The 56,748-nt window shown below is 51.3% G+C and carries 58 protein-coding genes, 1 other RNA gene and 1 pseudogene (2 of these 60 running past the window's edge); 41 read left to right on the top strand and 19 right to left on the bottom strand.

Features of this window, described 5'->3' with window-relative positions:
• From ACTHTU_RS04975 to murU, 14 genes are all read left to right on the top strand, one after another.
• On the top strand, positions 1–111 hold the 3' portion of the coding sequence (locus ACTHTU_RS04975; RefSeq protein WP_440361933.1) for a polysaccharide biosynthesis protein. Its footprint begins 1,791 nt before the window's first position; 111 of the gene's 1,902 nt are visible here — the last part of the coding sequence; the start codon falls outside the window, past its left edge; the stop codon is at positions 109–111.
• Positions 112–154: 43 nt separating this feature from the next.
• Positions 155–1,282, top strand: a complete 1,128-nt coding sequence (locus ACTHTU_RS04970; protein ID WP_440361932.1) for a polysaccharide export protein — start codon at positions 155–157, stop codon at positions 1,280–1,282.
• Between the two features lie 171 nt (positions 1,283–1,453).
• On the top strand, positions 1,454–1,903 hold the full coding sequence (locus ACTHTU_RS04965) for a low molecular weight protein-tyrosine-phosphatase (protein ID WP_070460478.1): 450 nt from the start codon (positions 1,454–1,456) through the stop codon (positions 1,901–1,903).
• 26 nt (positions 1,904–1,929) lie between these two features.
• On the top strand, positions 1,930–4,089 hold the full coding sequence (locus tag ACTHTU_RS04960) for a polysaccharide biosynthesis tyrosine autokinase (RefSeq protein ID WP_440361931.1): 2,160 nt from the start codon (positions 1,930–1,932) through the stop codon (positions 4,087–4,089).
• 135 nt (positions 4,090–4,224) lie between these two features.
• Positions 4,225–5,214, top strand: coding sequence for an NAD(P)H-dependent glycerol-3-phosphate dehydrogenase (locus ACTHTU_RS04955; RefSeq protein ID WP_107810433.1), 990 nt, complete (start codon positions 4,225–4,227; stop codon positions 5,212–5,214).
• 74 nt (positions 5,215–5,288) lie between these two features.
• Positions 5,289–5,612: a hypothetical protein gene (locus ACTHTU_RS04950; protein ID WP_039864236.1), complete on the top strand. Its 324-nt coding sequence runs from the start codon at positions 5,289–5,291 to the stop codon at positions 5,610–5,612.
• An 11-nt stretch (positions 5,613–5,623) separates the two neighbouring features.
• A complete protein-coding gene (locus ACTHTU_RS04945) occupies positions 5,624–5,920 on the top strand; it encodes a cell division protein ZapA (RefSeq protein WP_070460483.1) in 297 nt (98 codons plus the stop codon).
• A gap of 14 nt (positions 5,921–5,934) precedes the next feature.
• A non-coding RNA gene (gene ssrS / locus ACTHTU_RS04940) (6S RNA) lies at positions 5,935–6,115 on the top strand.
• A 178-nt stretch (positions 6,116–6,293) separates the two neighbouring features.
• On the top strand, positions 6,294–6,725 hold the full coding sequence (gene rplM, locus ACTHTU_RS04935) for a 50S ribosomal protein L13 (protein WP_003684605.1): 432 nt from the start codon (positions 6,294–6,296) through the stop codon (positions 6,723–6,725).
• A gap of 12 nt (positions 6,726–6,737) precedes the next feature.
• Entirely contained in the window at positions 6,738–7,130 is a 393-nt protein-coding gene (gene rpsI, locus ACTHTU_RS04930) for a 30S ribosomal protein S9 (protein WP_003681515.1), read from the top strand.
• An 84-nt stretch (positions 7,131–7,214) separates the two neighbouring features.
• Positions 7,215–7,724 (top strand): protein disulfide oxidoreductase, encoded by a 510-nt coding sequence (locus tag ACTHTU_RS04925; RefSeq protein ID WP_440361930.1) that lies wholly within the window; start codon positions 7,215–7,217, stop codon positions 7,722–7,724.
• Positions 7,725–8,063: 339 nt separating this feature from the next.
• Positions 8,064–8,501, top strand: a complete 438-nt coding sequence (gene hpaR / locus ACTHTU_RS04920) for a homoprotocatechuate degradation operon regulator HpaR (RefSeq protein ID WP_003681518.1) — start codon at positions 8,064–8,066, stop codon at positions 8,499–8,501.
• 10 nt (positions 8,502–8,511) lie between these two features.
• Positions 8,512–9,012: a 4-hydroxyphenylacetate 3-monooxygenase, reductase component gene (gene hpaC / locus ACTHTU_RS04915; protein WP_440361929.1), complete on the top strand. Its 501-nt coding sequence runs from the start codon at positions 8,512–8,514 to the stop codon at positions 9,010–9,012.
• Positions 9,013–9,098: 86 nt separating this feature from the next.
• A complete protein-coding gene (gene murU / locus ACTHTU_RS04910; RefSeq protein WP_440361928.1) occupies positions 9,099–9,794 on the top strand; it encodes an N-acetylmuramate alpha-1-phosphate uridylyltransferase MurU in 696 nt (231 codons plus the stop codon).
• Positions 9,795–9,886: 92 nt separating this feature from the next.
• Here murU and rarD read toward each other — a convergent pair whose 3' ends face one another.
• The 5 genes from rarD to ACTHTU_RS04885 all read right to left on the bottom strand — a co-directional run bounded on the left by rarD (position 9,887) and on the right by ACTHTU_RS04885 (position 16,161).
• Positions 9,887–10,789, bottom strand: coding sequence for an EamA family transporter RarD (rarD, locus tag ACTHTU_RS04905; protein ID WP_440361927.1), 903 nt, complete (start codon positions 10,787–10,789; stop codon positions 9,887–9,889).
• Between the two features lie 176 nt (positions 10,790–10,965).
• Positions 10,966–12,036 (bottom strand): tRNA (adenosine(37)-N6)-threonylcarbamoyltransferase complex transferase subunit TsaD, encoded by a 1,071-nt coding sequence (gene tsaD, locus ACTHTU_RS04900; protein ID WP_128582085.1) that lies wholly within the window; start codon positions 12,034–12,036, stop codon positions 10,966–10,968.
• Positions 12,037–12,135: 99 nt separating this feature from the next.
• Positions 12,136–13,323, bottom strand: a complete 1,188-nt coding sequence (gene ccsB, locus ACTHTU_RS04895; protein ID WP_440361926.1) for a c-type cytochrome biogenesis protein CcsB — start codon at positions 13,321–13,323, stop codon at positions 12,136–12,138.
• Positions 13,316–15,268: a cytochrome c biogenesis protein ResB gene (locus ACTHTU_RS04890; RefSeq protein WP_440361981.1), complete on the bottom strand. Its 1,953-nt coding sequence runs from the start codon at positions 15,266–15,268 to the stop codon at positions 13,316–13,318. The genes ccsB and ACTHTU_RS04890 overlap by 8 nt, the downstream gene beginning before the upstream one ends.
• 269 nt (positions 15,269–15,537) lie before the next feature.
• Positions 15,538–16,161 carry a c-type cytochrome gene (locus ACTHTU_RS04885; RefSeq protein ID WP_003749030.1) on the bottom strand — a complete coding sequence of 208 codons (624 nt, stop codon included), beginning with the start codon at positions 16,159–16,161 and terminating at the stop codon, positions 15,538–15,540.
• Positions 16,162–16,376: 215 nt separating this feature from the next.
• On the opposite strand from ACTHTU_RS04885, the gene yihA reads away from it, so the two are divergent.
• Both yihA and ACTHTU_RS04875 read left to right on the top strand, forming a co-directional pair.
• Complete coding sequence (gene yihA, locus ACTHTU_RS04880) at positions 16,377–17,018, top strand: ribosome biogenesis GTP-binding protein YihA/YsxC (protein ID WP_036492739.1); 642 nt, start codon at positions 16,377–16,379, stop codon at positions 17,016–17,018.
• 342 nt (positions 17,019–17,360) lie between these two features.
• On the top strand, positions 17,361–17,822 hold the full coding sequence (locus ACTHTU_RS04875; RefSeq protein ID WP_234394609.1) for a PepSY domain-containing protein: 462 nt from the start codon (positions 17,361–17,363) through the stop codon (positions 17,820–17,822).
• 83 nt (positions 17,823–17,905) lie between these two features.
• On the opposite strand, the gene ACTHTU_RS04870 is transcribed toward ACTHTU_RS04875, so the two are convergent.
• Positions 17,906–18,124 (bottom strand): hypothetical protein, encoded by a 219-nt coding sequence (locus tag ACTHTU_RS04870; RefSeq protein ID WP_128582088.1) that lies wholly within the window; start codon positions 18,122–18,124, stop codon positions 17,906–17,908.
• Entirely contained in the window at positions 18,102–18,335 is a 234-nt protein-coding gene (locus tag ACTHTU_RS04865; protein ID WP_107857404.1) for an RNA-binding S4 domain-containing protein, read from the bottom strand. The genes ACTHTU_RS04870 and ACTHTU_RS04865 overlap by 23 nt, the downstream gene beginning before the upstream one ends.
• A gap of 165 nt (positions 18,336–18,500) precedes the next feature.
• Between ACTHTU_RS04865 and dnaE the strand changes: the two genes are divergently transcribed.
• A complete protein-coding gene (gene dnaE, locus ACTHTU_RS04860) occupies positions 18,501–21,935 on the top strand; it encodes a DNA polymerase III subunit alpha (RefSeq protein ID WP_440361925.1) in 3,435 nt (1,144 codons plus the stop codon).
• Between the two features lie 351 nt (positions 21,936–22,286).
• Here dnaE and ACTHTU_RS04855 read toward each other — a convergent pair whose 3' ends face one another.
• Complete coding sequence (locus ACTHTU_RS04855; RefSeq protein ID WP_070645362.1) at positions 22,287–22,622, bottom strand: hypothetical protein; 336 nt, start codon at positions 22,620–22,622, stop codon at positions 22,287–22,289.
• 290 nt (positions 22,623–22,912) lie between these two features.
• Between ACTHTU_RS04855 and ACTHTU_RS04850 the strand changes: the two genes are divergently transcribed.
• The 4 genes from ACTHTU_RS04850 to ACTHTU_RS04835 all read left to right on the top strand — a co-directional run bounded on the left by ACTHTU_RS04850 (position 22,913) and on the right by ACTHTU_RS04835 (position 27,384).
• Positions 22,913–23,407: a restriction endonuclease gene (locus tag ACTHTU_RS04850; RefSeq protein ID WP_440361924.1), complete on the top strand. Its 495-nt coding sequence runs from the start codon at positions 22,913–22,915 to the stop codon at positions 23,405–23,407.
• 21 nt (positions 23,408–23,428) lie between these two features.
• Complete coding sequence (locus ACTHTU_RS04845) at positions 23,429–24,292, top strand: mechanosensitive ion channel domain-containing protein (protein WP_440361923.1); 864 nt, start codon at positions 23,429–23,431, stop codon at positions 24,290–24,292.
• A 67-nt stretch (positions 24,293–24,359) separates the two neighbouring features.
• Positions 24,360–25,226, top strand: a complete 867-nt coding sequence (locus tag ACTHTU_RS04840; RefSeq protein WP_107867853.1) for a hypothetical protein — start codon at positions 24,360–24,362, stop codon at positions 25,224–25,226.
• Positions 25,227–25,347: 121 nt separating this feature from the next.
• Complete coding sequence (locus ACTHTU_RS04835; protein WP_440361922.1) at positions 25,348–27,384, top strand: M3 family metallopeptidase; 2,037 nt, start codon at positions 25,348–25,350, stop codon at positions 27,382–27,384.
• A gap of 190 nt (positions 27,385–27,574) precedes the next feature.
• On the opposite strand, the gene ACTHTU_RS04830 is transcribed toward ACTHTU_RS04835, so the two are convergent.
• Positions 27,575–27,838 (bottom strand): hypothetical protein, encoded by a 264-nt coding sequence (locus ACTHTU_RS04830; protein WP_049350787.1) that lies wholly within the window; start codon positions 27,836–27,838, stop codon positions 27,575–27,577.
• 234 nt (positions 27,839–28,072) lie between these two features.
• Between ACTHTU_RS04830 and ACTHTU_RS04825 the strand changes: the two genes are divergently transcribed.
• On the top strand, positions 28,073–28,492 hold the full coding sequence (locus ACTHTU_RS04825) for a CopD family protein (protein ID WP_003681587.1): 420 nt from the start codon (positions 28,073–28,075) through the stop codon (positions 28,490–28,492).
• Positions 28,493–28,530: 38 nt separating this feature from the next.
• On the top strand, positions 28,531–29,001 hold the full coding sequence (locus tag ACTHTU_RS04820) for a CYTH domain-containing protein (RefSeq protein WP_070765232.1): 471 nt from the start codon (positions 28,531–28,533) through the stop codon (positions 28,999–29,001).
• 157 nt (positions 29,002–29,158) lie between these two features.
• Here ACTHTU_RS04820 and ubiG read toward each other — a convergent pair whose 3' ends face one another.
• The 4 genes from ubiG to ACTHTU_RS04800 all read right to left on the bottom strand — a co-directional run bounded on the left by ubiG (position 29,159) and on the right by ACTHTU_RS04800 (position 32,197).
• Complete coding sequence (gene ubiG / locus ACTHTU_RS04815) at positions 29,159–29,872, bottom strand: bifunctional 2-polyprenyl-6-hydroxyphenol methylase/3-demethylubiquinol 3-O-methyltransferase UbiG (RefSeq protein ID WP_440361921.1); 714 nt, start codon at positions 29,870–29,872, stop codon at positions 29,159–29,161.
• Positions 29,873–30,034: 162 nt separating this feature from the next.
• The gene (locus ACTHTU_RS04810; protein ID WP_440361920.1) at positions 30,035–30,568 is read right to left on the bottom strand and encodes a c-type cytochrome; all 534 of its coding nucleotides are present in this window, start codon (positions 30,566–30,568) and stop codon (positions 30,035–30,037) included.
• Positions 30,569–31,037: 469 nt separating this feature from the next.
• Positions 31,038–31,310: a GIY-YIG nuclease family protein gene (locus ACTHTU_RS04805; RefSeq protein ID WP_440361919.1), complete on the bottom strand. Its 273-nt coding sequence runs from the start codon at positions 31,308–31,310 to the stop codon at positions 31,038–31,040.
• Positions 31,307–32,197 (bottom strand): LysR family transcriptional regulator, encoded by an 891-nt coding sequence (locus ACTHTU_RS04800; RefSeq protein ID WP_440361918.1) that lies wholly within the window; start codon positions 32,195–32,197, stop codon positions 31,307–31,309. Before ACTHTU_RS04800 ends, ACTHTU_RS04805 begins: the two co-directional genes overlap by 4 nt.
• 120 nt (positions 32,198–32,317) lie before the next feature.
• Between ACTHTU_RS04800 and ACTHTU_RS04795 the strand changes: the two genes are divergently transcribed.
• On the top strand, positions 32,318–32,974 hold the full coding sequence (locus ACTHTU_RS04795) for an NAD(P)-dependent oxidoreductase (RefSeq protein WP_440361917.1): 657 nt from the start codon (positions 32,318–32,320) through the stop codon (positions 32,972–32,974).
• 237 nt (positions 32,975–33,211) lie between these two features.
• Here ACTHTU_RS04795 and ACTHTU_RS04790 read toward each other — a convergent pair whose 3' ends face one another.
• Positions 33,212–33,667: a PH domain-containing protein gene (locus ACTHTU_RS04790; RefSeq protein ID WP_049344311.1), complete on the bottom strand. Its 456-nt coding sequence runs from the start codon at positions 33,665–33,667 to the stop codon at positions 33,212–33,214.
• Between the two features lie 102 nt (positions 33,668–33,769).
• Here ACTHTU_RS04790 and ACTHTU_RS04785 point away from each other — a divergent pair, with 102 nt between their 5' ends.
• The 4 genes from ACTHTU_RS04785 (at position 33,770) to ACTHTU_RS04770 (ending at position 39,154) form a co-directional block, all read left to right on the top strand.
• On the top strand, positions 33,770–34,000 hold the full coding sequence (locus ACTHTU_RS04785) for a helix-turn-helix domain-containing protein (RefSeq protein ID WP_049344313.1): 231 nt from the start codon (positions 33,770–33,772) through the stop codon (positions 33,998–34,000).
• Positions 34,001–34,125: 125 nt separating this feature from the next.
• Positions 34,126–35,490, top strand: coding sequence for a tRNA uridine-5-carboxymethylaminomethyl(34) synthesis GTPase MnmE (mnmE, locus tag ACTHTU_RS04780; protein ID WP_440361916.1), 1,365 nt, complete (start codon positions 34,126–34,128; stop codon positions 35,488–35,490).
• Between the two features lie 1,028 nt (positions 35,491–36,518).
• The gene (gene rmuC, locus ACTHTU_RS04775; protein ID WP_440361915.1) at positions 36,519–38,321 is read left to right on the top strand and encodes a DNA recombination protein RmuC; all 1,803 of its coding nucleotides are present in this window, start codon (positions 36,519–36,521) and stop codon (positions 38,319–38,321) included.
• Between the two features lie 38 nt (positions 38,322–38,359).
• Positions 38,360–39,154, top strand: coding sequence for a glycosyltransferase family 8 protein (locus tag ACTHTU_RS04770; protein ID WP_440361914.1), 795 nt, complete (start codon positions 38,360–38,362; stop codon positions 39,152–39,154).
• Between the two features lie 195 nt (positions 39,155–39,349).
• Here ACTHTU_RS04770 and dapD read toward each other — a convergent pair whose 3' ends face one another.
• From dapD to fur, 3 genes are all read right to left on the bottom strand, one after another.
• Positions 39,350–40,171 (bottom strand): 2,3,4,5-tetrahydropyridine-2,6-dicarboxylate N-succinyltransferase, encoded by an 822-nt coding sequence (gene dapD, locus ACTHTU_RS04765; RefSeq protein WP_440361913.1) that lies wholly within the window; start codon positions 40,169–40,171, stop codon positions 39,350–39,352.
• A gap of 262 nt (positions 40,172–40,433) precedes the next feature.
• A complete protein-coding gene (gene aat, locus ACTHTU_RS04760) occupies positions 40,434–41,180 on the bottom strand; it encodes a leucyl/phenylalanyl-tRNA--protein transferase (protein ID WP_440361912.1) in 747 nt (248 codons plus the stop codon).
• A gap of 77 nt (positions 41,181–41,257) precedes the next feature.
• The gene (fur, locus tag ACTHTU_RS04755) at positions 41,258–41,755 is read right to left on the bottom strand and encodes a ferric iron uptake transcriptional regulator (protein WP_003682812.1); all 498 of its coding nucleotides are present in this window, start codon (positions 41,753–41,755) and stop codon (positions 41,258–41,260) included.
• A 151-nt stretch (positions 41,756–41,906) separates the two neighbouring features.
• Here fur and ACTHTU_RS04750 point away from each other — a divergent pair, with 151 nt between their 5' ends.
• The 4 genes from ACTHTU_RS04750 to gyrB all read left to right on the top strand — a co-directional run bounded on the left by ACTHTU_RS04750 (position 41,907) and on the right by gyrB (position 46,683).
• Positions 41,907–42,302: an outer membrane protein assembly factor BamE gene (locus ACTHTU_RS04750; protein ID WP_107867902.1), complete on the top strand. Its 396-nt coding sequence runs from the start codon at positions 41,907–41,909 to the stop codon at positions 42,300–42,302.
• A 9-nt stretch (positions 42,303–42,311) separates the two neighbouring features.
• Positions 42,312–43,121 carry a 4-hydroxy-tetrahydrodipicolinate reductase gene (dapB, locus tag ACTHTU_RS04745; RefSeq protein ID WP_070504004.1) on the top strand — a complete coding sequence of 270 codons (810 nt, stop codon included), beginning with the start codon at positions 42,312–42,314 and terminating at the stop codon, positions 43,119–43,121.
• 89 nt (positions 43,122–43,210) lie between these two features.
• Positions 43,211–44,098, top strand: coding sequence for a 50S ribosomal protein L11 methyltransferase (gene prmA / locus ACTHTU_RS04740; protein ID WP_440361911.1), 888 nt, complete (start codon positions 43,211–43,213; stop codon positions 44,096–44,098).
• A gap of 194 nt (positions 44,099–44,292) precedes the next feature.
• The gene (gyrB, locus tag ACTHTU_RS04735) at positions 44,293–46,683 is read left to right on the top strand and encodes a DNA topoisomerase (ATP-hydrolyzing) subunit B (RefSeq protein WP_440361910.1); all 2,391 of its coding nucleotides are present in this window, start codon (positions 44,293–44,295) and stop codon (positions 46,681–46,683) included.
• A gap of 79 nt (positions 46,684–46,762) precedes the next feature.
• Here gyrB and ACTHTU_RS04730 read toward each other — a convergent pair whose 3' ends face one another.
• Positions 46,763–47,389: a hypothetical protein gene (locus tag ACTHTU_RS04730; RefSeq protein ID WP_440361909.1), complete on the bottom strand. Its 627-nt coding sequence runs from the start codon at positions 47,387–47,389 to the stop codon at positions 46,763–46,765.
• A 123-nt stretch (positions 47,390–47,512) separates the two neighbouring features.
• On the bottom strand, positions 47,513–48,541 hold the full coding sequence (queA, locus tag ACTHTU_RS04725; RefSeq protein WP_440361908.1) for a tRNA preQ1(34) S-adenosylmethionine ribosyltransferase-isomerase QueA: 1,029 nt from the start codon (positions 48,539–48,541) through the stop codon (positions 47,513–47,515).
• A gap of 355 nt (positions 48,542–48,896) precedes the next feature.
• Between queA and accB the strand changes: the two genes are divergently transcribed.
• The 9 genes and pseudogenes from accB to fhuB form a co-directional block, all read left to right on the top strand.
• Complete coding sequence (accB, locus tag ACTHTU_RS04720) at positions 48,897–49,358, top strand: acetyl-CoA carboxylase biotin carboxyl carrier protein (RefSeq protein ID WP_314595667.1); 462 nt, start codon at positions 48,897–48,899, stop codon at positions 49,356–49,358.
• 71 nt (positions 49,359–49,429) lie between these two features.
• On the top strand, positions 49,430–49,624 hold the full coding sequence (locus ACTHTU_RS04715; RefSeq protein ID WP_440361907.1) for a YqaE/Pmp3 family membrane protein: 195 nt from the start codon (positions 49,430–49,432) through the stop codon (positions 49,622–49,624).
• 28 nt (positions 49,625–49,652) lie between these two features.
• Complete coding sequence (accC, locus tag ACTHTU_RS04710) at positions 49,653–51,014, top strand: acetyl-CoA carboxylase biotin carboxylase subunit (protein ID WP_049336912.1); 1,362 nt, start codon at positions 49,653–49,655, stop codon at positions 51,012–51,014.
• 67 nt (positions 51,015–51,081) lie between these two features.
• A pseudogene (locus ACTHTU_RS04705) lies at positions 51,082–51,873 on the top strand (aminotransferase class I/II-fold pyridoxal phosphate-dependent enzyme); the annotation flags it as partial.
• 145 nt (positions 51,874–52,018) lie between these two features.
• A complete protein-coding gene (locus ACTHTU_RS04700; RefSeq protein WP_440361906.1) occupies positions 52,019–52,243 on the top strand; it encodes a hypothetical protein in 225 nt (74 codons plus the stop codon).
• Positions 52,244–52,278: 35 nt separating this feature from the next.
• Positions 52,279–54,240: a TonB-dependent receptor gene (locus ACTHTU_RS04695; protein ID WP_440361980.1), complete on the top strand. Its 1,962-nt coding sequence runs from the start codon at positions 52,279–52,281 to the stop codon at positions 54,238–54,240.
• A gap of 215 nt (positions 54,241–54,455) precedes the next feature.
• Entirely contained in the window at positions 54,456–55,220 is a 765-nt protein-coding gene (locus ACTHTU_RS04690; protein WP_440361905.1) for an ABC transporter ATP-binding protein, read from the top strand.
• A gap of 150 nt (positions 55,221–55,370) precedes the next feature.
• Positions 55,371–56,282 (top strand): ABC transporter substrate-binding protein, encoded by a 912-nt coding sequence (locus ACTHTU_RS04685; RefSeq protein ID WP_283120726.1) that lies wholly within the window; start codon positions 55,371–55,373, stop codon positions 56,280–56,282.
• Positions 56,276–56,748, top strand: the 5' end (the start) of a protein-coding gene (gene fhuB, locus ACTHTU_RS04680; RefSeq protein ID WP_440361904.1) for a Fe(3+)-hydroxamate ABC transporter permease FhuB. 1,495 nt of this gene lie beyond the right edge of the window; 473 of the gene's 1,968 nt are visible here — the first part of the coding sequence; its start codon is at positions 56,276–56,278; the stop codon falls past the right edge of the window. Before ACTHTU_RS04685 ends, fhuB begins: the two co-directional genes overlap by 7 nt.

Here is a 56,748-nt window from a genome sequence, read left to right as displayed (position 1 = left end):
CAAAGCGACCAAAACAGCCTGCGCCAGCTTCTGTTGCGTGCACCGACAGGCTTCATACCTAAAGACGGTATCTGCGACTTGGTTTGGCAACAAAACAACAAGGCCGTCTGAACATTTTCAGACAGCCCGGACACCATACTGCAAGGACTACTACATGAAAAAAACTCTCTCCCTGCTTACTCTATTTGCACTGGCTGCCTGCAACAGCACGACAGTCATTCCCGGTTCGACCATCAAAATCCGAACCAAAACCACTGTTTACACTGACAAAGACACCGCCGCTGATACCAACCTCGACAGCCGCGTTGCCGTTTACCCCATCACACCCAACCTAATTGAAAAAATGCGCAAGCCGCCTGTACTTTCCCAAAACAACCAAGGTTTGGAGCAAAGCAAAAGTGCTTACCGCTACCGCATCGGCAGCGGCGACGTCCTCAATATCATGGTTTGGGCGCACTCCGACCTCAACTCCCCTATCCAGCAAAGCAACCCGCAAACCAACCAAGTCAGCCGCGGTGCCTGGGTAGATGAGGGCGGTTATATTACTTATCCATTGGCAGGCAAAATTCAAGCTAAAGGCAAAACTTTGGACGAATTGCAAAATACCCTGACCAGCCTTCTGAAACGCTACATCAAAAACCCTCAAGTAGCCATCAACGTTACCGAATTCCGTTCGCAACGCATTTCAGTATCCGGTGCTATCAACCAAGCAGGTCAGCAGCCGATTACCAATATCCCGATGACCATTTTGGATGCCATCAACCAAGCAGGCGGTGTCACCCAAAGTGCCGACACCCAACACATCAAATGGACGCACAACGGCGTCGACCGCACCATTTCCCTGCAAGACATGCTGCAATACGGCGATATGTCACAAAACCATCTCCTCAGCCATGGCGACATCGTTTACGTTCCTAACAGCAGCAACAACAAAATCTACATCATGGGCGAAGTCGGCAAACAAGCCACTCTGCCGATCGGCAATCACGGCCTCAACCTGACCCAAGCGCTCGGCGAAGTCGGCGGCATGAACCAAAACTATGCTGATGCAACCGGCGTATTCGTGATCCGCCGCGCACCAGAAGATGCGGCCAAACCTATCCACATCTATCAGCTCAACCTGAAAGATGCGACTTCTTACGCGCTGGGCAGCGAATTCAAACTGCGTTCGGAAGATACCGTTTACGTTACCGCCGCCCCGGTTACCCGTTGGAACCGCGTAATGTCACAAATTACCAACTCCATCAGCAACGTCAACACCCTCGACAATACATTTAAATAAACAGTGGTTCCTGCTGTCAGACCCTTGTTTGACAGCAGGATACAAAATTACGCACAATCCAAACCAATTACATAAACGGCATACAAAAGCCGTACACACCACATAAACGGAAAAGCAGTATCTTATAGTCTGACTCACGCTTTTTTCAGACCATAAACCGAAAACAATATCATGTACCACAACATACTCATCGTCTGCCTAGGCAACATCTGCCGCTCCCCTACAGCAGAGCGGATCATGCAGAAAAAACTACCCGGCCATCAAATCAGCAGCGCCGGCATAAAAGCACTGACAGGGAAGGATGCCGATTTCCAAGCCATTAAAACCGCACTCAAACACGGCGTTATCGTTGCAGGCCATACGGCACGCCAGCTGACCGCCCAAATGTGCGAGCAGGCCGATTTGATTCTTGTGATGGAGCCCAGTCAAATCGATATGGTGGCCGACATCCATTCGCCGGCACGCAGCAAAACCATGCTGTTTGCCCAATGGTTACCTAAAAAAACCGTACCTGACCCATACAAACAAAGCAGCGAAATGTTTGAAGCCGTTTTTGAACAGCTCAATGCTGCCGCAGACACTTGGAAAACCAAACTAAACGGAAAAACTCAACCGGTATAAAACCGGCATGAACAAGAAAGCAAGCAATGAAAAAAACGACCTACATACCTTACAGCGCAGACAACGACGACATCGACTTCGGCCAACAGCTGCGCGTAATTTGGACAAATAAATACAAAATCCTCGCTGCCCTGCTTGCAGGCGGCGTTCTTGGCGCAGCCTTCAGCCTGGCATCCACTCCGCAATACCGTGCCGATGCCATGCTGGAAATTGAAACGCGACAAAACCAAATCCTGACCGAAATCAACAGCATCTTCAACAACCAAACCACGCCGTCTGAAGCAGAAGTCGAGCTGGTTCAATCACGCTTGGTGCTGGGTAAAACCGTTGATGACCTTCAGCTTGACCAAGAAGTCAAAGCCAAATACACACCCGTTATCGGCAGCCTGATGCACAATATCAGCGGCGACCCCGATCCTAAATTGACCGTCGGCAGCTTTACCGTACAAGACGAATGGTTCAACAAAACCTTCACGCTGACCGCCAAAAGCAACAAGGCCTATACCCTTACCCTGCCTGACAAACGCGTCGTCGAAGGCAAGGTCGGCGTGCCTCTGAAAATCAACAATCACACCACCCTCAAAATCGATCAAATACTGGCCAATCCGGGTCAAGAATTTGCGTTGACCAAGTTCTCCCGCATCAGCGCCATCGAAAACATCCAAAACAAACTGGCTGTTATCAGCAAAGGTAAAACCAGCCCCATCATCAACCTTGCCTTTACCGGCACCGACCCTAAACGTACCAGCGTCATCCTCAACAGCATTGCCGACAACTACGTTGCGCAAAACCGTGAACGCGATGTCCAAGTTGCATCCAGCGGTTTGGCCTTCATCAGCGAAGAATTGCCACGCTTGAAAGAAACCTTGCAAGACGCTGAAAACAAACTCAATGCCTACCGCCAACAATCAGGCTCCCTCGACATTCCGCTCGAGTCCAAAGGCGCATTGGAAAGCCTGACCAGCATCGAAACCCAAATTACCCTGCTCAAAACCGAAGAAGCAGGCTTAGCCGAGCTGTACACGCCGGAACACCCTTCCTATAAAGCCGTATTGGACAAACTTGCCGTTCTCGAGCGCGCTAAAAACAAAATTAATCAACAAATCGCCGAGTTGCCGAATACCCAACAAGAAGTTATCCGCCTGACCCGCGACGTAGAAACCAACCAGGCTACCTACGTCCAACTGTTGAGCAAACAACAAGAACTCAACATCATGAAAGCCAGCGCGCAAGGTAATGTCCGCATCGTCGATTATGCCTATGTCCCTGAAAACCCCGTTGCACCGCGTAAAGCCGTAATCACGTTCCTGAGCGCACTTGCCGCAGGCTCATTGACCGCTTTGTGGCTGATGATTCGCAACCGCATGAAAAACGGCATTACTTCATCTGCAGAAATCGAAAACCTCAATTTGGAAGTCGTCGCTCTTGTTCCGCACTCCAAAACCCAGCAAAAACGCGACTTCTTCAAAAGCAAATTCAAGAAAACCGGCGGCCGTTCCAACTATCTGCTGGCCAGTGAAGACCGCGCCGATACTGCCGTCGAAGCCATCCGCGCCCTGCGCACCAATATCTACTTCTCCATGCTGGACGCGCCTAACAACATCCTCATGATTACCGGTGCCGCGCCTGAAGCAGGTAAATCCTTTATCTCCGCCAACCTCGCCACCGTAATGGCGCAGTCAGGCAAACGCGTTCTGCTTATCGATACCGATATGCGCAAAGGCTACCTCGACCGACTCTTCGGCCTTACCCCCGAGTTCGGCTTGTCTGACATCCTCAACGGCAAAGCGGCTCCGGCCAAAGCCGTACAAGAGACCGGCATTGAAAACCTCCACCTCATCAGCAGCGGCAGCTATCCTAGCAATCCATCCGAGCTTTTGATGGACAAACGTTTCAACGAGTTGCTCGCCCACGCGCGCCAACGCTACAATTACGTCATCTTGGACACGCCGCCTGTATTGGCCGTGACCGACGCCGTCATCATCGGCCAACATGCAGGCACCGTCCTGATGATAAGCCGTTATGCACACACGCGTGCACGAGAGCTTGAGGCCAGCGTTGAACGCCTCAAACAAAACCGTATCAACATCAAAGGTGTCGTCCTCAACGGCATGAAGCGCGAAGCCAACAACAGCTACGACTACTACGCCTACGATGCCTACCATTCCGGTAACAATAAATCATAAACCGAAGCAGGCCGTCTGAACTTTCAGACGGCCTAAGGCTTTTTAAACAGCACAAAAAATTTTTCACAAACGCCGCCCTTGCACCCCAAAGCCGTTTGTTTTAAAGTAAGCCCCGTTCCCATATGGAAGAGAAACATGAAAATTACCGTCATCGGCGCAGGTTCGTGGGGTACAGCTCTCGCGTTGCACTTTGCGCACCACAACAATGAAGTTGCCCTTTGGACACGCAATCCCGACCAAATCCGCACCCTGCAAGCAGATCGCGAAAACAAACGCGGCCTGCCCGGCTTCCCTTTCCCTGAGTCCCTAACCGTTCACGCCGATTTGGGAGAAGCGCTGAAAGACAGCCAACTTGCCCTGATCGTCACCTCCGTAGCCGGACTCAGAAGCAGCGCCGAGCTGCTCAAACAGCATAACGCCGCCGATATTCCCGTTCTCGCCGCCTGCAAAGGTTTTGAACAAGATACCGGCCTTTTGACTTTCCAAGTACTGAAAGAAGTCCTGCCTAACAATAAAAAAATCGGCGTTCTCTCAGGACCGAGCTTTGCCCAAGAACTTGCAGCACAACTACCTTGCGCCGTCGTGCTTGCTTCCGAAAACAAAGACTGGGTGGAAGAAACCACTGCCCAACTGAACACCAACGTAATGCGCCTGTACGGCAGCACCGACGTCATCGGCGTCGCTGTGGGCGGTGCCGTTAAAAACGTCATGGCAATTGCCACCGGCCTTTCAGACGGCCTCGAATACGGCCTCAATGCACGCGCAGCCTTAGTAACACGCGGCCTTGCCGAAATCACCCGCCTTGCCATCGCCATGGGCGCACAACCTAAAACCATGATGGGCTTGGCAGGCATCGGCGACCTTATCCTAACCTGTACCGGCGCACTCTCGCGCAACCGCCGCGTCGGCCTCGGCCTCGCAGAAGGCAAAGAGTTGCATCAAGTGCTTGTTGAAATCGGCCACGTTTCCGAAGGCGTCAGCACCATTGAAGAAGTCTTCAACACCGCTGCCAAATACCAAATCGATATGCCCATCACTCAAACCCTGCTGCAACTCATCCGCAAAGAAATGACCCCGCAGCAAGTCGTTGAACGACTGATGGAACGAAGCGCGCGCTTCGAATAAACGGTCGCGCCGTCTGCCATTCAGACGGCCTGACGCACAATATGGCGGCCATCAGGCCGTCTGAAGGGAAACACATGAACCAATCACTGAACAATCTGGAAATCAACGTTTACCAACTTGTCCAAAAATTTGAAACGCTGGTTTCAGAAAACCGCCGTCTCAACGAAGAAATCGACAGACTCAAACTCGAGCAAGAGCAACAAAAACACCAACACGACGCTGCCATTGACGAACTTAGTGAAGCCTTGCTGGTTCAAGTCGGCAAACTCAAAGAAGACCTGCAAAGCAAAATTGACAACCTGACTGCCGAAAAAGAAAACTACCGCAACGCGCTGGCCCAAAGTGCAGACCAAATCCGCAGCCTCATTGCCCGATTGCCCCAAGAAACACAACAATAAAAGGATGCCTCGTGAGTATCGAACAAGTCAATCTCGACATCATGAATGTCAACTTCACCATCAACACGCCGAGTGAAGAAAAAGCCACCCTCCTGCAAGCCGTTGAAATGCTAAACAAAAAAAGCGATGCGATTAAAGAAAGCGGCCGCATCGTCGGCACGGACAAAATCGTCGTCATGGCAGCCCTCAACGTTGTACACGACCTCTTGAAAGCCACCCTCAACGACGATTTGGCAATCGGTGAATTTGAGCGTAGAATAACCGACATGAACAACGCGTGCCAAAAAGCACTGGCGCGCTTGGAGTAAAACTGATTTTCCCCTTTTCCCTGCGGTGTTCGCGAAGGCATACATTCCTTTGAACCAATACGTTCGCTTTAGGTTGCCGGGAGCTGTAGTGGGCGCGAGCGTCCGTTTATCGGACGCACCCGAAACTACCCGAGGTGACCGCCTTGTCAGCAAGGTTCAAGCGGATTCAGCCTAAACGGCACTCGTGGGGATTCCCTAAAAAAGCCATACCGACAGGTGTGGCTTTTCCCTTTCCAAGTAAAGACTTTCGTAAAGATTTCCGGCCGTCTGAAAAAACCGCATATTCATGCATCAAACACGTTCGATTAAGATTGACAAAAACCAATCTCCTCTTTAAAATCCATAACTTTCTATATATATCTGGATTCCAACCATGAAAACCTTCTCTGCAAAACCCCACGAGGTGAAGCGCGAATGGTTCGTCATTGACGCAGAAGACAAAGTTCTGGGTCGTGTCGCAGCCGAAGTCGCACACCGTCTGCGCGGCAAACACAAACCCGAATACACCCCTCACGTTGATACCGGCGACTACATCATCGTCATCAACGCAGACAAACTGCGCGTGACCGGTGCTAAATTCGAAGACAAAAAATACTTCCGTCACTCTGGTTTCCCAGGCGGCATCTACGAGCGTACTTTCCGTGAAATGCAAGAGCAATTCCCAGGCCGCGCTTTGGAACAAGCCGTAAAAGGCATGTTGCCTAAAGGTCCTCTGGGCTACGCCATGATCAAAAAACTGAAAGTGTACGCCGGCGCAGAACACGGCCACGCTGCACAACAACCTAAAGTTTTGGAACTGAAATAATAAGGACACGACATGAACGGTAAATACTACTACGGCACAGGCCGCCGCAAAAGTTCAGTGGCTCGTGTATTCTTGACTAAAGGTACCGGCCAAATCATCGTAAACGGCCGTCCCGTTGACGAATTCTTCGCACGTGAAACCAGCCGCATGGTTGTACGTCAACCTCTGGTTCTGACTGAAAATGCTGAATCTTTCGACATCAAAGTTAACGTAACCGGTGGTGGCGAAACCGGTCAATCCGGCGCTATCCGTCACGGCATTACTCGCGCCCTGATCGACTTCGACGCAGCCCTGAAACCAGCTTTGTCTCAAGCAGGCTTCGTTACTCGCGATGCTCGTGAAGTTGAACGTAAAAAACCTGGTTTGCGCAAAGCACGTCGTGCAAAACAATTCTCCAAACGTTAATACGTTTTCAGAATCGAATCAAAAAGCCTTGCTCTGCAAGGCTTTTTTCATTTATAAAACAATAATCCAATATCCCCGCAATATATGATGAAAACCCTACTCCACTACGCCAAATCATTGCTTCAGGCTGTGATTATCTTCATCTTCTTATCCCTGATTGTCGACTGGGTGCGCAAGCCTGACCAACCCTTGCAGTTGACAGCACAAACACTGACTTTAATCGATGGACAAACCACCTCCCTCCAATCCTTCAGCCAGAACCGTGTTGCCGTTGTTTACTTTTGGGGTAGCTGGTGCGGTATTTGCTCGTACACATCGCCGACCATAGAAAAACTGCACCAAGACAATATCCCAACACTGGGCGTAGCCTTGCGCTCCGGAAGCGACGCGGACATTGCCCACCATATGCAACAAAACAATCTATCCTTTCCAAACTTCAATGATTCAGACGGCCTGATGGCTCAAAAATGGAATATAGCCGTCACACCGACCATTATCATATTAAAAGATGGCAAAATGATTCATCACACATCCGGACTTTCCAGTTATATCGGATTAAAAATCAGAATTTACTTGGCAAATATCTTCAGCTAAATTCATTGAAAATCCAATAAAAATAGAAAATCCAAAGAATAATTTCACCTGAATATATTCAACCAATTCGATTTCATAAATAAATAAACTATCTCTTTCCCAATAACATATGATTTTGTTGAGATTATAAAGAAAATAGACTAAGATATAACCATAAGAACAATTGGAAACATTATTATCAAAACAAACTGTTAGAGATCTTCATCTAATATTGTGGCAGTGATGCTTTTGTTCCCATGACCCGGCTGCCGACGGCAGCCTTAAAACAGCAATATTCGCCTTTATCAATCTACCTCACGCTTCAACGGTTTGATTTTTGATAACACCGGAGACTTAGTAATGCCCAACCAATCTAAACATGCATCTATCAATATCGGTCTGATTCAGGCACGGGAAGCATTGATGACCCAATTCCGCCCTATTCTGAACCAAGCCAATATTACTGACCAGCAATGGCGTATCATCCGGCTCTTAGCGGAAAACGGCACACTCGACTTTCAAGATTTGGCCAATCAGGCCTGCATCCTTCGCCCCAGCCTGACTGGCATTCTGACCCGCTTGGAAAAAGCAGGTTTGGCCGTCCGCCTGAAGCCTTCCAACGACCAACGTCGTGTTTACCTGAAACTGACGCCCGAAGGTGAGAAACTCTATGAATCCACCGGCGCATTGGTTGACGAACGCTACGATGCGATTGAAAAAGTTCTGTCCAAAGAAAAAATGGCACAACTCAAAGAACTCTTGGCAGAGCTGGCAAAAATCGAACAGGCATTAAAATAAAGAAAGCCGGATGACAGACTCAACACACACACTCAAGAGACCATTTCGAGATGCCATGGCCTCCTGTGCCGCCGGCGTACACGTCATCACGACAGACGGCGAAGCGGGACGCTATGGCATTACTATGACTGCCGTAACTGCCGTTACCGACGAGCCGCCGACGGTCATGCTGTGCATCAACCGCCAATCCGCCATCATTCCCATCCTGCAAGGCAACCGTGATTTGTGCATCAACACACTCAACGACAGCCAGCAGGATGTCGCCGAACACTTTGCCGGACTGACCGACCTCTCGCCCGAAGAACGCTTCGAATACCATATTTGGCATAGGGGACAAACCGGACAGCTCGAAGTCGAAGGCGCGCTGGCGCACCTGCACGGCAGCATTGTCGATCAACGCGAAATCGGCACGCATTACGTCTTTTTCGTTCAGATCAACGAAATCCGCAATACCGACACACAAACACCGGCATTGCTGTATTTCCGTAGGCAATTCAAATATTTGGCATAAATAAAGGTCTCAGGCCGTCTGAAACATCGGTTTCATTTTTCAGACGGCCTGAGACCTTTTCTGTTTCACACATTATAGGCACCCTCATGAAAGCAATGATACTGGCCGCCGGTCGCGGCGAACGCATGCGCCCCCTGACCGACCACACGCCCAAACCCTTACTCAAAGTAGCAGGCACGCCGCTTATCGGCTGGCACTTGCGCCGCCTGCAGCAGGCCGGTTTCACTGAAATCGTCATCAACCATGCCTGGCTTGGCCAACAAATCGAAGATACCTTGAAAGACGGTTCAGACTACGGCGTGCGCATTGCCTATTCTCCCGAGCGCGCCGGAGGCCTGGAAACCGCCGGCGGCATTGCCACCGCCCTGCCTCTTTTGGGCGACGAGCCGTTTTTGGTCGTCAATGGCGACGTATTGACCGACATTGATTTCCAAGCTGCACGACTGGCTGCCCAGCGTATGCAGGAACACAACCTTCTCGCCCATTTGTGGCTGGTGGACAATCCGCCACACCATCCCGAAGGCGACTTCGGCCTGCTTTCAGACGGCCTGGTATCCGCCTCATCCACAGACGGACAAGCCCTGACTTTCAGCGGCGTGGGCGTTTATCATCCCGCGCTTTTCAAAGACACCCCGGCGCACCAGGCTGCCAAACTTGCCCCTCTGTTGCGTCAGGCCATGAACCAAAGCCAAATCAGCGGCGAACACCACAACGGCCTTTGGTTGGACGTTGGCACCGTCGAACGCCTGCAAGAAGCCGACCGTATCGCCCAAAGCTGGTAAACAAAAGGGACGTACCCGATACGTCCTTTTTAATATTCAAGGCCGTCTGAAAATATTGGTCAACCCATTTTTCAGACGGCCTCAATCTATCATCAAGTTTTAGCCAATTTCTTTTCTTTCTTCATTCCCAACAAGCCATTGACAATCATCACGCACAATCCCGACCAAATCAGTCCGTAGCCGATCAATGCGCCGCCTTGCACCGGCTCGTCCAGCCATACAATCGACACAATAAAAAGCAATACAGGCTCCAAATAGCTCAACATGCCGAACACTGCCACCGGCAGTAACTGATTCGCCTTCAAATTCAAATGCATGGATATTGCACTATTAAAACCCAGCAACACAATAAAAAAGATTAAAACCGGTTTGGCCGCAATCATCGCCGGCGTATCCGTTGCAAATATAATATACGCCAATGCAAACGGCGTAATCATCATTAAATCAAAGGTCAGACCGATTAAAGAAGGCACGCCCAGTTTTCGGCGCAGCAGATAATAAAACGGATAGGTACCGAACACCCATACAGTCGTCCACGAAAATGCACCCGACCGTACCAATTCACATGCCACGCCTGCACACGCCAAGATTACCGCCACCCTCTGCAACCGGTTCAAACGCTCTTTAAACCAAATCCGTCCACCCAGCATCATCGCCAAAGGAAACAGGAAATAACCCATGGCGATGTTTACCCCTTCGCCGTTGACCGGCCCCCAGACAAACAGCCACAACTGGCTGGCAAATATCGGCGTCGGCAATACAATCAACAGCCACCGCTTCCAATCACGGCCGATATTGTTCGCAAAACGCGCCGCCGCCTGCCAACCGTTGACCATCGTCATCAGCACGCATAAAGCCGACAGCATCGCCACCATACGCCACGCAAAAATTTCCGTTCCGCTCATCGGCTGCATCCATACGCCGTACAAAAACAGCATGGCAAACAACAAATTGGACGCTATCGCAGCCAGCAAACCTTTGGATAAATTCGTCATTTCAGACGGCCTTTTGCAATCAATCAAAGTTAATATTGTAGAAAAAACGGATGAAAAAATTACTCATCTTTTTGAATGAAGTTTTACCGCAAACATCCGTTTCATTAAAGGCCGTCTGAAAACCATATCTTCAGGTTTTCAGACGGCCTTTCATTGCATCGAAGCAGTCTAATACATCAGTCCTGCTTCACAATATCCGACAGCGGCCAGCGCGGTTTGACATTGAATGCGCCGACAGCCTGACGCTCGGCAAGACGCATCGCGCCGGCAAAGGCAATCATTGCGCCGTTGTCGGTACAGTATGCCATCGGCGGAAAATAGACGTTGATTTTTTCTTCCTGAGGTTTGGGTTTGCCTTTTTCAGACGGCATTTTGACGGTTAAGCACGAAAATTCATCACGCAGTTTCCAGTTTGCACCCACGCCACCGGCAACCACCAAAGTTCTGAAGCCGGTATCCAACAACGCTTTTTTGGCTTTGGCCGCCAATACATCGACTACCGCATCTTGGAAGGCGCGGCAAATGTCGTTGCGTGTTTGTTCCGGAATTTCATCGCAACCGGTTTCGGCACGGACTTTTTCGACAGCGGTCAAAACGGCGGTTTTCAAACCGGAAAAGCTCATCTGCAAATCGTGCGAATGGAGCATGGGGCGTGGGAATGTGAAGGCATCAGGCGTACCGAGTTTGGCCAGCTCGGATAATTTGGCACCGCCGGGATAAGGCAAACCTAAAAGCTTGGCCGTTTTGTCGAACGCCTCGCCTGCCGCATCGTCCACGCTTTCACCCAGCAAAGTGTAATCGCCGATACCGCGTACAGCCATAAATTGCGTATGTCCGCCCGACACCAGCAAAGCAACAAATGGAAATTCAGGCTTGTCGTCTGCCAACAAGGGCGAGAGCAAATGGCCTTCAAGATGGTGAACGGGGATAACGGGCTTGCCGATGGCAAATGCCAACGCATTAGCAAAGCCTGAACCGGCCAGCAATGCGCCGCCCAAACCCGGGCCTTGCGTAAAGGCAACCGCGTCGATGTCGGCATAGCCTACGCCTGCTTCCTTCAAGCAACCTTGCGTCAACGGCACGACACGGCGGATATGGTCACGGCTGGCCAATTCGGGGACAACGCCGCCGTATTCGGCGTGCATCGCCATTTGTGTGTGCAAATGATGCGCCAACAGGCCGCGCTCGGTGTCGTAGAGCGCAACGCCGGTTTCGTCACAAGATGATTCAATTCCTAATACCAACATGGTTTGAGGCCGTCTGAAAAAATGATTAAAAACGATTCAGACGGCGTTTTCTCCGAAAACGGAAAAAGGCCGTCTGAAATAAAGTGCGGAATAAGCGGTTTACAAAGTGCCGTAAGAATGCAGGCCGCTCAAGAACATATTTACGCCGATAAAGGCAAAGGCGGTAATGACCAAGCCGATGACCGCCCACCAAGCCAACACTTTGCCGCGCCAGCCTGCCACCAGCCGCAAATGCAACCAGACCGCGTAATTCAGCCAAACGATGAATGCCCAAGTCTCTTTCGGGTCCCAGCTCCAATAGCGGCCCCACGCATCGGCCGCCCACAATGCGCCGAGGATGGTGGCAATGGTGAAGAACAGGAAACCGACGGCAATCGCTTTGTACATGACTTCTTCAATGACTTGCGAGTGCGGCAGCCATGATTTTTTGCCCGCATCTTCTTTTCGGAGTGCCAACAGTTCGGCAATACCCAGCATGGCGGCGATACAGAATGCGCCGTAGCCGATAAAGTTGGCCGGAACGTGGATTTTCATCCACCAAGACTGCAAAGCAGGAATCAGCGGCTGAATGGCATGCGCCTCGCGTGAAACGCTGTACCACAAGACAAATCCGACCACAATCGCCATAAAGCTGAAGACAAAGCCACCCAGTTTTTGTACGGCAAAACGGCCTTCGTAATAGAGATACATCAGCGCCGTAATGACCAAGAACAAGATGAATACTTCGTAAAGGTTGGAAACCGGAATATGGCCGGCATCGGGACGCAGCAGATAGCTTTCATGCCAGCGCACCAGCAAACCGACAAAGCCCGCCATCGCGGAGACCCACGCAAACACGGTACCCATGCCCAAAAGCGTATTGGACGGCACATTTTTGCGCACCGCCGCTATCGCGCCGACGATATAAGCAAACAAGGCAAAGAACACAAACGCGCATTGCCACATAATCGCCGACTGGCTGCTTAACAGGTATTTGAGCAAGAAGCCGTCTGCATGTTTGATATCGCCGCCATACAAATCAACGGCAAAATACGCCAGGCACACACCCACAGGGATAAACCAGCGCATCGGTTTGAAAAACCAACCCAGAAAAACGGCAATACCGGCACTCGCCCACAAAATCACCATTTCGTAGATGTCCATGTGCAGACCGGCTTGGGTTTGGGCAATAAACGCACCGATGGCAATCAGCAGTGCGAATGCCCAGTCGAAGAGGTTGAGGTTTCGGATAAATGATTTGTGTGTCAGAAGCTCATGCTCGGGCAAGGCCTGATGTTTGTTATTCATGGTTCAAATCCTTGGCAAGCTGCTGCAATTGCCGTGTGTGTTGCGGAAATTCTTTCTGCAAGTCGCGTTCGTTGCGGCTGGAAGACATGGCAAAACGGATACGGCCGTCTGAAAACAGCAGCCAAGCACGTTTTTCACGGATATAGAACATAAATACCGTGCCCAACACCAGCAATACCGAACCCAAATACACCAAGAATTCCCCCGGAGAACGGGTCATCTGCAGGCCGGAAGAGCGCACTTCGGAATAGCCGTCCAATTGCAGCAACATCGGCGCAGGATACTCGGTCAAACCGGTGTAGGCGTCCATTGCATGCAGCAGGAAGCGGTTGCGCTTTTCGTCTTGCGGCCAAGCCGGCAGATTGTATGTACTGATCGTATCTTCCAAAGCGGCATTCATCACGCCATAGAGCATCTCGTAGAAATAGCCCTGCATTTTTTCCTGCTGATCTTTGGGAATGTTGGTGGTAACAAACTCGTCCAAAGCCAAATAGCCGCCTTTGGCAAAAATCGACAAGGTGTTTTCCGCCGCCGCCATGAATTGCTCGCGGATTTCGGCGGGTGCGCCTTTGACGGCGTTGGCAACGGTTTTACGGCGTGCCGCGTCGTCTTTCAAATATTGGCGCAAAGCCATAAAGGTATCGATTTTGCCGTTTTTATCCATCGGAATGCGCAACCAGCGGTATTGCTGCGCCAAGCCGCTGCGTGTGCCGGTAATGAAGAAATAGTCTTCATCTTGTTTTACCGGCAGCATATAGTTTTTATATTCGACCGCCTGCCCTGCTTTATCGCGGATGCGGTAAACGATAGACGGGCCGATATTGGTGTATTTTTTGCCTTCTTGACGGACGGAGCGAACATCATTGATGGCGGATTTCAGGTTTTGCTCTTTTTCAGACGGCTCGCTCATGTCTTCGACGTTCATCGAAGTAAACTGGTCGAATTCCAATTTATAAGAAGCCTTGCCCAAATCCAGCGGAAACTCGCGCATGGAAGTTGCTTTGAGTTTGACCGAAGTACGGTCGGCATCAGCCAGATTCCACGCTTTAAACGTCAAATCCGAGCCGCCGTCGGCGAAACTTGCCTGATAAACCGTAATACCGTGCAGCGTCAAAGGATGGTTGACGCGGATGGTGTGTTCGCTGACTTTGCCGGTTGCCTTGTCCGTGACTTCCAAGTCGCTGGCGAAATCGCGCGGCATACCGGTATCGTAAAAGTCGATATGGAATTTCTTCAATTTGACGGAAAACGGCAAGTCTTGCACGAGCATGCCGTTATCCGCATTCAGAAATACCACGTCCGCGCTCTGCCCTTCCGAAATATTGACATTGCCCCTAAACGACAAATTGGACGTACCCAACACGCTTTCGGGCTTAAAGTCTTTGGCGTAAACCGCCGTATTGTCCGGCACGACCCGGCCGGTAAGCATACCGATTTTCAGCAGAATATTGCTGTCTATCAAACCGCCCAAACAAATCACAATCAGCGCGGCATGGGCAAAGATATAGCCCCATTTGTTCATCGCACCTTTTTTCGCCGCCACCAAAACCGAACCATCTTCACGCGTAACGGTTTTGCAGCCATAGCCCTGCACTTCCAAATAACGTTGCGCGACTTCGGGCGTTACCTGTCCGTCTAAAACGATAGAATGGCGCATTGCCGCCAGTGATTTTTCCTTCGCGTTTTCACGGAACGAACGAATCTCGCGCAAAAACGGCGGAACATTGCGAATCAGGCACAATCCGGTGGAAATCACCAAAAACATCATGATGACAACGAACCACGCCGAGGCGTACACATCATACAGGCCCAAAAAGCCGAAAATCTGCGACCAAAACGGGCCGAATTTCACTAAATAATCGACTTGTGGCTGGTTTTGCTGCAAGACCGTACCGATAATCGAAGCCACGCCCAACAGGCTGAGCAGGGCAACGGCAAAACGCATGGAGCTGAAAAAGGCAAACCATGGTCTACGGATAAGTGGGACGGATGATGAAGATTTACTCATGTCTCAAATGTCGGCTTGGGGCAACCCGATCCGATGGAACGGACTGCTATGACGTGTGATGCGAAAGGAAGAATACTGCATATTGCAGTAAAAATCTTGCTGTCGCTATTTGAAAAAACCAATCAGGCTTATCGGTTTATATTGGCTAAGGCCGTCTGAAGGGTTTTCAGACGGCCTGTATCAATAAACTCGCTTCAGAACGAAATTTAGTGCAAACCTTGAATGAAGTTGGCTACTGCGTTCAACTCTTCTTCGCTCAGGCGGTTGGCAATATCGGCCATGATGGCGTTTTTGCGTTGGCCGGATTGGTAAGCCTTCATTTGCTCGACAACGTAAGCTTTGTGTTGGCCGCCCAGACGAGGATAGGCTTGGATTTCAGTACCGCCGCCAGGGATACCTGCGCCACTAGGACCGTGACAAGACATACATGCCGGCAGTTTTTTAGCGCTCAGGCCGCCGCGATAGATTTTCGCGCCCAGCTCTGGGTTTTCTTTAGGATTGGCTTCGCCCGGTTTGCCTTGTTGTTTGGCGTAGTAGGCGGCAGCGTCGCGGATGTCTTGTTCGGACAAGTTCATCACCATCGGTTTCATCACGCCGGCAGCACCGTGGGTACGGGTACCGTCTTTGATGGCCATGGTTTGGCCGTAGACGTAGGCCGCAGCCTGACCTGCCAGTTTAGGATAAGTTGCGATACCGCTGTTACCATCGGCTGCGTGACACGCCGCACAGATAGTAGTCGCTACCTGTTTGCCTTTTTCAGCATCTGCTTTAGGGGCAGCGGAAACCGCACCGGCAGCCAATACCAAGGCCAATAAAGTCAATCGTTTCATGGAGTGCTCCTGATTACAGCATTGCGTACCGCGTCAATGCCTTTTTTATACTCAAATACCGGGGAATTTTCCCGATTAAAACCGATAATTCTATAAACGTGCTATTCTATACCAAGTTTACATTAAATTACTACTCAAATTACCAAACTGCTGCAACATAAATGCTCGATACAAATTATGATGTTGCAGTTTTGTTTCCATGCAAGGAAATACTGATGAACCTTTTTCAAAACGCCAAATTCTTTACAACGGTCAACCATTTGAAAGACCTGCCCGACACGCCGGCCGAGATTGCCTTTGTCGGCCGAAGCAATGCCGGCAAATCCAGCGCTATCAATACTTTAACAAATCATGTGCGCCTTGCCTACGTTTCCAAAACACCGGGCCGCACCCAACACATCAATTTCTTTGAGCTGGAAAACGGCAATTTCATGGTCGACTTGCCCGGCTACGGCTACGCGCAAGTACCGGAGGCCATTCGTGCGCACTGGGTCAAACTCTTGGGCGACTACCTGCAACAACGCCGCCAACTGATCGGCCTGATTTTGATTATGGACTCGCGCCATCCGCTCAAGGCTTTAGACATTCAGATGCTGGACTTTTTCCACATCACCGGCCGCCCTGTGCATATCCTGCTGTCAAAAGCAGACAAGCTGTCTAAAAACGACCAAATTAAAACGTTGGCAGCTGTAAAAAAATCACTCAAACCCTACACCGACCGCCAAAAAATCAGCGTTCAACTGTTCTCCAGCCTCAAAAAACAAGGTATGGACGAAGTCAATCAAGTGGTCGGTTCATGGTTTGACGCGCATCGCGAAGAAATCGAGAATCTTGCAGGCGAAACATCGCCTGAATGATTGTAAAACAAGGCGGCGACAAATGAGTTGACCAACCGCAAATCTTATTCCGTCATTTGGTTTCTCACCATCGCGTTTACCATTTCATTCAGGGCATGTATCACACATGCCCTTTTTTCATCACGCTTTTGTTTTCACACACAAACCAAAACTTTCGCCAAATATGCCATCACAACATATCAGCAAGGCCGTCTGAAAGACGCGGCTTCGATCTCCATTATTATTAAAGTGTTAATTTTAGTATTGCAACCCATTACACATCTTAGCGTTTTGCTCATGTTCAGCTAATTGTTGAGGCATAGAATACATTCATCGTTCAACAACACAGTAGGAAAGAAAATCATGAAACGCATTAACGCTTTTATTTCAAAAAAACTCATCATTGCCGGTATTATTGCTTCAAGTTTGGGCGTTGCCGGTGCGGCAGGTACCATGGCTTTCAAAGAAGGTATGTTTGCAAAGGTTTCCGGCCAGCAAGCAGCCGCAGCAGCGGTAGCAGAAGTGGGCGGCGTCGTTAAAGATGTCGATTACAAATACAAACAACATTTGGGCGGCCGTTACAAAGTAGAAATCTTGAAAGACGGCGTCGAATACGAAGCTTTGGTTGATGCTCAAAACGGCAAAGTATTGGCAGTAGCACAAGATGACGATCAAGACAAACGACACTTTGGTAAACATGATAAGCATCATAAACATGACAATGCTGAGCCCTCTTCATCGCAAAATACAGATTATCAGGCTCCTGCCGATGCTGCACCTGGCACACCTGAAAATGCAACCGCTTCCGAGGTAACACAATCTTAATTTAAACTTTAAAAAAGCCAATGCCGTCTGAAACTTTCAGACGGCATTGGCTTTAATGCAGCATTGTTTGAAGCCAATCGTTTTCAGACGGCCTTTGCCTCATCTTCGCCATCAGTCCAACCAGCTTCTTTCAATTTCCGCTGTTGCGCGTCGTAGCGTGCTTTTTCCGCCCAATAAAGCGTCTGGATACAGGCATCACCACACTCGCTGCCGCAACATTCCCACGATTCGGGGCGGACAGGTTCGTCTAAAAGCGGTTCGCCCAAGATGGCTTCAGCTTTATTCTTCAGGGTCGTATCCATCGGCAATTTCCAAGCGTGCGCCGTCAAATTCAATCACTTCGCCGCCGCGTATTTTGGCGGTTTTGCGCATTTCAGTTTCGCCGTTGCGCAACACCAGCCCTTCGGCGATAAACGCTTTTGCCTGTCCGCCACTTTCAGCTAGGCCGGCCAATTTCAACAGGTCGCATAAAGCGATGTATTCGTTGTCTTCAAGATAGACGGTTGCTTCCATCATTTAATCCTTTTCAATAATGGCGATATTTTAACATGGCCGTCTGAAAGAAAGCCCCCTTCTGTTTTATTTGCTTTATCCAACCTCATTACATTTGGTTTTCAGACGGCCTTTAGCTGCCAACCCTGCTACAATACGCCTTTTATTGTTCACGCCGATTTTGCCATGACCGAGCCGACCTACATCCCCCTGCGCCTGCATACCGAATTCTCGATTACCGACGGTATGGTGCGGATTAAAAAACTGATTGCCAAAGCGCAGGAATACGGTTTGCCTGCTTTGGGCATCAGCGATTTGATGAACGAATTCGGTTTGGTGAAATTCTATAAAGCCTGCCGCGGTGCAGGGATTAAGCCCATCGGCGCGGCGGATGTGTGGATAGGCAATCCGAATGCGCCCGACAAACCGTTCCGTGCCATGTTGATTATCCGCAACGATGCGGGCTATCTGCGCTTGAGCGAGCTTTTGACGGAGGCCTATGTCGGCAAAGACCGCAATATCCATCATGCGGAACTCAATCCCGAATGGCTGGAAAACGGCGACAACAGCGGCTTGATTTGTTTGAGCGGCGCGCATTACGGCGAAGTGGGCGTGAATCTGTTGAACGGCAATGAAGACGCGGCGCGTACGGCGGCGTTGAAATATGCGGCGTGGTTCCCCGATGCGTTTTATTTAGAGCTGCAACGCCTGCCCGAACGCCCTGAATGGGAGACTTGCGTTTCCGGCAGCGTGAAGCTGGCGGAGGAACTGGGTTTGCCGGTGGTGGCGACGCATCCGACACAGTTTATGAGCCGCGACGATTTCAACGCACACGAGGCGCGGGTGTGCATCGCAGGCGGCTGGGTATTGACGGACAAAAAACGTCCGCGCGATTTCACGCCGAGCCAATTTTTCATTCCACCGGAAACTATGGCCGAACGTTTCGCCGATTTACCCGAAGCCTTGGAAAACACGGTGGAAATTGCCAAACGCTGCAATCTGCACATCACATTGGGCAAAAACTTCCTGCCGCTCTTCCCTACTCCGGACGGCCTGTCGCTGGACGATTATTTGGTGAAGTTGTCCAACGAGGGTTTGCAGGAACGCATGGTTCAGCTTTATCCCGACGAGGCGGAGCGTGCGGCAAAAATGCCGGAATATCAGGAACGTTTGGATTTTGAGCTGAACATCATTATCCAGATGAAATTCCCCGGCTATTTCCTTATCGTACAAGACTTTATCAACTGGGCAAAAACACACGGCTGTCCGGTAGGACCGGGCCGTGGTTCGGGTGCAGGCTCATTGGTGGCGTATTCATTGAAGATTACCGACCTTGATCCGCTCAAATACGCCCTACTGTTCGAACGTTTCTTAAACCCTGAACGCGTCTCCATGCCCGACTTTGACGTTGACTTCTGTCAGGCAAACCGCGGCCGAGTGATTGAATATGTGCGCGAAAAATACGGCGCGGATGCGGTAAGCCAGATTGTTACCTTCGGCACAATGTCCTCCAAAGCGGTCATCCGCGACGTAGGGCGCGTGCTGGAACTGCCGTTTATGCTGTGCGACAAACTGTCCAAGCTGATCCCGTTGGAAGCCAACAAACCCCTGAGTTTGGAAAAAGCCATGGAGGCCGAGCCGCAGATTCAGGAATTAATCGAAGCGGAAGAAGCGGACGAACTGATTACGCTGGCGAAAAAGCTGGAAGATTTGACGCGCGGTTTGGGTATGCACGCGGGCGGCGTGTTGATTGCGCCGGGCAAGATTTCCGATTACAGCCCTGTGTATCAGGCGGACGAATCCGCATCTCCCGTATCCATGTACGACAAGGGCGACGTGGAAGACGTGGGTTTGGTGAAGTTCGACTTTTTGGGTCTGCGCAACCTGACCATTATCGAAATGGCGCAGAACAACATCAAAAACACCACCGGCGATATCGTCGATGTCGGCAAGATTCCGCTTGACGACCAAGCCGCCTATCAAATCTTCCGCGATGCGAACACCACCGCCGTCTTCCAGTTCGAGTCGACCGGCATGAAAAAAATGCTGAAAACGGCGCACACCACCAAGTTTGAAGAACTCATCGCCTTCGTATCGCTCTACCGCCCAGGCCCGATGGACAACATCCCCGACTTCGTCGCGCGCATGAAGGGTCAGGAATTCCAATATATTCACCCGCTGCTCGAAGGCATCCTCGCGCCGACCTACGGCATTATGGTGTATCAGGAACAAGTGATGCAGGCGGCGCAGATTATCGGCGGCTACTCGCTCGGCGGCGCGGACTTACTGCGGCGCGCCATGGGTAAGAAAAAACCCGAAGAAATGGTAAAACACCGCGAAATCTTCGCCGAAGGCGCGGCAAAACAAGGCATTTCGCGCGAAAAATCCGACGAAATCTTCAACTATATGGAAAAATTCGCCGGCTACGGTTTCAACAAATCCCACGCCGCCGCCTACGCTCTGATTTCCTACCAGACCGCATGGCTCAAAGCGCACTATCCCGCCGAATTTATGGCAGCGACCATGTCGTCTGAATTGGACAACACCGACCAGCTCAAGCATTTCTATGACGACTGCCGCGCCAACGGCATCGAGTTCCTGCCGCCCGACATCAACGAATCCGACTACCGCTTCACGCCGTATCCGAACATGAAAATCCGCTACGCACTCGGCGCGATTAAAGGCACGGGCGAAGCCGCCGTCGAATCCATCATCGCCGCGCGGCAAAGCGGCGGCAAGTTTACCGGCCTCTTGGACTTCTGCGAGCGCGTCGGCAAAGAACACATGAACCGCCGCACCCTCGAAGCCCTGATACGCGGCGGCGCGTTCGACAGCATCGAACCCAACCGCGCCATGCTCTTGGCGAACATCGACCTAGCCATGAACAACGCCGACCAAAAAGCCGCTAACGCCAATCAGGGCGGGCTGTTTGACATGATGGAAGACGCCATCGAACCGGTGCAGCTCATCGACACACCGATGTGGAGCGAGTCGGAAAAACTCGCCGAAGAAAAAACCGTCATCGGCTTCTACCTCTCCGGACACCCGTTCGGCCCATATGCCCAAGAAGTCCGCCAAATCGCCCCGACCAAGTTAGGCCGTCTGAAACCGCAAGACAGCGTGCGCCTCGCCGGATTCGTGACCGCCGTACGCACCATGATGGGCAAACGCGGCAAAATCGCCTTCGTCAGCCTCGAAGATTTGAGCGGACAGATTGAAATCATGGTCAGCGGCCACACACTGGAAAACTGCGCAGACTACCTCAAATCCGACCAAGTGCTGATTATCGAATCCAAAGTCAGCCGCGACGACTACGGCGGCGGCGACGGACTGCGCATCATGGCAAACCAAGTCATGACCCTGCAAATGGCGCGCGAACGCTACGCCCGCAGCCTCAGCCTCGCCCTCGCCCCCGGCCACGACATCACGCGCCTCGCCGCCATCCTCACTACACACCGCCTGCCCGACACGTCGCACATCCCGCTGCAACTATCGTACAGCAACGGCAAAGCATCGGGTAAATTGAAAATTGCGCCCAAATGGATTGTAACGCCAAGCACCGCCTTGTTTGACGAACTGGAAACATTGCTCGGCAGCAGGGCAGTTCGCGTGAATTGGTAAAACTAAAGGCCGTCTGAAACTATACGTTCAGACGGCCTTTAATTTAAAAAGCGCTTTAAAAACATAAATCGGATAAAGATTTAGGCTTTCAGACGGCCTTATTGAATAAAGCAATTATCTGAAAAGTTTATTGCACAAAGCCTTTGACCAATAAGGAAAGATAGGCAACAACAAAGGGGAGCGACAATGCCAAAACAATGCCAATCACCCAGTAAATACATTGGTTCAGTACAGATTTTGCAGCGGTAAGCCGCAGCAGTCTGAAATACAGGGATAACCAAACAAAGGGGGTGAAAATACACCCCCTTTTTCTATAGAAGCCCCATATTAAAGGCCGTCTGAAAAACAGTTTTATTTAACGATTTCAACCGGGCCGTGGTCGTCGCAGTGATCTCCGTGTTGGTGATGCAGACGGCCGTTGACGATGTAGTCGACGTGATCGCCGTGCGGTACAGTTTCGTGGCCGCAACCTTCGCCGTGAACGTGACCGTGGCAGGTGTCAACCGGATGGCAGCCGTCAGGATTGGTGTCATTGACGCTCAGGGTATGTTCGTCGTAGTGGCCGTTGTGCTCATGATGCAGGTGGCCGTCGTGCAGATAATCGACGTGGCCTTCGTGTTTGATGGCAGTGTGGCCGCAGTTTGCGCCGTGAACGTGGTCATGATGTTCGTGGGTTTTGCAGGTCATTTTTTTCTCTCCTAATGTTCAGTGAATAGCAATCTTTCTCGATTGATTATTCCATCTTATCTTTTTTTGATGCAAGCGTAAAAAATTTTACAATTATTAATATATTGTTACGATATATCATCTGTTGATATATAAGCCTATTTTATTTTTCAGACGGCCTTTCATCTATAATTCATTTATTTTCAGCGAGAACTTCAAACCCTTCCGGCAATGTAAAATATCGAATTTTTCAGCCGTAACAGGTAACATGGAAACAAAGGGATGGGTTCTTCAAACAAATAGGTACTGCAATGGGAAAACAAGCCAGACTTTATATGGTTCGCAGCACGCAAGGTGCGCTTTATGACGTATTTTTCGAGCGCGGTGTGGCGGCATTGGCCTGGCCCATGCTGGCCGAAGCGGCGGCCAAGGGTTTTGGCCGTGAGGAACTGACGGATATTTACCGTTCGGCCGTGCCGGATGTGAAATTGAGAACAGCGCAATCGGGTGCGGCTCAGATGTGGCGGTTTGCCAACGAGTTGGCCGATGGAGATGCCGTACTGACCTACTCGCCTGCCCTGCGCCGTTATCGGATCGGCAGGATTACAGGCGGCGCAGTACATTGTCCGCAATGGGACGATGAGAAAATGTCGCTGGTGCGGCCTGTTGAGTGGCTGGGCGAAGTATGCCGTGATGATTTGAGCGTGGCAGCACAACGGGCTTTAGGCAGTGTGGCAACTTTGTTTGCGGTATCGGAAGCGTGTGCAGCAGAAATTTTTGAACGCGTGGGTTTTCAGACGGCCTAAGAAGGGAAAGGAAACAGGATTATGTGGAACACCATGCATGAATGGCTGAACGCTTTGCCTGTCAGTGAAGAAATCATCAAATCGGCATTGATGTCGATATTGATGATTGTGGCTGTCATTGCCGGGCGCAGCATTTTGCTCTCGGCGCATTTTCGCAGCCATCCGGATTTGAGCATTGAAAACAAACGCCGCTCGCTGGTGTTCAGCCGCAACGTGACCATGTTGCTGATCCTGCTCGGGCTGGCGATGATTTGGGCGGCGCAGATTCAAACTTTGGCCTTGTCGATGTTTGCAGTGGCCGCGGCGATTGTGGTGGCAACCAAAGAATTGATTATGTGTTTGTCCGGCAGCATCCTGCGCTCGGTAACCAAACAATATTCCATCGGCGACTACATCGAAATCAACGGCCTGCGCGGACGGGTGGTCGATATCAATATGCTGAACACGCTGATGATGCAAATCGGCCCCAATCCGTTGATTGGCCAGCTTTCCGGCAAAACGCTCTCGTTTCCCAACAGCTTACTTTTAAGCCACACCGTGCGCCGCGACAATATTTTGGGCGATTATGTGATTCATACGGTGGAAATTCCCGTGCCGATTCATTTGGATTCGGACGAAATCATAGGCAGTCTGAAAGATGTTCTTGAGCCATTGTGCGAGCCTTATGTCCCTGCCATCAAGCAGCATTTGGAAAACGTGCAAACCCAAAAGTTGTTTATCACGCCCGCCGCCCAGCCGCGCGTATCCCGCGTGCCACATGATGACAAGGTGTATAACATCATCGTGCGCTTTGCCTCGCCCGTAGCCAAACGCTTGGAAATCCAACAAGCGGTTTTGGACGAATTCTTACGCACGCAATGCCAATTAATCAATAAATTAAAATAGTCCAGTTTATATATACTATCAAATCACTTACAATACCCAAATTCACAATCAACAATAAGGAAAACTCATGTTGCCAGAATCAGCCCTTGCCGAAATGTACCCTGTAATCATGACCCCCAGCCATGACGGCAAATATTTCCACAACTACACCCTCTCACTTCTGAACATCGTCCACACCAACGCCTCACACGGCCTGCCGCTTCAAGTGATGATGCAGCGCGGCGAGAGCCTGATTACGCGCGCGCGCAACAACTGCGTGGCCACATTCTTAGAAAACAAAGAATGGACGCATTTATTTTGGATTGACTCCGACATCGGCTTCTCTCCCGATTCATTCTACCGTCTGCTTTTGGCCGACAAAGACGTTGTGGCAGGCATTTACCCGCTCAAACGCGACAACTGGCCTGAAGAAGGTGTTCCGGCCGGCACGACTCAAGCCGACTTCGAGCGCATGTACACTTCTTATACCGTCAACACCAGCGAAAAAAATGAAAACGGTGAAATCGTACTGAAAGTCGATGAAGACGGTTTTATGAAAGTCCATGACGCGCCAACCGGCTTTATGGTTATCAAGCGCAGCGTATTTGAAAAAATGATGGCAGCCTACCCCGAGTTGAACTACATCTCCGACAGTGACTACAACAGAGAAGACAAAGGCCTACACTACCGCTTCTTCGACTGCATGGTTGATCCGAAAAGCAAACGCTACCTGTCCGAAGATTACACCTTCTGCCACCTCTGGCGTCAAATCGGCGGCGAAGTGTACGTCGATGTACAATCCAACCTGACCCACCAAGGTGCAAAAGTGTATTGCGGCTCATTTGCTGAATCCCTGCAAACTAATGTTGCCAATGCCGTATTCGCCCCGAAAGGCACACCGATGCGCCTCGAGCTGGCTGCGCCATTACACGCCAATCCGCGCGGCGCAGAATAAAATTGGCTGATAGACAGACGGAACACTTTAATTCTGCCTGTCTGCCACCATATAACGCCTATCGTTTTCTTTTCAGACGGCCACAAGGCCGTCTGAATCCATCTTATTCAGGAGAAACCATATGAGCGACAACGTCCTGCTCCACTTGGGAGAAGAACCCCGTTTCGACCAAATCAAAACCGAAGACATCAAACCCGCCCTGCAAACCGCCATTGCCGAAGCACGTGAACAAATCGCCGCCATCAAAGCGCAAACGCACACCGACTGGGCAAATACCGTCGAAAAACTGACCGACATTACCGAACGCGTCGGCCGTATTTGGAGCGTGGTTTCCCATCTCAACTCCGTGGTCGATACGCCCGAATTGCGTGCCGTATACAACGAATTGATGCCTGAAATCACCATTTTCTTTACCGAAATCGGTCAAGACATCGAATTGTACAACCGCTTCAAAATCATCAAAAATTCTGCCGAATTCGACACCCTCTCCCCTGCGCAGCAAACCAAGCTCAACCACGACTTGCGCGACTTCGTCCTCAGCGGTGCCGAATTACCGCCCGAACAGCAGGCAGAACTGGCGCAACTGCAAACCGAAGGCGCGCAACTGGGTGCCAAATTCGCACAAAACGTCCAAGACGCGACCGACGCTTTCGGCATTTACTTTGACGATGCCGCGCCGCTTGCCGGCATTCCCGAAGACTCTATCGCCATGTTTGCCGCCGCTGCGCAAAGCGAAGGCAAAACAGGCTACAAAATCGGCCTGCAGATTCCGCACTACCTCGCCGTTATCCAATACGCCGACAACCGCGAACTGCGCGAACAAATCTACCGTGCCTACGTTACCCGTGCCAGCGAATTGTCTGACGAAGGCAAATTCGACAACACGGCCAACGTCGAACAAACCCTCGCAAACGCGCTGAAAACCGCTAAACTGCTCGGCTTCAAAAACTACGCCGAGCTGTCTCTGGCAACCAAAATGGCGGATACGCCCGAACAGGTTTTAAACTTCCTGCACGACCTTGCCCGCCGCGCCAAACCGTTTGCCGAAAAAGATTTCGCCGAAATCAAAGCCTTTGCACGCGAGAGCCTGAATATCGAAGATCCGCAATCTTGGGATTTGAGCTACGCCGCCGAAAAACTGCGCCAAGCCAAATACGCCTTCAGCGAAACCGAAGTGAAAAAATACTTCCCTATCAGCAAAGTATTGGCAGGCCTGTTTGCCCAAATCAAAAAACTCTACGGCATCGAGCTGGCTGAAAAAACCGTTCCCGTTTGGCACAAAGACGTGCGCTATTTTGAGCTGAAACAAGATGGCCAAACTATCGGTGGCGTTTACATGGACTTGTACGCACGCGAAGGCAAGCGCGGCGGCGCATGGATGGACGGCTACAAAAGCCGCCGCCGTTTCGCCGACGGTACGCTGCAACTGCCGACCGCCTACCTCGTCTGCAACTTCACCCCGCCTGTTGGCGACAAAGAGGCGCGTTTGAGCCACGACGAAATCATCACCCTCTTCCACGAAACCGGCCACGGCCTGCACCACTTGTTGACCCAAGTTGACGAAGTGGGCGTATCCGGCATCAACGGCGTCGAATGGGACGCGGTCGAGCTGCCCAGCCAATTCATGGAAAACTTCGTTTGGGAATACGACGTATTGGCGCAAATGTCCTCGCACGAAGAAACCGGCGCGGTATTACCGAAAGAGCTGTTCGACAAAATGCACGCGGCTAAAAACTTCCAACGCGGTATGTTCCTCGTCCGTCAAATGGAATTTGCCCTCTTCGACATGGAAATCTACCATCAGGAAGATGAAGGCCGTCTGAAAGAATGGCCGCAAATCTTGGACAAAGTGCGCCAAGAAGTCGCCGTGACCCAACCGCCGGCATACAACCGCTTTGCCTTGAGCTTCAGCCACATCTTCGCCGGCGGCTACTCCGCAGGCTATTACAGCTACGCATGGGCGGAAGTTTTGAGCGCAGACGCTTACGCCGCTTTTGAAGAAAGCGACGATGTTGCCGAAACAGGCCGCCGCTTCTGGAAAGAAATACTGGCCGTCGGCGGTTCGCGCAACGCAGCCGAATCCTTCAAAGCCTTCCGCGGCCGCGAACCAAGCCTGGATGCCCTGCTCCGCCACAGCGGTTTCGACAACGCTGCTTGATTTGAAAATCCGCCGTTTTAAACAGAACGGTTGCTGATTCAAAGTTAAAGGCCGTCTGAAATATTTCAGACGGCCTTTCGGTTGGCACAATTAATGAGGAACAATAAATACGTCCAATCTCTAACAATTTTTTCGGAAGAAACTGAAGCACGCATTTCAAACCCCTATCTCCCCCTGCCCATCGTTAAAATTAGTTTTTGCCCTTTTTATCGCCGGCATCCAAGCGCATATTGATAAATTCCATCATCAAATCTTTTTTTGTCCAGAAAAAGGTTTTCATTTTTTCCAAAGAATAGATTTTCCGAATCATCGCTGGCAATCCTGCGTGAACGATGGCCGCGACTTCGCCATTGGTTGTTTCGTTGTCCATGGCGGCTTTGAGGTTTAGATTGTGCGTATTCAGGTAGTTGCTAAGCTCTTTCCTGACGCTGTTGCTGATTTCAAATTGTTTCATGTTTTCCGTCCATAATGTTTTTATAATTAAATAGCATAGGATTTTAACAAGTTTTTTGCATCGTGCATATCTCAACTTGCATATTGTTGCGAAATTTACAATTTGGCTTTTGAGTAAAATCATGCCTGCAACACATTGTTGCGGGGCACTAAATCGGATTGTTTTGACTATTTTGTTTTGGCTCGGGCCGTATTGCGGATAAAATAATGGTTTTAGGTTTTGAGGCCGTCTGAAATGTATTTGTGGTTTAAGCTGCTGCATGTATTTTTTGTAATTTCTTGGTTTGCCGGACTGTTTTATCTGCCGCGGATTTATGTGAATCTGGCGCAATTAGAGCCCGGCAGCGTGGAATATGTACGGCTGACGGATATGTCGCGGCGGCTGTACCGCTTTATGTCGCCTTTGGGCTGGGGAACGCTGATATTTGGCGCGGCCATCGGGTTTGTAAATAATTGGTGGGGCAACGGCTGGCTGGCGGTTAAATTATTGTGCGGCCTGCTGCTCTTGGCTTATCAGCTTTATTGCGGCCTGCTGCTGCGCCGTTTTCAAAACGGCAGCAATGTGTATTCGCACCGCTGGTATCGGGTATTCAACGAACTCCCCGTATTGATGATGGTGGCCGCGCTTTATATGGTGGTTTTCAAGCCGTTTTAATCTTCAGACGGCCTGTTTGGTAAATAAGGAAAGAATTCATGACGGTCGAAATCGAACGCCGCTTTTTGCTGGCGGATGACAGTTGGCGCGAAGCGGCAAGCGAGCCGCTGGTGTTGCAACAGGGCTATTTGAGTGTGGAAAAAGAGCGCACCATCCGTGTGCGGATTATCGGTTCGCAAGCCTGGCTGACCCTGAAAGGCTATATTTCCGACATGACGCGCAGCGAGTTTGAATACGAAATCCCGCTGGCTCACGCGCAAGCGATGATGGCGGACATGTGTCCGTTTAAAATGGAAAAATACCGCTATCGGGTCGAATTTGAAGGCTTTGTGTATGAAATCGACGAATATTTTGGCGACAATGCACCCTTGATTGTGGCGGAAATCGAATTGCCGTCTGAAGATACCGAATTTCCCAAACCGTCTTGGCTGGGCAAGGAAATCACGTCAGACGGTAAATTCACCAATGCGTATCTGAGCAAACATCCGTATTCGTCTTGGACGGAATAAGGGTGACAACTGTACTGCCCATACAAAAAAGGCATATATCGAACATGCCTTTTTTCTTTTCAGACGGTCTGATTTGCCTTACCGATATTTGAATCAAGTTGCTTTCGGCATACCGTTTCAAATATCGGGCAAGCCCGTGTGTTTTATCAGTTGAACTTTACGCCGGACGGCAGGCAACCATATAGTTGACCTCGGTTGAGTCGCACAGGGAATAACGGCCGCTCAATAAATTGTAGGTCATGCCCTTGCTGCCGACGGTATCCAATCCGGCTTGGCGGCACATGCGCGCAAGTTCTGCCGGCGTGATGAATTTTTTCCAGTCGTGCGTGCCTTTGGGGACGAATTTCAACAGATATTCCGCACCGATAATCAGATGCAGATAAGATTTGGGATTGCGGTTGATGGTGGAAAAAAACACCATACCGTCGGGTTTGACCAGTTTCGCGCAAGCCTGAACGATGGCGGACGGATCGGGAACGTGTTCCATCATTTCCATACACGTTACCACATCGAAGCTGTGCGGCTGCTCAGCGGCGAGGTCTTCAACGCGGATGCAGCGGTAATCGATATTGGCAACGTGTTGAGCGGCCGCATGGGCTGTGGCGGTTTGCAGGGATTTTTCCGCCATATCGATGCCGGTAACGTGTTCTGCGCCACGTTTGGCCATGCTTTCCGACAAAATGCCGCCGCCGCAGCCTACATCCAGCACGCGTTTACCTGCCAATCCGGCATAGCCGTCGATATAGTCGAGGCGCAAGGGGTTGATGTCATGCAGGGGCTTGAATTCGCCGTTTTTATCCCACCATTTGTCGGCGATTTGGCTGAACTTGGCGATTTCGCCGGCATCTACGTTGTCGTGTTGATTGCTCATGGTTTGCTCCTGCATAAAATCATTCGCCTGATTTTAGCTGATTGTGCTTCAAAATAAAATGTTTCAGACGGCCTTTGCCTGTTTATCGGCCCTATTTCAACTTTCATCCGCCTGCCCATAAAAAACGCACCTTGTGGCAAGGTGCGTTTCAATCAGCATGATTTAGAATTTAGCGCCGGATTCGTTGGCCATGTAGTCAACTGCGGCTTTCACTTCGTCGTCGCTTAAGCTGCCGTTGCCGCCTTTGGCAGGCATGGAATTGAAACCTTCGAGGGCGTGTTTGTGCAAGGTGTCTTTACCTTGTTTAATGCGAGGCGCCCAGTCTTCTTTTTTGCCTACGGCCGGAGCGCCGGGAATCAAGCCGCTGTGGCATGCTTTACAGTTCGCTTCAAAAACAGCTTTGCCGTCCACTTTGGCGGATTCGGCAGGCTTGGCTTCAGCGGCAGGCGCTTCGGTTTTCTCTTCAGGCTTGGCAGCTTCTTCAGGTTTAGCGGCTTCCTCTGCTTTGTCGGCAGCGGCTTCGACTTTATCGGCAGCTTCTTGAGCGGCAGATGCAGTAGCATCGGCAGCAGAAGCAACTTCGTTTTTAACTTCAGATGCAACGGTTTGAGCAGTCTCTTGAGTCTCCTGTTTAGCCTCTTGGGAACAAGCTGTCAAACCAGCCATCATCATTACGGCAATCAGTAATTTGTTCATGTTCTGTCTTTCCTTAGTTTTAGTTTAAATCACTGTTTTATATAAACAGCTTAAAAATTCTAGCATAGAAACTAATACCTTCGACCTACACTATAATAAATATTGGCATAAATCAGATTTTGTCACAAAAACAGGAAAAACATATTGACACCACACCTCTACTCAGATAGAAATCCACGCCCATTTGTCATTTGGCGTGATAATTTTCATTTTATTGTTCAATCAGTTATACTCTTGAATCTTAATGTTTCTTTTTAAATTCAATTTTTTACAAACTTTCCAGATAATACCATAAGCATTAAACCGCCTCTTATCCTAAAAAGGCCGTCTGAACCCCAATCAGGTTTCAGACGGCCTTTTTGAATCATGTCAATAAACATTTGCCGATTGCCTATGCAAAAGACACCAGCAGGCTTACTTGTTTATGTAGTTATCCATATCCCGACTACAATTTAATCCATTGCCGCCATTAACCTTTTGCCAATGTTTCAGCTTCCGCCCACAATCCCCGCTTCTGCTCTGCCGTCAATTTCTTAATGCCGATTTCCCGTTTCAGTGCTTCACTTTTGGAGAGGCCGTCTGAAACGATGCGCATCTCGACAGGCTTGTTTAAACGCGTGTATTTCGCGCCTTTTCCTGACAAATGCGCCGCAAATCGCTCTTGCGGACGGTTGCTGATGCCGCAATAAAACGCGCCGTTTTCGCACAAAATCAGATAAACGCTCCAATTTTCCGCGTTCATAAATCCCCTTCCTTGGCAAAACTCTCGGTAAAAATGCGCACGGCAGCCTCGGTTTTGGCAGACTGCACACGATAAGGCGTTACCAAATAAAGGCTGACCGGTGGTAATGTCCATTCAGGCAAAACCGCTTTCAGACGGCCTTGTGCAATTTTCTCCCTCACTTCGCCGCCCACTTGTAAAGACAAACCAAATCCGCTTTCGGTCAGACTACACACAGCGGCAAGATGCGTACAGGCAATGCTGTCGGCGACGTCGAGGAAATAGCTTTCTTCACCGTTTTGCAAGGTCGTGCGGACGGGCAGGAAGTGCAGCCAGCGATGGGTATGAAGCTGCGCGGGATGGGTAATGGGCGGATACCGGTCGAGATAATCGGGCGCGGCGCAAATCATGTACGGCCACGTCACGAGATGGCGCGCAACCAAGTTGGGATCGTCCAAAGCACGGTCGCCACCGCGTATAGCGATGTCGGTCTGATTGTGTTGCAGGTCGTCCAAAGTATCGCTGAAATTAAGGACAGGACGGATTTTTGGGAACTCGGTTTGCAATCTTGCAAACGCCGTCTGAAAAGCGCGGGAACCGATGACGCAGGAAGTCAGGGAAATGCGCAATTTGCCGACGGGTTCGGTCTTCAGATTGTCGATAACGGTACGCGTATCGGCAAGGGTGGTGGCTAGGCGGCGGCAGTATTCGCCCAAGGCGCGGCCGGCATCGGTAGGCGCAAGGCTGCGCGTGCTGCGGTTTAACAGCTTGATGCCGTGCAGGGTTTCGAGGCGGTTGATGTGCTGGCTGACGGCAGACGGCGTCATGCCCAACGCGGCCGCAGCGGCGTTCATGCTGCCGTGTTCAAGGACGGTAGCGAAAACAAGCAGGGGTTTGATGTCTTGCATTTAGAAATAATTGTTTAGTTTAACTTCACAATAATAACAGTAAATCAGGGATTATCAAGCGTTTCAGACGGCCTTACAATGCACTTATCTAATCAATCACATCCCCACAAGGAGTTAAATATGAAAATCGCAGTTATCGGTGCAACAGGTTATGTCGGCAACGCAGTCGTTCAAGAATTAGCAGGCCGCGGTCATAAAGTAACCGCTTTCGCCCGCAACACAGACAAAGTGTTCCAAGCGCAAAATGTTGCCGCAGTCTCCGCAGATGTCAACGCAGCAGATTTTGCCGACAAACTGGCCGGTTTTGATGCCGTAGTCAGCGCGTTCAACCCGGGCTGGACCAATCCCAACATCGGCGCAGATTTCACACACGGCGCAAACAGCATCGTTGAAGCGGCAAAAGCAGCACAAGTGCCTTATTTATTGGTCGTCGGCGGCGCGGGCAGCCTGTATGTGGCACCCGGTTTGCAAGTTATCGATACGCCCGACTTCCCGAAAGAAATTTTCGACGGCGCCAATGCCGCACGCCATCTTTTGGCAGAACTCCTGCCGCGCCGCGACGTGAATTGGTCTTTCGTTTCCCCTCCGGCACGACTGGGCGCGGACGGCGGTTTCAGCGAAGACAAAACCGGCAAATACCGCTTGGGTAAAGACGATTTGCTGATGGACGGTGAAATTCTGGCAGGCATCAGTGTGGCCGATTTGGCAGTCGCCATCGCCGACGATGTGGAAAACAAAGCGCATTTGTTTGAACGCTTTACCGTCGCCGCCGTTTAATCATCTTAATTTAAAGGCCGTCTGAAACCCAAAGTTTCAGACGGCCTTTTCATATTCGGATCGATAGAAATAAATATTTAATTACAATTTTGCTATAGCAAACATAACTAACTTCCGATATTTCAAGGCTTCCAACCTCGTCAGTCCCACCTGCGCGGAAATGACGGCAATAGGTATTGCGTATCGAAAATAAAGTAATTGGGCTATATAAAACAAAAACCACCGTTTCCACCTACCTCAAACGGCAGGCGGTTTTAATTCAATTTGATTTTTCGAGCCCCCACCAATTTCGTTATCTATAAAATCATTGAATTGTTGACGGAACTCCATTGGTCGGGCGATATAAGGAATCGGAGCATGACTGCCGCCCGTCCCTCTGACCACTACGGAGCCATAATTGAAAATCCTGCCCCAAAAACCTTGATTTACCGAAATACTTTCGATACGGTTGATATTTATCTCAATTGTTTGCCGGCGGATAAAGCCAAACTTAGCGATAACCCTTTTGTTAGTTAAAGCAAGCTCGGTTGTCATTACATTCAATACCGCGAACACTATAAATACGATACCGATTACCCACATCAACAGCAGGATACCGAAAAAAATCCTCCAGAATTGGGAAAACCACGATACTTGCGCTTTATAAACAATACGTTCACCTCGCCCTAAAGAGCTTTCAATATAACTTGCCATTTAACGTTCTCCACATTAGATATTTTCCAAAAATACGGATTATAATCCGTGGATAAATAAGCGTCAAAATTGGATATTTTGAGATTTGTGAAGACAAATCTCATGAGTAAAATCAGTGTTTTGATAGGTATAAAAATCCGAGAAATCCGCAAACAGTCCAATATCAACCAAGAAAGCTTAGCCTTACTTGCCGATATAGACAGAAGCTATATGGGTAGAATAGAAAGGGGGGAGGTCAACATAACGGTTGATAAACTATATCAACTGTCTTCTGCTTTAAACTGTTCCGTACACGACTTACTACCGGATGATTTGGAAATTAAAAATACTTGAACCGTTCAAGTAGTACGCCCACATTGCCAATCTGCTAAAAAGGTCGTCTGAAACCCCAAAACCCAAAGTTTCAGACGGCCTTTTGTTATAATACGCACATTAAATTTACCTATACGCGAGTTCTCATGTCCGCAATCCAACCCACCATTGCCGCCATCGCCACCGCACCCGGACGCGGCGGAGTCGGCGTGATCCGTCTTTCCGGCAAAAACCTGCTGCCTTTGGCGCAAACTCTCAGCGGCGGCAAAACGCCCAAACCGCGTACTGCGCTTTACACCGACTTTCTCGGCGGCGACGGACAGCCGATAGACAACGGCATCCTGCTCTACTTCGCCGCGCCAGCCAGCTTTACCGGCGAAGATGTGATTGAGTTGCAGGGACACGGCGGCCCCATCGTGATGGACATGCTGCTCTCGCGCTGCCTCGAACTGGGCGCGCGCATGGCGGAGCCGGGCGAATTTACCAAACGCGCCTTCCTCAACAACAAACTCGACCTTGCCCAAGCCGAAAGCGTCGCCGACCTCATCGACGCCTCCAGCAAGTCCGCCGCACGCATGGCGTTGCGTTCACTCAAAGGCGCATTTTCCCAACACATACACGAGCTGGTGGACGACCTTATTACTTTGCGGATGCTGGTCGAAGCCACGCTGGACTTCCCCGAAGAAGACATCGACTTTCTCGAAGCCGCCGACGCGCGCGGCAAGCTCCAAGCCCTGCAAGGTCGTCTGAAAACCGTGCTTGCCAGTGCGGAACAAGGCGCGATTTTGCGCGAAGGCATGAACGTTGTCCTCGTCGGCGCGCCCAACGTCGGCAAATCCAGCCTGCTCAACGCCTTGGCTGGCGACGACATCGCCATCGTAACCGACATCGCCGGCACCACCCGCGACACCGTGCGCGAACAAATTACCCTCGACGGCGTGCCCGTCCACATCATCGACACCGCCGGCCTGCGCGAAACCGACGACGTAGTCGAACAAATCGGCATCGAGCGCAGCCGCAAAGCCGTTTCCGAAGCCGATGTCGCCCTGATTCTGATTGACCCACGCGAAGGCGTGAACGCCAAAACCCAAGCGATTTTAAACAGCCTGCCCGAAGGTTTGAAAAAAATCGAAATCCACAACAAAGCCGACCTGACCGGCGAACCCGTCGCCGTCCGTTCAGACAGCCTCGCGCAAACCGGCGCGGACACCGTTATCAGCCTGTCCGCCAAAACCGGCGCCGGTCTCGACTTGCTCAAACACGCGCTCTTGCAGGAAGTTGGTTGGCAGGGAGAAAGCGAAAGCCTGTTCCTCGCCCGCAGCCGCCACCTCAACGCCCTCTCCGAAGCCGAAGCCGAGCTGGAAAACGCCGCCCTCTGTAACAACAACCAAATCGAGCTTTTCGCCGAACACCTGCGCCTCGCCCAAAACGCGTGCAGCGAAATCACCGGCGAATTCACCGCCGACGATTTGCTGGGCGTGATTTTCTCGCGCTTCTGTATCGGCAAATAAAACGGTTTGCCATCAGATACAAAGGCCGTCTGAATGTTCAGACGGCCTTTTTTATCACCAAAACAAGCTTAATTTCACTTGCGTTTATTTATTGGCAGCTTCTGCCATATTTTTTGCAATATTGGTTGCTCCAACTGTCAAACCGGACATGCCGATCAAAGAAGCCGCAGCCATTTTGATTAATGTTTTCATTTTAACTCTTTTCTGTGTATCTAAGGGTGTGTTGTGTATTTTTTATTTATCGGCATCAGCCATATTGTGGGCGATATTGGTTGCACCGACGGTCAGGCCGGACATACCGATTAAAGAGGCTGCAGCCAGTTTGATTAAAATTTTCATTGTTTGTCTCACTTTCTTGTCTGTCGGCCGAAAAACGGCCTAAGTTGCGTTTTCTAAGGTATTGTAATTGATTCGTTTATAATTGAATTATTTGTGTACGGCCGTTTCGATATTACGGGAGATGCCGATGGCAGAAGCCGATATTCCAGACATACCGATTAAAGAAGCGGCGGCAAGCGTTATTAAATGTCCCATTTTAAGTAGTCCTTTTTCATAGATACAAAATGTTATTTAACAACATATACATTTTTTTTGCCGGCATCTGCGCTGCCGACAGGACGAATCATACCGTGTTAATCGTTAATTAATACAATTTTTCCGTAAATATAAAATACTAAAAATATACATAATGATGATTTTAGTTAATTTATATTTTATTTTGAAAATGACACCGATGTCTTTTTCAATGACACCGATGTCTTAATTACATACACACTACAAACGTATCTTTCTGCGCCCATAAAATCCCTCCTTTTTTGTTGCAAAATTGCACTCTAAATTAAATATATTTTTAAATTCAAAATGTTATAAATCTATCTTTTTGACAAACCAAATCTTCATTTAGTCAAAACCAATATCTTTGATAGCTTCTTTTAAAGAAAACACACGCTTCTAGCGCATATCCGACCATAAAATGCGCTGCAAATATATGATATAGTGAAACATTCTTCGTATTGACTATTTCCAGCATGAACAACACCCTAATTCTGACCGGCGCGGCCGCATTTTTTATCGGCGCGCTGTTTGCTTGGCTGATAACACGCTACCAAGCCCAAAGCCGACACTTTATTGTTTTGCAAGAATTGGCCGAAAGCCGCCGCCTGCATGAGTTTGCCGAACAGGTGCAGGCTCAAACTGCGGCGGATTTGGCGCAAAGCCGCCATACCGTGCAGGAATTGCAAGACGAGTTGCAGGAGACGGGCAACCGCTTTGCCGCAGCCGAAAAACAGATTGCCTATCTGCAAGATTGCGAGGCCGAAGCCGAAGTTTTAAAACACGAATGTGCAAAATGGCAGCAAAGCGCGCAAAACCTGCAAATCAACAATGAACGCCTAAACACGCAGCTAGCTCAAGAACAGGCATTGAGTGCGGATAAAAATACGCTTTTGCAACAACAGGAAGCGGAAAAAGGCCGTCTGAAACAAGACTACGATACACTGTTAGAGCAAAACCATGCGCTGCAAGTCCAAAACGAACGCCTCTCCACTCAACTGACGCAAGAAAAAGCCAATATCGATGACAAAAACAGTCTTTTACAGCAACAGGAAGCCGAAAAAGGCCGTCTGAAACAAGAATATGCCGCCCTTTTGGAGCAAAACCACGCGCTTCAAGTCCAAAACGAGCGCCTCAACACCCAATCGGAAAAAGACCGTCAGGCTGCCGAAGAAAAATTAGCTCTATTGGCAGATGCGCGTAAAAACCTAAGCGACCAGTTCCAAAACCTCGCCAACACTATTCTGGAAGAGAAAAGCCGCCGCTTTACCGAACAAAACCACAACCATCTCCAGCAACTGCTCAATCCGCTCAACGAACGCATCCACGGCTTCAGCGAGCTGGTTCAGCAGACTTATGAAAAAGAAGCCAAAGAGCGCTTGACCATCGAAAACGAGCTCAAACGCCTGCAAACACTCAACACCCAGCTCCACCACGATGCCAAAGCGCTGACCACTGCGCTGACCGGCACGCAAAACAAAACCCAAGGCAACTGGGGCGAGATGATTTTGGAAAGCGTATTGGAAAATTCCGGCCTGCAAAAAGGTCGCGAATACATCGTCCAAGCTTCCAGCGTCCGCCACGAAGCAGACGGCACCCAGCGCCGCCTCCAGCCCGATGTGCTCATCAATCTGCCCGACAACAAACAAATCGTCATCGACTCCAAAGTATCGCTGACCGCCTACGTCCGCTATACGCAAAGCACCGGTGCAGAAGCAGAACGCGAGCTTGCCAACCACGTCGCCAGCATCCGCGCCCACATCAAAAGCTTGGCAGCGAAGGATTACACCGACCTTGAGGGTGTCAAAACGTTGGACTTCGTCTTTATGTTCGTCCCTGTCGAACCGGCCTACCTCCTCGCCCTGCAACACGATCCAAACCTCTTCCAAGAGTGTTTCGACAAACGCATCATGCTGACCGGCCCCAGCACCCTGCTTGCCACCCTGCGCACCGTTGCCAACATCTGGCGCAACGAGCAGCAAAACCAAAACGCGCTGGCGATTGCCGAGGCAGGCAACAAACTCTATGACAAATTTGTCGGTTTTGTCGAAAGCATGGACGGCATCAATAAAGCACTCGGTCAGGCTCAATCCCAGTTTCAGACGGCCTATGGCCGCTTGGTTTCCGGCAGGGGCAACCTCATCAGCAGCACCGAAAAACTGCGCAAATTGGGCATCAAAGCCGGTAAGCAACTGCAACGCGATTTATTAGAAAAAGCCATGTTGGAAAACGAAGACCACGCCGCCTTACCGACCGCACAAGCCCAAGAAAATGACTGATAAAATTTAAGGCATTGCAAATAAAGGGAATTTAACCAATGAGCAACATTACCATCGTCCTTGCCGCCGATACCGGCTATGCTGAGCAGGTTCATACCCTAATGAAATCCGTCTGCACACACAACACAAATGTCAATTTCTACCTCATGCACAATACCTTCAGGCGGGAATGGATCGACTATACCAACCAAAAGCTCGCCGCCAGCGGCAGCCGTCTGAATGATGTCAAAATCGAGATGGACTTCAGCCAATATCGCCGCCTACCCCATATTTCGGATGCCGCATTTTTCCGTCTGATGATGCAACATCTGCCTGTCGACCGCGCCCTGTATCTCGACAGCGATATGGTGGTTACCCAATCCCTACACGATTTGTTCAACCTCGATATGCGCGGTTATCCCGTTGCAGCGGTACAAGACTCCTTTCTTGCCCGTACCGAATGGAATCACCCAACCGGCCTGCACACTACGCCCTATTTCAATTCCGGTATGTTGTTGGTCGACCTGGCGCAATGGCGGGAACAGAATATCGCAGCGCAACTGCTGCAAACTGCTACCACCATTGACAAATCCGTTCCCTACGGCGACCAATGCTTTCTAAACACCGTATTTCAAAAAAATTGGCTGCAATTGGAAGAATCTTGGAATTTCCAAACCGGCGCAGTCCAATATTTCCAAAAACGAAATCTCGGCGAAGTATTCCCCAAACCTGACACTGTTCCGCCCGTTATCCACTACACCACACGCGCCAAACCGTGGTTGTGCGATTACGGCGAAATTCCTTTTATCGAAGTCTATTGGCAATACTATTGCGCCGACTGGCCGAAAGCGTAATTTCAGGCAAGGGACCCCTCTCCCTTCGATTACTCTTAAAGAACCCATCATCAAAAACAAAAGGCCGTCTGAAATCGTTTCAGACGGCCTTTAAGCCATAAAAAAACAGGCAGAACATTCTGCCTGTTTTATGTTCAAACCCGACCGTAAAGCAGGCTTTTCCACCCACCTCCAGCCGGCGTCATCGTTATCCGATTAAATACTGCGCAACAATTCGTTTACGCTGGTTTTCGCACGGGTCTGCGCGTCCACGCGTTTGACGATAACCGCGCAGTAGAGGCTGTGGCTGCCGTCTTTGGAAGGCATGCTGCCAGATACGACAACCGAACCAGCCGGTACGCGGCCTTGATAGATTTCGCCGGTCGTACGGTCAAAGATTTTGGTGGATTGACCGATGAACACGCCCATAGAAATCACGCTGCCTTCTTCGACAATTACGCCTTCGACGATTTCAGAACGCGCACCGATGAAGCAGTTGTCTTCAATAATGGTCGGGCTGGCTTGCAGAGGCTCGAGTACGCCGCCGATGCCGACGCCGCCGCTCAAGTGAACATTTTTACCGATTTGCGCGCAAGAACCGACAGTCGCCCAAGTATCGACCATCGCACCTTCGTCAACGTATGCGCCGATATTGACATAAGAAGGCATCAACACGACATTTTTCGCTACAAAGCTGCCGCGGCGGGCAACCGCACCCGGAACTGCGCGGAAACCTGCGCTGCGGAATTCGTCTTCAGACCAATCGGCAAATTTAGTCGGCACTTTGTCGAAGTATTTGTTCACACCGTCGTTAAGGATTTCATTGTCCTGAATGCGGAAAGACAGCAATACGGCTTTTTTCGCCCATTCATTGACTTTCCATTCTCCCACGCCCAGACGCTCGGCAACGCGCAGTTTGCCGGAGTCAAGTTGGCTGATGGTTTCCAAAACCGCTTCACGCACTTCGGGGGTAACGGTATTCGGATTGATTTCGGCACGGTTTTCAAAAGCCGTTTCAATGATGTTTTGCAAAGACATGTTGATTCCTTCAAGAGATCAGGGCCGTCTGAAACCTATTCAGGCCGCCCTATTACAAATATTTAACTCGTTATTTTGCCATGTAAAAGCGATTTCGTCAGCTATTAACATGATTAGCGCCGAGCGTTACACGGCCGGATTTCGGTTAAGACAAGATTTTCAGACGGCCTGTTCAAGTGAATGGAATCGCATTTATTTTCTAACTAATTTCCCAGCCACGATATTCAGACTGTTGATTCTGCCGACACGCCGTGCCGATAAATCAATCTTTGCCACCAATCTTTTGCAGCAGATTTTCAGCTACCACGCCGCATTCGATATTCCGCTTTAACGGTTTCGCATTCAAATCCTTCAAGGCCGTCTGAAAGTCGGCGAAACCCATCAACTGCGAACCGAAACGGCGCATATGTTCGGTATCCTGCTGACAGTCTATCAGCGCAACACCCAAATCCGCCAAAAACGGGACGGCGCAGGCAAACGCAATCTTGGACGCATCGGGACGCAAGGCAAACATCGACTCGCCATAAAACACGCAGCCGATTTGCACGCCGTAAAACCCGCCTGCCAACTGCATTTCGCCTTGCTCATCCGGCAGCCAGCATTCAAACGAATGCGCATGCCCCTGATGGTGCAGCTTCAAATAGGCCGTCTGAAACGCTGGTTCTATCCACGTTCCGTCCTGTTCCGGACGCGGCACATTGGCGCAATGGGCAATTACTTTTTCAAAGCAGCGGTTGACCGTTACCCGATACGGCTTGTGACGCAAAGTTTTGGCGAGCGAACGGCCTATATGCAGGCTTTCCGGCACAATCACGGCCCGCGGCGCAACCGCATACCAAAAAAACCAACCGTCGCGGCTAAACCACGGAAAAATCCCCTGCCCATACGCCGACAGCAGCCGCCCCGTATCCAAATCGCCGCTGACGCCGACCAAGCCGTCACATTCGGCCAAAGCGTAAGACGGGTCAGGGAAACGATAATCCCGTGGCGCAAGAAAAGGAATCTTCATCGTAAAGCCCATAAAGTTTCAGACGGCCTCAAGCTGAAAATGCCCAAGGCCGTCTGAAAAATCAACATACAAACTGATTAACGTTTGGTTTTAGTTTGGCATTCGCCGCATACGCCGTACATATACAGCGCGTGGTCGACGATGCGGTAGCCGTTTTCTTCGGCGATTTTGTCTTGCAGCGCTTCGATTTCCGGATTGTGGAATTCGGTTACTTCGCCGCATTTCACGCAGACGATGTGGTCGTGGTGATCGCCTTTGTCCAATTCGTAAACCGCTTTGCCGGTTTCAAAATGGTGGCGTTGCAAAATGCCGGCCTGTTCAAACTGGGTCAGCACACGGTAAATCGTCGCCACACCGATTTCCACACCCTCTTCCAACAGGATACGGTACACATCTTCCGCACTCAAATGCTCCTCGGCATGAGTCTCGAACAAGTCCAAAATTTTCAAACGTGGACCCGTAACTTTCAAACCGCTGTCTTTCAATTGCGCAATGTTGCTGAATTTTTCCATAATATTCAATATCCCTGTAAGGTAATAACCGTTATAATACGCACTTTCCGCCCGTTTGCCCACTATTGGGCCGTTAAAGGGCGGCAATCTGCCGCCGGTCTTGCAATTGAAAATCGGCGAAAAGAAAAATTAAGAAGATGATTATCGTTTGCTTTTTAAAAATATTCAAGCGATGATAAACATCTTTCCCGAAATGACACAGAAAGGTAAGCCCGTGAATAAAGCCTTATGCCTTGCCATCGCCGCTATTTTAGGTCTGGCCTCATGCAGTGCCGAGCGCGTATCCAACTTTCCATCCTACAAACTCAAAATCATTCAAGGTAACGAGCTCAATCCTCGCGCCGTGGTTTCCCTGCGCCAAGGTATGACCCGCGACCAAGTCCAACTGCTGCTCGGCACGCCGCTCCTGCGTGACGCCTTCCACGCCGACCGCTGGGATTACACTTTCAACACCAGCCGCAACGGCATCATCAAAGAACAAAGCAACCTGACCCTGTACTTTGAAAACGACGTCCTCGCACGCGCCGAAGGCGATGCCATTCAAAAATCCATCGAAGCGGTTCAGGCCGGACAAAACGTCGTTCCGACTACCAAAACCAACGCGAAATAAGGAAGCCTCATGAGCGCATTGAAAATCGCCATTGCCGGCGTCAACGGTCGTATGGGCCGCGTCTTGGTTGAAGCAGTCAACAACCATCCCGATGCCGTCCTCTCCGGCGCACTGGAGCATTCCGGTTCGGAAGTATTGGGTTTGGATGCAGGCTTCGCCTCCGGCCTCAAAACCGGCGTTGCCATTTCAGACGACGTGGATGCCGTACTGGCTCAAAGCGATGTCCTCATCGACTTTACCCGTCCCGAGCCAACCCTGAAACACCTGCAAAAATGCGTGGAAAAAGGCGTCAACATCATCATCGGCACAACCGGTTTTGACGATGCAGGCAAAGCCGCCATCCAAGCCGCAGGCGAAAAAACAGGCGTTGTCTTCGCCGCCAACTTCAGCGTCGGCGTCAACCTGACCTTCCACATCCTCGACACCGTCGCCCGCGTGTTAAACGAAGGCTACGACATCGAAATCATCGAAGGCCACCACCGCCACAAAGTCGATGCCCCAAGCGGTACTGCGTTGCGCATGGGTGAAGTCATTGCCGACGCACTCGGCCGCGACCTTAAAGAATGCGCCGTTTACGGCCGCGAAGGCCACACCGGCCCGCGCGATCCGTCCACCATCGGTTTTGCCACCGTCCGCGCAGGCGACATCGTCGGCGACCACACCGCCCTCTTCGCCACCGACGGCGAGCGCGTGGAAATCACCCACAAAGCCAGCAGCCGCATGACCTTTGCCGCCGGTGCCGTACGCGCCGCAGTTTGGGCAAACGGCAAAAAAGGCCTGTACGATATGCAAGACGTACTGGGTTTGAAAAACCGATAAACCCGCATCATCAGGTTTCATACCTTACAAGGCCGTCTGAAAGCACAACGTCGATTTTCAGACGGCCTTATTAAAAAGAAAGCCCCACCATGTCCTATCAACAAATCACCATCAACGTCAACGATGCCGTCGCCGAACGCCTTGCCGACGCGCTGATGGAACACGGCGCATTGTCCGCCGCCATTGAAGATGCCTACGCCGGTACAGAAAACGAGCAGGCCATTTTCGGCGAGCCGGGCATGCCGACCGAGCAAATCTGGCAACAAAGCAAAGTCATCGCCCTTTTCGGCGAAAGCGACGACGCCACTTCCATTATCGAAGCCGCCGCGCAGGAATGCGGTTTGAACGATTTGAAATACACCGGCGAAATCCTTGAAGATCAAGACTGGGTACGCCTGACCCAAGCGCAATTCGACCCGATTCAAATTTCCGAGCGCCTGTGGATTACCCCGTCTTGGCACGAAGCGCCCAACGGCAACGCCGTCAACCTGCAACTCGACCCGGGCCTTGCCTTCGGCACCGGCAGCCATCCGACTACCCGTCTTTGCCTCAAATGGCTCGACACGCAGCTCAAAGGCGGCGAAAGCGTGTTGGACTACGGCTGCGGCTCCGGCATTTTGGCCATTGCCGCCCTCAAACTCGGCGCAGGTTCCGCCATCGGCGTGGATATTGACGAACAAGCCATCCGAGCCAGCAAAGACAATGCCGCGCAAAACAACGTCGACGCGCAGTTCTACCTGCCAGACGGCCTGCCGCAAGGCCAATTTGATGTCGTTGTCGCCAACATTCTGGCCAACCCGCTGCGTATGCTCGGCGAAATGCTTGCCGCACGTACCAAACAAGGCGGCCGCATTGTCTTGTCCGGCCTTTTGGACGAACAAGTCGAAGAACTCAGCGGCATTTACAGCCAATGGTTCGACATTGAGCCTGCCGAAATCGAAGAAGGCTGGGCGCGATTGAGCGGCGTCAAACGCTAAAGCTGTTTTCCGATACAAAGGCCGTCTGAAATTTAAGCTTTCAGACGGCCTTTTTGCACTTAAAACGCTGAATATTCCAGCAAAATCAGGTATAATTGCCTATTATTTTGACCTTTCGGAACACATCCGCCGCGCCCGTTTGGCATTTCATCGAGCGTACGGAAAATTTCCTTGAAATTCAGCAAGAAAAGACCATGACTGACCAAAAACACGAAGAATACGGCGCCGACAGCATACAAGTGCTGGAAGGCTTGGAAGCGGTACGCAAACGCCCCGGTATGTATATCGGCGACACGCAGGACGGCAGCGGCCTGCACCACATGGTGTTCGAGGTGCTCGACAACGCTATTGACGAAGCGCTCGCCGGACATTGCGACAAAATCACCGTAACCATCCATGCCGACAATTCCGTCAGCGTGGCCGACAACGGCCGCGGCATGCCGACCGGCATCCACCCGAAAGAAGGCCGCTCCGCCGCCGAAGTCATCATGACCGTCTTACACGCAGGCGGCAAATTCGACAACAACAGCTACAAAATCTCCGGCGGTCTGCACGGCGTGGGCGTATCCGTCGTCAACGCGCTGTCCGACTGGGTAACGCTGACCATCTACCGCGACGGCAAAGAACACTTCGTCCGCTTCGTACGCGGCGAAACCGAAGAGCCTTTGCGAGTAGTCGGTGATTCCGACAAAAAAGGCACGACCGTGCGTTTCCTCGCCAGCGCAGAAACCTTCGGCAACGTCGAATACAGCTTCGACATCCTCGCCAAACGCATCCGCGAACTTTCCTTCCTGAACAACGGCGTGGACATCGAATTGATTGACGAACGCGACGGCAAACACGAAAGCTTCGCCCTCTCCGGCGGCGTGGCCGGCTTCGTGCAATACATGAACCGCAAAAAAACACCGTTGCACGAAAAAATCTTCTACGCGTTCGGCGAAAAAGACGGCATGAGCGTCGAATGCGCGATGCAATGGAACGACAGCTACCAAGAAAGCGTGCAATGTTTTACCAACAACATTCCGCAACGCGACGGCGGTACGCACCTGACCGCATTACGCCAAGTGATGACCCGTACCATCAACAACTATATCGAAGCCAACGAAGTCGCCAAAAAAGCTAAAGTGGAAACCGCCGGCGACGATATGCGCGAAGGCCTGACCTGCGTGTTGTCCGTCAAACTGCCCGATCCGAAATTCTCATCGCAAACCAAGGATAAACTGGTTTCCAGCGAAATCGGCCCCGTTGTCAACGAAGTCATCAACCAAGCCCTGACCGACTTCCTTGAAGAAAACCCAACCGAAGCCAAAATCATCACCAGCAAAATCGTCGATGCCGCCCGCGCGCGCGAAGCCGCACGAAAAGCCCGCGAAATTACCCGCCGCAAAGGCGTGATGGACGGTTTGGGCCTGCCGGGCAAACTCGCCGACTGCCAAGAAAAAGACCCTGCCCTGTCCGAACTCTACCTCGTCGAGGGCGACTCCGCAGGCGGTTCCGCCATGCAGGGCCGCGACCGCAAATTCCAAGCGATTTTGCCGCTCAAAGGTAAGATTTTGAACGTCGAAAAAGCACGTTTTGAAAAAATGCTGGCCAGCCAAGAAGTCGCCACGCTGATTACCGCTTTGGGCGCAGGCATCGGCAAAGAAGAATTCAATGCCGAAAAACTGCGCTACCACCGCATCATCATCATGACCGATGCCGACGTGGACGGCGCGCACATCCGCACCCTGCTCCTGACCTTCTTCTACCGCCAAATGCCCGAGTTGGTCGAACGCGGCTACATCTACATCGCCCAGCCGCCTTTGTACAAAGCCAAATACGGCAAACAAGAGCGTTATCTCAAAGACGAATTGGAAAAAGACCAATGGCTGCTCGGTTTGGCCTTGGAAAAAGCCAAAATCGTTTCAGACGGCCGCACCATCGAAGGCGAAGAGCTTGCCGATACCGCCAAACAATTCCTGTTGGCCAAAACCGTCATCGAGCAAGAAAGCCGCATCATTGACGAACTCGTCCTGCACGCCATGCTGCACGCTTCGCCGGTCGATCTCAGCACCGCAGAAAGCGCAGACCGCGCCGTTGCCGAATTGAGCGGCCTCTTGGACGAAAAAGAAGTCGCGCTCGAACGCATCGAAGGCCACGAAGGACACCAGTTCATCAAAATCACACGCAAGCTGCACGGCAATGTGATGGTGAGCTACCTCGAACCTAAGTTCCTCAACAGCAAAGCCTATCAAACCCTTACCCAAACCGCCGCCGCACTCAAAGGCATGGTCGGAAAAGGGGCGAAGCTCTACAAAGGCGACAACGAATACGACATCGACAGCTTTGAAGCCGCTTTGGATATCTTGATGAGCGTTGCCCAAAAAGGCATGTCCATCCAACGATACAAAGGCTTGGGCGAGATGAACCCAGAACAACTTTGGGAAACCACGATGGATCCTACCGTCCGCCGCCTCCTGAAAGTCCGCATCGAAGACGCCATCGCCGCCGACGAAGTGTTCGTCACCCTGATGGGAGACGAAGTCGAACCGCGCCGCGCCTTCATCGAAAACAACGCCCTGCTGGCACAAAACATCGACGCCTAAGCATGGAAAGATAAAAGGCCGTCTGAAAAACGATTTTCAGACGGCCTTTTTGTTTTTTATTTTATTCACAATATTCTTTTTATAATCCAAAGTCCGATAATTTTTTGTTTTTACTTTCAAGTAAATCATGAATAAATTGCGGTTCTATTTCTAATAATGATTTTACAGTATCATGGATTTCCCAATACCGTTTACTTGGATAGTCAATAATATGCTGTAGATACTCCTTAACGAGCGGCACATACTCTATAAACTGCATTTTCGTGACCAGCCAAAACAACTCACTGATAGAAAAATCTGCCGATGATGCTTTACGAATAATTCTAGCCACAGGAGGAAAGATTTTCTGACGTGCATCATCACCTTTTTGCTGACTCTGATCTGCTTTAGATGCCCAGTAACTGATAAAAGCAGACAAGATATGCCGATCTGTATCATCATAACCATGTAAACGATGATCAATCATTCCCTCTGTATCCCCTTTCTCAAACATCAAAACCAAAGTATCAAAGCCTTCATCAATACCCCAGTGAGCAAGCAGGCGTGCTGAATCAAATTGCAATACCTCTTTTTCATTGGATAGCAATTCGATTAATCCATCTATCCTCTCTTGTGGCACATCCTCCAAGTCAAGCTCTTCTGGAATCGTCGTATAGTCCACATTTTCCGGTACGCTATACAGCAAAAAATCTATTTTTTTTCTCATCCATTAATTTGACTCTTAGGCAACTTACTTAAGCCGCGTATTCTAGTAGAACGTTTCAACTGATGATTCGGATTCGGGACAATCCCAAATAACCAGTTTGAAACGCTCCAATCCATTTCCGCTTTATTCCGCTTTCCCCAAAATCATCGCATCACCATAGCTGAAAAAGCGGTATTCCTGTTCCACGGCATGGCGGTAAACGCTGCGGATATGTTCCATGCCCGAAAACGCGCTGACGAGCATCAGCAAGGTTGATTTGGGTAGGTGGAAGTTGGTAATCAATCGGTCGGCAACATTGAAGCGGTAGCCCGGCGTAATAAAAATATCGGTATCGCCGCGACCGGCTTTCAGACGGCCTGTTTCGCGTGCGGCGGATTCCAAGGCGCGCATGGAGGTTGTGCCCACTGCCCATACTTTATTGCCGCGCGCTTTGGCGGCTTCAACGGCGGCAACGGTCTCGGCCGGTACGTCAAACCACTCGCTGTGCATTTTGTGTTCTTCAATTTTATCGACGCGCACGGGTTGGAATGTGCCGGCACCGACGTGCAAGGTTACTTCTGCGGTTTCTACGCCTTTGGCTTTCAGACGGCCCAACAACTCATCGGTAAAGTGCAAACCTGCCGTCGGCGCGGCCACTGCGCCTTGATATTTGGCGTACACGGTCTGATAGCGGCTGTCGTCTTCATCATCGGCCGCGCGTTCGATATAAGGCGGCAAGGGCAAATGGCCGTTTTGCTCTAAAAGTTCGTAAACGGTTTGCTCGCCTTCAAATTTCAGGCAAAACAATTCTTCCGCACGTTCCATCATGACGGCACGGATATCGCCTTCAAAAATCAATTCTGTACCCGGCTTCGGCGATTTGGACGAGCGGATATGCGCCAATGTGGTATGCGCGTCCAATACCCGCTCAATCAGGGCTTCGATTTTTCCGCCACTGGCTTTTTGGCCGAACAGGCGTGCCTTCATCACTTTGGTATTGTTAAACACCAGCACATCGCCCGGTGCGACATAATCGGGTAAATCGCCGAAATGTTTGTCTTCAATCGGCAATGTAGGCAAGGCAACCAGAAGCCTGCTACTGCCGCGCACTTCCGGAGGATGCTGAGCAATCAGTTTTTCGGGCAATTCAAAATCAAAATCGGAAATATCCATTGTCGTGCATACTTTAAAAAAACAGGCGCCATTATACGCGCAAAGTTGGTTTTCAGACGGCATGTTTTGTCGAAAAACCAATAAATTAGAATAAACGCTCTTGAAAAAATCACTTTTTAACGAAAATCAGCGTTCCTTTCTTTTTTCGCCGAAAAACGCCTTTTTTCTATCTTTTACTGGACATTTACCGACAAGTTCGGGAAAATAACCAGATTCATTTCTCAGGCTCCGCCCTGTTCCGACATTATTTAAACGCCGGATGGCAAACCTGCCTTCCGACGTCTCAGGAAATCATCTAAAACCACAGCGGCGCATACCCAATATGCACTTTATGCCGCGCTAAAAAGGAAAAGCAATGGATTTGCGTAAATTAAAAAAACTGATTGATTTGGTCGAAGAATCAGGCATTGCAGAAATTGAAGTTACCGAAGGCGAAGAAAAAGTCCGCATTACGCGTACTACTGCCGCCGCAGCGCCTATTTATGCTGCTCCGGCACCTGCCGCAGCCGCTCCGGTTGCCGCCCCTGTTGCTGCTGCTCCGGCCGCAGCCGCTCCAGCCGCAGCCCCTGCCGCTCGCGATTTGTCCAACGCGCAAAAATCGCCTATGGTAGGTACGTTCTATCGCGCTCCCGGCCCGAACGCCGCCGCTTTCGTTGAAGTAGGTAAACAAGTAAAAGCCGGCGATACTTTGTGCATCATCGAAGCCATGAAGCTGATGAACGAAATCGAAGCCGAGAAATCCGGTGTCGTTAAAGAAATTCTGGTTGAAAACGGTACTCCGGTCGAATACGGCGAGCCGCTCTTCATCATTGAATAATCCGTTTTTTCAGACGGCCTTTATCTTTAAGGCCGTCTGAAATTCCTTTTTCTGTTCATTAAGGACAAACCATGCGTCTGATTTTGGCTATTTTCTTGCCTTGGTTGCAGTTTTTCACCATCGGCCGTCCGTTTGCAGGCATCATCTGTCTGACTCTGCAATGTACGCTGGTTGGCTGGATACCGGCAGCCATGTGGTCGGTTTACGCCTTGAGCCAATACAAAACCGACCAAAAAATCCGCAACGCATTAGGCGGCCGCCAATAGGCCGTCTGAACCATCCGGAAAGATTATCATGCTGAAAAAAGTATTGATCGCCAACCGGGGCGAAATCGCCCTGCGCGTCCTGCGTGCCTGCCGTGAAATGGGTATCGCCACCGTCGCCGTCCATTCCGAAGCCGACAAAGACAGCCTGCACGTCAAACTCGCCGACGAATCCGTGTGCATCGGCCCTGCCGCATCCGCACAAAGCTACCTCAACATTCCCGCCCTCATTGCTGCTGCCGAAGTAACCGAAGCCGACGGTATCCACCCCGGCTACGGCTTCCTCGCCGAAAACGCCAATTTTGCCGAACAAGTCGAACAATCCGGCTTTGTCTTCATCGGCCCTAAAGCCGACACCATCCGTCTGATGGGCGACAAAGTATCCGCCAAACACGCCATGATCGAAGCCGGCGTGCCTTGCGTTCCCGGCTCTGAAGGCGCATTGCCAGACGACGGTGAAGAAATCCTGAAAATTGCCGATAAAGTCGGTTATCCCGTCATTATCAAAGCCTCCGGCGGCGGCGGCGGTCGCGGTATGCGCGTCGTCGAGAAAAAAGAAGACCTCCTCCAGTCTGTTGAAATGACCAAAGCCGAAGCAGGCGCGGCATTCGGCAACCCGATGGTTTACATGGAACGCTATCTACAGCGTCCGCGCCACGTCGAAATCCAAGTGATTGCCGACGAACACGGCAACGCCATCTACCTTGCAGAGCGCGACTGCTCCATGCAGCGCCGCCACCAAAAAGTCATCGAAGAAGCACCGGCTCCGTTCATCACTGAAGAAGAACGCGCCAAAATCGGCAAAGCCTGTGCCGACGCTTGCAAACGCATCGGCTATCGCGGCGCAGGTACGTTTGAATTCCTGTACGAAGACGGCGAATTCTTCTTTATCGAGATGAACACTCGCGTTCAGGTTGAGCATCCGGTTACCGAGCTCATCACCGGCGTGGACATCGTCCAAGAGCAATTACGCATCGCATCCGGTCTACCGTTGCAATACAAACAGGAAGACATTCAAGTCGAAGGCCACGCGTTTGAATGCCGTATCAATGCCGAAGATCCATACAACTTCATTCCAAGCCCGGGCCTGATTGAAAGCTGCCACCTGCCCGGCGGCTTCGGCGTCCGCGTCGACAGCCATATTTACCAAGGCTACCGCATCCCTCCTTACTACGACAGCCTGATCGGCAAAGTCTGTGTCGTCGGTAAAGACCGCGACCAAGCCATGGCCAAAATGCGTGTTGCCCTCGATGAGCTGGCGATTACCGGCATCAAAACCAATACGCCGCTGCACCGCGACTTGTTCAGTGACCCAGGCTTCCAAAAAGGCGGCGTCAGCATCCACTACTTGGAACACTGGCTGGAAGAACGCAAAGCCAAACTGGATAAATAATCCTCTGTTTTGACTAAAAATAAGGCCGTCTGAAACACAAAATAAAGTTTCAGACGGCCTTTTTTAAGGCGACGCAGGCTTCTTCAAATACCGCGTGGACTTTGACGCGCTGGAGAGCCTGTCTGAATTGAAAGAGGGCAAAATCGGTGCGATTTGCTGTTCGCGCCCGACCAACCCGACCGGCAATGTGTTGACCGACGGCGAGATGGCGCGTTTGGACGCTTTGGCGCAGGAACACGGGATTCCGCTGATTATCGACAACGCTTACGGAATGCCGTTCCCGAATATTATTTATAGTGATGTGACGCTCAACTGGCACGAAAACATCATCCTCTGCTTCAGCCTTTCTAAAATCGGCCTGCCCGGCGTGCGTACCGGCATTATTGTCGCCGCGCCGGAAGTGGTCAAAGCCGTCAGCAGTTTGAATGCGATTGTGAATTTGTCGCCAACCCGTTTCGGCGCGGCGATTGCGGCTCCGCTGTTGAACGACGGCCGTCTGAAACAGCTGGCCGATGAAGTGATTCAGCCGTTTTACCGTCAGCAGGCACAAACGGCGGTTTCCCTGCTCAAACGCGAATTGGGCGCGTATCCGTTGAAAATCCACAAGCCTGAAGGTGCGATTTTCTTGTGGCTCTGGTTTGAAAACCTGCCCGTTTCGTCGCAAACTCTGTACGAAATGCTCAAAGCCGAAGGTACGCTGATTATTCCGGGCGAGCATTTCTTTGTCGGCATCGATAGGCAAGACTATCCGCACGCGCACGAGTGCATCCGCATGAGCATTGCGCAGGACGCGGAAACGCTGGGAAAAGGCATTGCCGCCATCGGCAGGGTGGTGCGCGGTTTGTACGATGCGGCGTAAACGGTAAAGTTGATAGCCATTCAGTCAAAAGGTCGTCTGAAAACAGTTTCAGACAACCTTTTATTATTTATTTATTTTTTTTTGAAATAAAATTAATTTTCTTTTAAAATTAACCGTTACGATCGACTTTTGAAAGAAAATACAAATGACTAAGCCCGCTTCCAGACTCAGCATCCTCAGCCTCTCCCTCCTTGCCGTTTCGGCGGCATTTGCCTCAGACGAACCCCAAGACCGAGAAATCTCCGAACTCGAAACCATCACCGTAACCGCCAGCGCGGACGCATCCAAGGGCGGTTTGATTCCTGCATTTAAAGGCGGACAGGTGGCGCGCGGCAGCCGCGTGGGTATTTTGGGCAATAAAAAAACCTAGAATCGCCGTTCTCCAATACTGCTTACACCAATAGGCTGATTCAGGACAAACATGCGCGCAGCGTCGGCGACGTACTGCAAAACGACCCGACCGTCCGCGTTGCGCGCGGTTACGGCAATTTTCAGGAAGCGTATTTCATACGCGGCTTTGCCGCCGAATCGGACGATACCATGTACAACGGCCTTTACGGCATCCTGCCGCGCCAATACATCGCCACCGAACTTTTCGAACGCGTGGAAGTCCAGCGCGGCGCATCCGCCTTCTTAAACGGCATGGCGCCGGGCGGCAACAATATCGGCGGCACGGTATCCGTATTACCCAAACGCGCGTCCAATGAAGGATTGAACCGGCTGACTGCCAATTACGGCGCGGGAAAACGCGGTGGTTTGGCGGCGGACGTGGCGCGCCGTTTCGGACAAAATCAGGAATTCGGCGTGCGCGTCAATGCGGCGCACCATAACGGCAAAACCGCAATAGACGACGAAAAGTCCAAACTCAGCCTGGTCAATGTCGGCCTAGACTGGCGCAATGAAAATGCCCGCCTGTCCGCCGATTTGGGCTGGCAGGACAACAAGCTCAAAGCCACGCGTACCAATGTTACCCTGTCAGGCCTGACCGCCGTGCCGACCGCGCCTGATGCCTCGTCCAACTGGGCGCAGCCGTGGACGTATTCCAACGAGCGCGACTGGTTCGGCACAATGCGCGGCGAATACGATTTCAACGACAACCTAACTGCCTACGCCGCCTACGGCTTCCGCCGCAGCAAGGAAAACAATTCTCTGGCAAACCTGACTGTCGGCAATGTCAACGGCGACGGATCGATTTACCGCTTCGACAACGCGCGTAAGGATAAAATCGACACGGGCGAAATCGGTTTGCGCGGCAAATTCAATACGGGCGCGGTAGAGCACGAATGGACCGCCGCCGCCAACCGGTTCCAATCCTCGCGCAAAAACGCTTACATCATGGATTGGGGCAACCAATATACGACCAACCTCTACAACCCGTCCCGCTATCCGCAACCCGCAGCCGCCAACCCGCTGTATTCGGGCAACGACATGGGCAATCCTGCTGTTACCGGCAAAACACGCCTGACCAGCTTCGCCTTGGGTGACACCTTCAGCCTTTGGGACAAACGCCTGCAATTCATGCTCGGTGCGCGCTGGCAGCAGGTGCATAACAAGGCTTACGCCTATAATACAGGCGCGCAAACCGAAAATTACAAAAAATCGCGCCTCAGTCCCGCCGCCGGCGCGGTGTACCGCATCACGCCGAATTGGTCGGTGTACGGCAACTACATCGAAAGCCTGGGACAAGGCGCGACTGCAGGCTCGACTGCCTCCATCAACGGCCGGGTCTACGCCGTCAGCAATACCGGCGAATCGCTCAAACCCTATGTTTCCAAACAAAAAGAAATCGGCACGAAATTTGAAGCCAACGGCTTCGGCGCGGGATTGGCCCTGTTCCACACCGACAAACCGCGTTCGCTTTACGTTGCCGAAAGCAACAACACCGCCCGCTTCACCTCCGAAGGCAAAGACCGCCACCGGGGCGCGGAAATCACCGTTTACGGGGAAGTCGCACAAGGTGTGAGGCTCTTGGGCGGCATTACCCTGCTCGATGCCAAGCAGAAATCTACCGGCTCATCTTTAACTGACGGCAAACGCACCATCGGCGCGGCTAAAACCCAAGCCAACATTGGCTTGGAATGGGAAGTGCCGAAAGTGCAAGGTTTGGCATTTGACGGACGCATGGTTTACACCGGTTCTTCCTACGCCGATGCGGCCAATACGCTTAAAGTCGGCGGCTGGACGCGCTTCGACATCGGCGCGCGCTACCACACCCAAATCGGCAGGCACGAAGCCACCTTCCGCGCCCGCCTCGATAATGTTGCCAACAAGAAATACTGGGCATCCGTCGGCGGATACCCTAACAGCGGCTACCTGAACGCCGGCGCACCGCGCAGCTTCACCCTGTCGGCTTCGGTCGATTTTTAAGGGACGGGCGGCAAACGGCCTCCAACGGTCCAAAGGTCGTCTGAAACGTTTTCAGACGACCTTGGAGCCTGGGGCGTCCGACTTTGCCCTACGCTTTCGGACAACCGCCGTAAAACTCCGCCTTTGCGGCATTGGCACCGACAACGGGCAATGGATTTTGCTGCGCCGCCGCTTTCTCCGAATAACGTCAAACCCACTAAAAGGTCGCCTGAAACGTGTTCCAAATCCAAAACGCCACCTTCTCCATACCCGGCCGCTCGCTGCTGCACGACATCAGCGTCAACTTTTCCCCTAACCGCGTGTACGGCCTCATCGGTCATAACGGCTCGGGCAAGTCCACGCTGTTGAAACTGCTCACCCGCCAGCATGAACCTGCAGGCGGCAGGATATTGCTGAACGACAAAGAAATACGCGCCTATTCCGCCCGCGCATACGCCAAAGAAGTCGCCTATCTTCCGCAGCAACTGCCCGCCGCTACCGCGCTGACCGCGCGCGAGCTGGTTATGATGGGGCGTTATGCCTGGAGCGGGCTTTTAGGGCGCACGAACGATGCGGACAGACAGGCGGTGGAACAGGCGTTGCGGCTGACGCATACGGAAAAATTTGCCGATCAAATCGTCGATACGCTGTCGGGCGGCGAACGTTCGCGCGTCTGGCTGGCGATGTGCCTGGCGCAGCAAAGCCGCTTTTTGCTGCTGGACGAACCGCTTGCCGCTTTAGACATCGCCCACCAAATCGACGTGATGGCACTGGTGCGCAAGCTGTCTCGCAATTTGGGTTTGGGCGTCATCATCGTCATCCACGACATTAATCTGGCGGCGCAGTATTGCGATGAACTGGTCGCGCTCAAACAGGGACGGCTATTAAAAACGGGCAAACCCACCGACATTATGACCGCAGAAGTGTTGAAAGACATTTACAGCGTCGATATGAACATCATCGCCCATCCTGAAAACGGCCGCCCCGTGGCATTGCCTTGACGCAGGCAAACCGTCCCGCCGCATAAGTTCCGACCATAAAATCCACCGCCCGAATCCAAACCGGATGACATCACAGACCATTGTGGAATACCTGTATCCGATATGTTTCAGACGACCCTTTATTCAAAAACCGAAAGACCTTCCAAGCTCATGTCCCACCGCTTTTCAGACGACATTCCCCGCCTTGCCGCACGGCTGTTTTTTACCGCAGCCCTCCTGTTTTCCCTGCCTGCACCCGCCGCACCGCGCGTGGCAACTTCGGACTGGACGGTCGCCGAAACACTGACGGCGATGGGGCATCCGCCCGTCAGCGTTGCCGACCGCCGCGTGTACGATACCTGGGTGAACCATCCGCCGCTGCCCGCTGCCGTCAAGGAAGCGGGGCTGCGCTTCCAGCCGAATTTGGAGCGGCTGTATCAGATAAAACCTGATTTTTTCGTGCAATCTTCCTGGTATGCCGCCGCCAAGTCCCAGTTTGAAAAAATCGCCCCGGTACGCGAAGTGGATTTCGGCACGGCAAAAGGCATCGAATATGCCCACACGGTCGAAGCCACGCGCAGGCTGGGTAAAATCATCGGCGACCCTGCCGCTGCCGAAAAGCTGATTGCCGGTACGGAAAACCTGTTTGCCCGCGCCAAACCCGCGCTTTCGGCATATCGCGGCCGCCCGTTTGCGGTGGTGCAGTTTGTCGACGGGCGGCATTTGCGGATTTACGGCAAGACTTCGCTGTTTCAGGCCGTGTTCGACAAATTGGGGCTGAACAATGCCTGGACGGGCAAAAGCAACGAATGGGGTTTCGAAAACATCACGCTTTTAGATTTGGCAAAGCTACCGCCGGACACGCTGCTAATCATCGTCAAACCGCATCCTCAAAATACACGTGCAACGCTCGAAAAAAGCGCGCTTTGGCAACGCCTGCCGTTCTGCCGCCCTGCAAACCGCCGCATCTTCGAGCCGTCGTGGAGCTACGGCGCACTGCCGTCCATGCAACATTTCACTTTGCAACTGATGCGTTCGATGTCGTCTGAAAACCCGTCCACACAAAAGGAAGCCTCATGGTAAAGATTTTCAGACGACCCCTGCCTATCCTTGCCGCCGCGTTGGCAATATCGTGTGCGCTGACGGCGTTTTGGATATTGAAGCTGGAATGGACGCTGCCGTGGCTGCGGCTGTTTGACCGTCCCGACAGCCTGCCTTTGGATGCACTGATGGTGCAGAACAACACCCTGCCCCGCATGGCGATGGCGCTGCTCGCGGGAGGCAGTACGGCGATGGCGACCATGCTGATGCAGCAGTTAATGCGCAATCCGCTCGCATCCGACAGTACACTGGCAGTCAGCAGCGGCGCGCAGGCGGCTTTGGTGGCGGCGACCGTGTTTGCCCCTTCCTTCCTTGCCTACGGCACGTCCGCCGTGGCGTTTGCCGGCGCAGCGGCGGCTTTGGGTGTGGTATTGCGGCTGTCGGCACGGCGCGCCCTGCAACCGCTCAGCGTCGTGCTGGCGGGTTTGGTGGTCAGCCTGTATCTGGG

It is taken from the genome of Neisseria sp. P0020.S005 (assembly GCF_051957055.1).
Classification (GTDB): Bacteria; Pseudomonadota; Gammaproteobacteria; order Burkholderiales; family Neisseriaceae; genus Neisseria; species Neisseria subflava_A.
Note: the sequence above shows the minus strand (reverse complement) of the source record. Positions and strands in the feature narration are given on the sequence as shown.

What these genes read in the sequence shown, in the direction of transcription:
- ACTHTU_RS04970 (WP_440361932.1), top strand. Translation starts at nt 155, where the DNA reads ATGAAAAAAACTCTCTCCCTGCTTACTCTATTTGCACTGGCTGCCTGC.
- ACTHTU_RS04965 (WP_070460478.1), top strand. Translation starts at nt 1,454, where the DNA reads ATGTACCACAACATACTCATCGTCTGCCTAGGCAACATCTGCCGCTCC.
- ACTHTU_RS04960 (WP_440361931.1), top strand. Translation starts at nt 1,930, where the DNA reads ATGAAAAAAACGACCTACATACCTTACAGCGCAGACAACGACGACATC.
- ACTHTU_RS04955 (WP_107810433.1), top strand. Translation starts at nt 4,225, where the DNA reads ATGAAAATTACCGTCATCGGCGCAGGTTCGTGGGGTACAGCTCTCGCG.
- ACTHTU_RS04950 (WP_039864236.1), top strand. Translation starts at nt 5,289, where the DNA reads ATGAACCAATCACTGAACAATCTGGAAATCAACGTTTACCAACTTGTC.
- rplM (WP_003684605.1), top strand. Translation starts at nt 6,294, where the DNA reads ATGAAAACCTTCTCTGCAAAACCCCACGAGGTGAAGCGCGAATGGTTC.
- rpsI (WP_003681515.1), top strand. Translation starts at nt 6,738, where the DNA reads ATGAACGGTAAATACTACTACGGCACAGGCCGCCGCAAAAGTTCAGTG.
- ACTHTU_RS04925 (WP_440361930.1), top strand. Translation starts at nt 7,215, where the DNA reads ATGATGAAAACCCTACTCCACTACGCCAAATCATTGCTTCAGGCTGTG.
- hpaR (WP_003681518.1), top strand. Translation starts at nt 8,064, where the DNA reads ATGCCCAACCAATCTAAACATGCATCTATCAATATCGGTCTGATTCAG.
- hpaC (WP_440361929.1), top strand. Translation starts at nt 8,512, where the DNA reads ATGACAGACTCAACACACACACTCAAGAGACCATTTCGAGATGCCATG.
- murU (WP_440361928.1), top strand. Translation starts at nt 9,099, where the DNA reads ATGAAAGCAATGATACTGGCCGCCGGTCGCGGCGAACGCATGCGCCCC.
- rarD (WP_440361927.1), bottom strand. Translation starts at nt 10,789, where the DNA reads ATGACGAATTTATCCAAAGGTTTGCTGGCTGCGATAGCGTCCAATTTG.
- tsaD (WP_128582085.1), bottom strand. Translation starts at nt 12,036, where the DNA reads ATGTTGGTATTAGGAATTGAATCATCTTGTGACGAAACCGGCGTTGCG.
- ccsB (WP_440361926.1), bottom strand. Translation starts at nt 13,323, where the DNA reads ATGAATAACAAACATCAGGCCTTGCCCGAGCATGAGCTTCTGACACAC.
- ACTHTU_RS04890 (WP_440361981.1), bottom strand. Translation starts at nt 15,268, where the DNA reads ATGCGTTTTGCCGTTGCCCTGCTCAGCCTGTTGGGCGTGGCTTCGATT.
- ACTHTU_RS04885 (WP_003749030.1), bottom strand. Translation starts at nt 16,161, where the DNA reads ATGAAACGATTGACTTTATTGGCCTTGGTATTGGCTGCCGGTGCGGTT.
- yihA (WP_036492739.1), top strand. Translation starts at nt 16,377, where the DNA reads ATGAACCTTTTTCAAAACGCCAAATTCTTTACAACGGTCAACCATTTG.
- ACTHTU_RS04875 (WP_234394609.1), top strand. Translation starts at nt 17,361, where the DNA reads ATGAAACGCATTAACGCTTTTATTTCAAAAAAACTCATCATTGCCGGT.
- ACTHTU_RS04870 (WP_128582088.1), bottom strand. Translation starts at nt 18,124, where the DNA reads ATGGATACGACCCTGAAGAATAAAGCTGAAGCCATCTTGGGCGAACCG.
- ACTHTU_RS04865 (WP_107857404.1), bottom strand. Translation starts at nt 18,335, where the DNA reads ATGGAAGCAACCGTCTATCTTGAAGACAACGAATACATCGCTTTATGC.
- dnaE (WP_440361925.1), top strand. Translation starts at nt 18,501, where the DNA reads ATGACCGAGCCGACCTACATCCCCCTGCGCCTGCATACCGAATTCTCG.
- ACTHTU_RS04855 (WP_070645362.1), bottom strand. Translation starts at nt 22,622, where the DNA reads ATGACCTGCAAAACCCACGAACATCATGACCACGTTCACGGCGCAAAC.
- ACTHTU_RS04850 (WP_440361924.1), top strand. Translation starts at nt 22,913, where the DNA reads ATGGGAAAACAAGCCAGACTTTATATGGTTCGCAGCACGCAAGGTGCG.
- ACTHTU_RS04845 (WP_440361923.1), top strand. Translation starts at nt 23,429, where the DNA reads ATGTGGAACACCATGCATGAATGGCTGAACGCTTTGCCTGTCAGTGAA.
- ACTHTU_RS04840 (WP_107867853.1), top strand. Translation starts at nt 24,360, where the DNA reads ATGTTGCCAGAATCAGCCCTTGCCGAAATGTACCCTGTAATCATGACC.
- ACTHTU_RS04835 (WP_440361922.1), top strand. Translation starts at nt 25,348, where the DNA reads ATGAGCGACAACGTCCTGCTCCACTTGGGAGAAGAACCCCGTTTCGAC.
- ACTHTU_RS04830 (WP_049350787.1), bottom strand. Translation starts at nt 27,838, where the DNA reads ATGAAACAATTTGAAATCAGCAACAGCGTCAGGAAAGAGCTTAGCAAC.
- ACTHTU_RS04825 (WP_003681587.1), top strand. Translation starts at nt 28,073, where the DNA reads ATGTATTTGTGGTTTAAGCTGCTGCATGTATTTTTTGTAATTTCTTGG.
- ACTHTU_RS04820 (WP_070765232.1), top strand. Translation starts at nt 28,531, where the DNA reads ATGACGGTCGAAATCGAACGCCGCTTTTTGCTGGCGGATGACAGTTGG.
- ubiG (WP_440361921.1), bottom strand. Translation starts at nt 29,872, where the DNA reads ATGAGCAATCAACACGACAACGTAGATGCCGGCGAAATCGCCAAGTTC.
- ACTHTU_RS04810 (WP_440361920.1), bottom strand. Translation starts at nt 30,568, where the DNA reads ATGAACAAATTACTGATTGCCGTAATGATGATGGCTGGTTTGACAGCT.
- ACTHTU_RS04805 (WP_440361919.1), bottom strand. Translation starts at nt 31,310, where the DNA reads ATGAACGCGGAAAATTGGAGCGTTTATCTGATTTTGTGCGAAAACGGC.
- ACTHTU_RS04800 (WP_440361918.1), bottom strand. Translation starts at nt 32,197, where the DNA reads ATGCAAGACATCAAACCCCTGCTTGTTTTCGCTACCGTCCTTGAACAC.
- ACTHTU_RS04795 (WP_440361917.1), top strand. Translation starts at nt 32,318, where the DNA reads ATGAAAATCGCAGTTATCGGTGCAACAGGTTATGTCGGCAACGCAGTC.
- ACTHTU_RS04790 (WP_049344311.1), bottom strand. Translation starts at nt 33,667, where the DNA reads ATGGCAAGTTATATTGAAAGCTCTTTAGGGCGAGGTGAACGTATTGTT.
- ACTHTU_RS04785 (WP_049344313.1), top strand. Translation starts at nt 33,770, where the DNA reads ATGAGTAAAATCAGTGTTTTGATAGGTATAAAAATCCGAGAAATCCGC.
- mnmE (WP_440361916.1), top strand. Translation starts at nt 34,126, where the DNA reads ATGTCCGCAATCCAACCCACCATTGCCGCCATCGCCACCGCACCCGGA.
- rmuC (WP_440361915.1), top strand. Translation starts at nt 36,519, where the DNA reads ATGAACAACACCCTAATTCTGACCGGCGCGGCCGCATTTTTTATCGGC.
- ACTHTU_RS04770 (WP_440361914.1), top strand. Translation starts at nt 38,360, where the DNA reads ATGAGCAACATTACCATCGTCCTTGCCGCCGATACCGGCTATGCTGAG.
- dapD (WP_440361913.1), bottom strand. Translation starts at nt 40,171, where the DNA reads ATGTCTTTGCAAAACATCATTGAAACGGCTTTTGAAAACCGTGCCGAA.
- aat (WP_440361912.1), bottom strand. Translation starts at nt 41,180, where the DNA reads ATGAAGATTCCTTTTCTTGCGCCACGGGATTATCGTTTCCCTGACCCG.
- dapB (WP_070504004.1), top strand. Translation starts at nt 42,312, where the DNA reads ATGAGCGCATTGAAAATCGCCATTGCCGGCGTCAACGGTCGTATGGGC.
- prmA (WP_440361911.1), top strand. Translation starts at nt 43,211, where the DNA reads ATGTCCTATCAACAAATCACCATCAACGTCAACGATGCCGTCGCCGAA.
- gyrB (WP_440361910.1), top strand. Translation starts at nt 44,293, where the DNA reads ATGACTGACCAAAAACACGAAGAATACGGCGCCGACAGCATACAAGTG.
- ACTHTU_RS04730 (WP_440361909.1), bottom strand. Translation starts at nt 47,389, where the DNA reads ATGAGAAAAAAAATAGATTTTTTGCTGTATAGCGTACCGGAAAATGTG.
- queA (WP_440361908.1), bottom strand. Translation starts at nt 48,541, where the DNA reads ATGGATATTTCCGATTTTGATTTTGAATTGCCCGAAAAACTGATTGCT.
- accB (WP_314595667.1), top strand. Translation starts at nt 48,897, where the DNA reads ATGGATTTGCGTAAATTAAAAAAACTGATTGATTTGGTCGAAGAATCA.
- ACTHTU_RS04715 (WP_440361907.1), top strand. Translation starts at nt 49,430, where the DNA reads ATGCGTCTGATTTTGGCTATTTTCTTGCCTTGGTTGCAGTTTTTCACC.
- accC (WP_049336912.1), top strand. Translation starts at nt 49,653, where the DNA reads ATGCTGAAAAAAGTATTGATCGCCAACCGGGGCGAAATCGCCCTGCGC.
- ACTHTU_RS04700 (WP_440361906.1), top strand. Translation starts at nt 52,019, where the DNA reads ATGACTAAGCCCGCTTCCAGACTCAGCATCCTCAGCCTCTCCCTCCTT.
- ACTHTU_RS04685 (WP_283120726.1), top strand. Translation starts at nt 55,371, where the DNA reads ATGTCCCACCGCTTTTCAGACGACATTCCCCGCCTTGCCGCACGGCTG.